Origin of the sequence: Pantoea sp. K16, assembly GCF_048452805.1 — a bacterium.
GTDB classification, from domain to species: Bacteria; Pseudomonadota; Gammaproteobacteria; order Enterobacterales; family Enterobacteriaceae; genus Pantoea; species Pantoea agglomerans.
In genome coordinates this window covers 57,672-115,342 of sequence record NZ_JBLWNV010000013.1, presented here as the reverse complement: position 1 = coordinate 115,342, position 57,671 = coordinate 57,672, and the positions used below count along the sequence as shown (strand labels likewise).

Below are 57,671 nucleotides of genomic sequence, written 5' to 3'. Positions count from 1 at the left end.
CTCTTTTCCCATGATAATCGGCCCATAGAGATCGTTGGTTGCATTGCCGATATTCATTACCACCACCTGCGGCTGAAAACGTTGCAGCGCTCTGACATAGGGTTTGACCCATACGGTATCGCCAGCTATATAGAGGGTTTTTTCTGCCGGATGGGTAAAGACCAGGCCACAGGCGTCACCCAGAATATCGCCCATCACTTTGTCGGCATATAACGCATTGCTGCCGTGCTGACCGTCGGTTTTATAAATCGTCAGGCCATCAACAAACGGATTCTCATCCTGCAGCACGCGAACATTTTCAAACCCCTGCGAACGAATCAGCGCTGCATCCGTTTCATCCTGGCTGTAGATCATCATCGTCTTCGGCACTAGCTGCTGCGCAGCCTCATCCCAGTGATCCATATGCGTGTGGGTGATGATAACCGCATCGACTGCCAGCAGTGCAGCGACCGGGACAGGCAGCTCAACCATCGGATTTCTCAGATGGGGACGGGCATTTCCGGCAAATCCGGGCCAGGCCTCTTTTTCGGCCAGCATCGGGTCGATCAGGAATTTTTTGCCTGCATAGTCCAGTAGCAGGGTGGCATTACGAATCTGGGTCAGCTTCATTTTGGCTCCGTAAACAGTTTCAGTGAAATCAGCCAGGCTTACTGGCTACCATAAGATCACTTTACGGCACTGTTTACCTGCGCGTGACAGGCTCAGAGGACAGTGTTCGATGGAAACGGGCCAAACTGCACTATTTTCTTGTGGCAGGGTATCTATCGGTGCTGGCGTCGCGACGAGACAGCCCTGAATGTTCAGGAATGGCAGGCGTTCCGGAAGTTGCTTTTAACTCTTTACCGACAACGATAACGCTTTCTTCCGGTGTCTGTTTAAAGCATTGCCGGTTAAGGTATTAGTAGCTCTGGCGGGTCCCGGGCCTGTGTTCTGATTATCAACCTTTGACAGGAGAGTTTGTGAACGACTTATGGAAATTGCACTGGCTGGAGGCATCGGGTGATGTTGGGCCTTATAAATCGTCAATAGTCAGGGCCGCTGAGCTCGCCTGCGAGCACCTCTCCTCCGTGACACGTGTCCCTCGTCTGGATATTCTGGTTCAGTGCATGCCGGAGGCAGTAATACCTGAAACCGGTTTTGCAGGCCGGGCTTACGGGCCCACCCTGTTCGGCCTGGCCATTGACCCGGCAAATCCGAATCTGCCCGGGATGCTGGAAAATGGCACGCTGGTGCGGCATATCGTGCATGAAGTCCATCACTGTTTGCGAATGCGCGGGCCGGGATATGGCTGGACGCTGGGTGAAGCGCTGGTCAGCGAAGGTCTGGCGGGTCAGTTCGTCTGCTGGCTGCTTAAAACGGCAGCAGAGCCCTGGGAGCAAGCCATAGAGCTAAGCGAGTTGCAGGCTAATCCAGTGCCGCTGACCACGCTGCAAAGTCCTCATTATGATCATTCTGCCTGGTTCTTCGGCACGGGTGACTTTCGCCGATGGTATGGCTATACGCTGGGCTACCAGATGGTTGCCGCATGGCGCCGTGATAACGCGGAATGCGCTACAGAGAAATGGTTCAGCGTGACAGCCGATGAGGTGATTGCCGCAGGGCTGGCTAAGGGATTGCTGACAAATTGAGGATAAAAAAATGCCGCAGCAGGCTGCGGCATGTCATTTCAGATTCGCATCAGAAATCGGCTTTCAGAACCACACGGTAATTGGCTTTACCGGCGCGAACGTGATCCAGCGCTTTATTGATGTCAGACATCGGGAAGAACTCAACCTGTGGCGCAATATCCGCACGCGAGGCGAGTCGCAGCAGCGAACGCAACTGGCCTGGTGAGCCGGTTGATGAACCGGTCACCGCTTTGTCGCCCAGGATCAGATCGAAAGCACTCACTTCAATCGGCTTCATCACGGCACCCACGGTGTGGAATTTACCCTGAGGTGCCAGCGCAGCGAAATAAGGTTTCCAGTCCAGGTCGACCGCCACAGTACTCAGGATCAGGTCAAAACGGCCTGCCTGCTTTTTCAGAGCTTCTGGATCACGGCTGTTAACCACTTCATCCGCGCCCATATCCAGGATCGACTGCTTCTTATCTGGCGTTGAGCTGAATGCCACCACTTCGGCACCCATCGCGTGCAGGATCTTGATTGCGATATGGCCCAGTCCGCCGATACCAATCACACCCACACGGCTGGTTGCCGTGATGTTGCTCATCAGCAGCGGTTTAAACACGGTGATACCGCCACACAGCAGCGGACCGGCGCTCGCCACATCCAGTTTTTCTGGCAGCGGAATAACCCATTGCCAGTCAGCACGCAGCTTCTCGGCAAAACCACCTTTGTTCATAATGGTCGGGATGCTGCCCTGCTGACAGTTAACCTGCTCGCCGTTAATACAGGCATCGCAGTGCTGACAGCTTTTTGCTGTCCAGCCGATTCCTACACGCTGGCCGACTGAAAGACCTTTGTTCTTAGCCGCTTCGCCCAGGGCTGAAACCCGGCCAATCACTTCATGTCCTGCAATCACCGGGAACTGAGAGATGCCCCACTCGTTGTCGATCATCGACAGATCTGAGTGGCAGACGCCACAATATTCGACCTGGACTTCGACTTCTTCGGCTGCCAGTTCGGCGGCATCGTACTCATAGAGTTCAAGGGCCTGGCCAGCCTGCATGGCTGCATAACTTTTAATTTTCATTCATACCTCTGCGTGGTTAATCACCGACAAGTGTAACAACTGAAAGCCCGCCCTGCCTGGTCGTTACGCTTACACCGCACTTTTTTGTCTTTTATGCTGATAAATCAGCCCTTAACCTGCGCACCGGAAAGAGTTTGTAACACCTTGAGCTGCGCGACGGCTTCCTGCATCGCATCCATCCCCTGCGTCAGTTCACGCAGGCTGCCGAGATGCTTCGCAATGTCAGCGCGCTCATGTCGCGTCTGTTGATTCATGGCCGCCAGCGTATCGGCTGCACTGATACTGCGCTCTGCCATCTGGGCGGCGGTCTGCGCCGAATCACTGGCCACCAGCCGGATACGTGAGATGGTGCTGACTGCCTCACCGATGTTACTGGCCGTAGCTTCAGCCTGCTCTTTTGAGGAGTGCGCCAGACGACGAACTTCGCCCGCGACCACAGCAAATCCCCGCCCAGCCTCGCCTGCACGAGCCGCTTCTACTGCGGCATTCAGCGCCAGGATGTTGGTCTGGAAAGCAATATTGCTGATGCCATGCGTAATCTCATTGATGCCGTTGGAAATTTTCTCCAGATCGTCCAGACCATCATCCAGCCGGCCCTGCGCCTGCTGACTCTCGGTGGCGATGTTACTGATGTTACGGATACTGCTCTCTGCCAGGCTCAGGGTTTCTCCCTGGCTCTGAGTGGCTGTTTCCAGCACCGGCAGCGCCTCCATCAGCGGCGTCAGCGCCTGCTGATAAGTGATAACCCGATCCAGCACCCGCGTCTGGATGCTGTTCAGCGCTTCCCAGCGGCGCAACGCTCGCTGCGCGTAGTGTGCCGCGTAGCCGGCGTACTCTACCGGGAACTGGCTCATCGCTTTAACGTCATGATTAAAGAACACCAGCGCGGAGAGCGTCTGATTGATGGGCACACCCAGGATTTCGCCGAAGCTGGAAAAACCGGCGGCGGCAATGCCTTTGAAGAAATGGGCATTATGCAGCTTATCGGCATTACCGACACGGCGCAGGATACAGTCGTTCATCAGGATCGCCGCGGGTTTGCCATGCTGAGCGGTAAAAGCCTGCCACTCCTGCTGCGTCGTCTGTTTAAAGTCTTTCTCTTCCATCAGGAACAGTCGATCGCCAAACTCAAGATCGCAGAAAAAGTGTACGCCGCCCGATTCAATTTTGGCGATTGAGCGAATAAAGTACTCGCCGCCAACTTTAACGCCAAAAGTGAGTCCCTTTAGCCGTTCGCTCAGTTGCGCTTCGTTGCAGTTGAGATGTTCACACAGCGCCGCAACAAACGATTGCTGCTGCCCCTGGCGGTTAAATACTGACGTTACAGTACGCGCAACCGGATCGGCTTCAGCAATCAGCCAGCTCTGATCGCGTGGCGTAAAGTTCTGGCTTTTAAAAGGAGCAAATGATTTTCCTGGCGCCATCTGGCAGAACACAATCACAGCCTTGCCCTGCAACACCTTGCCACCTGTACCAATCCAGGTGCCATCAAAGGTGATTTTGCCTCCCGCCGAACCGCCAATCGCCAGGCAGGGAAAGCGCCCGCTGTTATACCAGGCCTGCATCAGAAAGCCTTCGGATGCCGATAATCCGTCGCAGTAAATCATGGCGAAAGTACGATCGGCCGAGAGCGGCATCCGCACCTGCAAGCGCGCCAGCTCCTGCTGGATGGCGGTGATGCGCTGGCTGGCAGTCTGCGTGTCGGCGACATGCAGATCAACAATATGCGTCTCATGGCGTGCGATCAGTGTGTCCGGCAGCCAGAGGTAGCTTCCCTCCGGGCCATTGCCATCACAGTAGGTGCTTTGCGATCTGCTGCTGCTCAGCGCGCCGTTGGAAGAGAGCGTCAACACCGTCAGGTCGGCGGAATTGAATCGCTGCCAGGCCTTACTGACCCGCTGAAAATCGGCTTCAGGCGGAACGAAGGTCATCAGGATGCCGCCCGCCCGCGAGCTTAAACCCACGGAGGCCAGTGAATCTGGCAACGCACGACAATCGTAGGTGCCATTGGCAGGCTGACTGCTACGCCTAAGACGGGCAACAGGCAGGTGTCTTTTGATCGTCTTAATGATCGACATATTATTATTTTCGCTTTTATTTGAGTAATTTGCGCTTAAATTAGCGCTTTCTGGTGTGTATAAAAGGAGGGCTAAAAGCAGGTCCGTTCGCGTTCAGAACTCGTCGCGGAGTGCCGGGTTCATCAATGATCGGCGCGCTCAACGCCTGTTGGTTATCGCCAGTAGCGGGAAAACCTTTAACGATTGCTGCAGTTGGTTTAATGGATGAAGATGTTATATTTTCGTAGCATAAAATAAGCTTTAGCGTGATTTTACCGGGAAGATATAAGGCTGTGCGGGTGACTGATGTTTACTGTTTGCGATACAGACTCATCAGTGCGACAATTGTAATGTCAAGTGTAAATACAAAGGAACTCGCTATGGGCACAATTAACATTCGAATCGATGATGACCTGAAGACACGATCCTATGCTGCGCTCGAAAAAATGGGTGTGACTCCTTCTGATGCGCTGCGCCTGATGCTTGAATATATTGCAGATAATGAACGTCTTCCCTTTAAGCAAACGTTACTCAGTGACGAAGATGCGGCGTTAGTAGACATAGTTAAAGAACGCCTGCGAAACCCTGAGCCTGTCCGGGTCACACTGGATGACCTTTAATGACCTGGCAACTGGAGTTCGATCAGAGGGCACTGAAAGAGTGGCGCAAGCTGGGCCCGACAGTACGTGAACAGCTTAAAAAGAAGCTGGCTGAGTGTCTTGAGTCACCCAGAATTGAGGCGAACAAACTCAGCGGGATGCCTGACTGCTATAAGATCAAGCTAAAGTCATCCGGTTATCGACTTGTATACCAGGTTATTGATGACCGGGTGGTGGTTTTTGTGGTGGCTGTCGGGAAAAGAGAGCGCTCAGAGGTTTATTCTGCCGCTTCCAGGCGTCTCTCTTAAACAGGAGACTTCACCGCTAACAAACAAAGCGGCGCTATTTCTGTTTATCTGTCACTCTGCTGGTTCCAGTGCTGTTCGCAGCGCTCCCGAGCTTCGGCAGGCAGGTCGCGTAAATCTGGCAGCGTGTCGCCGGAACCGTAGCCCATTGATCCCCTCGCTTCCTGCTGTTCATCCTGCGCGGCGAACGTGATTTTCTCATCCAGCTGCTGCCAGCTATCCCTCTGCGAAAAATTAAAATCAGACCTATCAATAATTTAAGTCTGTGCATTTGCATAAACGAAGCGGGCGACTATGCTTGCAGGTGTGACTAGCTAGTCCTTTTTATCTAATGGAACATTGATATGAGGTCTTCCTATGACACAACAGAAATACAGAGGTGGTGCCGGCAATTTTGCCAACGATCCAGAACGGGCGAGTGAAGCTGGCAGTGCAGGAGGCAAGGCCAGTGGGGGCAATTTCAAAAACGATCCTGAAAAAGCCAGGGAAGCCGGTCGGAAAGGAGGCAAAATTAGTCGCCGTCCTTCTAAGTAATTCTGAATAAAGCGCTTTAGGACGTATTACGCCATGGAATGGCATCTATTCCAATAAGGTTCATCATGCCCCCTCTTTTAGCCTTAATGCCTCTCTGACCAGGGTAAAAGCGGGTGAATGTTGCTTGCGGCTGGGATAGTAGAGGTAATAGCCGGGAAACGGCTCGCACCAGCGCTCCAGCACGCGGATCAAGGTGCCCTGCTCCAGCCCTTCTGCGACTTCCTGCTCAGGCAGGAAAGCGATCCCCAGCCCGGCGAGAGCCGCTTCTGCAATGTGTGCCGAAGTGTTGAACGTCAGTTGTCCATCTACCCGCACATTTAACGGCCCCTCTTCACCGTCAAACTCCCAGACGTACAACCCACCCGCTGTGGCCTGCCGCATATTAATGCAGTTGTGATGCAGCAGATCCTGCGGAACCTGCGGCGCAGCATGACGACGAAAGTAGTCGGGCGTGGCCACCGCAGCCATCCGTAATGGCGGGCTTATCGGCATCGCCACCATGTCTTTATCAATGGTGTCTCCCATCCTGACCCCTGCATCAAATCGATCGGCCACGATATTGCGTAAGCCATGATTAGCATCGAACTCAAGCCGGATATCAGGATAAGCCGCCAGCAATGGCGTCAGCTTTGGCATCAGGAGTGAGCTCAGAATATGCGGCCCGCAGGTGATCCGTACCGTGCCGGCTGGCTTGTCCCGCATCGCGGTCAGCATATCCAGTTCCGCCTCAATTTCATCGAACCGATTGCCAATCGCCTGGATTAACCGTTCACCCGCCGCGGTCGGTGAGACGTTACGGGTCGTGCGGGTAAGCAGCCGAATCTCCATCCGGTTTTCCAGCGCGGTAATGGTCTGACTTAACGCGGGCTGCGTCACGCCCAGCAGCGCTGCCGCGCGGGTAAAGCTGCCCTCACGCGCCACGGTAATAAAAGCCTGCAGGTCATTCATGTTGCGCTTCATACTGCACTCCCGCCGATAGATTTATAAGTTCTGGTTATAACCCCATTAAGGATTCATTAGCTAGTCAATATAAAGCGAAACAGTAAAATTTCCTGAGTTCATCAGCACCGCAAACAATGAAACAGGACACAACATGACTTCCACGGAAACAACTGACTGTTCCCCCCGGCATAAAGAAGCGCACTGGGGTGGTGTATGGGCAATGACGCTGTGTGTATTCGCGCTCATCGCCTCTGAATTCATGCCGGTCAGCCTGTTATCGCCGTTATCACAAGATCTGGCGGTCAGCGAAGGTCTGGTCGGACAGGGCATCGCTATCTCCGGCGCACTGGCAGTGATCACCAGCCTCTCAATAACCCGCATCGCAGGGAACCTCGACCGCAAAATTCTGTTGCTGGCGCTCACGCTGGTAATGGCACTATCCGGATTGATGGTGGCGATGGCACCCAACTATCTGACTTACATGACTGGCCGGGCATTGATTGGCGTGGTGATTGGCGGTTTCTGGTCGATGTCAGCGGCGGTCGCTATCCGGCTGGTCCCTACCGGGCAGGTGCCGCGCGCGCTGGCCATTTTCAACGGCGGCAATGCGCTGGCGACGGTTATCGCTGCACCGCTGGGCAGCTATCTCGGTTCTGTCATTGGCTGGCGCGGGGCTTTTTTCAGCCTGGTGCCGGTAGCATTGATCGCCCTGATCTGGCAGGCGTTCACGCTGCCATCGATGCCGGTCAACTCGGCCCGGCAGCGCAGAGGAAAAATTCTGCAGCTGCTGCGTTCGCCACTGGTTACGGTGGGTATGACCGCCTGCGGCCTGCTCTTTATGGGCCAGTTCACCCTGTTTACCTATCTCCGCCCGTTTCTGGAAACCGTGACACAGGTTGACGTTTCTGCGCTGTCGCTGGTGCTGCTGACCATTGGCGTCGCCGGCTTTATCGGCACGCTGATTATCGGTGCTGTTTTGCAGCGCGGATTCTATCTGACCCTGATGATTATCCCGTTGATTATGGCGCTGGTTGCGATGCTGCTCATGGTGTTCGGTCATCACCTGTGGCTGGTGGCGCCACTGCTTGGCATCTGGGGACTGGTGGCAACAGCGGCACCAACCGGATGGTGGGCCTGGATCGCCAGAACCTTTCCGGAAAATGCCGAGACCGGCGGCGGATTAATGGTGGCCATCGTACAGCTGTCGATTGCTTTGGGGTCGACGCTGGGTGGCCTGGCCTTTGACCATGCAGGCTGGCAGACCACCTTTGCCATCAGCGCCACATTACTGGTCACTGCCGCCGGACTGGCGATGATCACCGCCCGTAAGGAAAGCGCTGCCTGATAGCAGATGTGTTGTTTAACCGGGCAACCCGTTGCCCTCACGTCGTCAACCCCGATAAGGATCTTCTTATGAGAGCATTAACCCTGATGTTTGGACTGTTGATCAGTTCATTTGCGGCCAGCGCTGCCGATATGTCACGCGGCGCCGATAACTTTTATCAAAGCGATAAAGTCACCCGCGAGAAAGTCACCTTTAAAAACCAGTATCAGATGGGTGTGACCGGCACGCTGTACAGACCAAAAGAGGCCGGTAAAACGGCGCGCCTTCCGGCGATTGTGGTAGGTCATCCGATGGGCGCAGTCAAAGAGCAGAGCGCCAGCCTCTATGCGCAGAAAATGGCTGAGCAGGGATTTGTTACCCTGGCAATTGATCTTTCATTCTGGGGCGAAAGTGAAGGCCAGCCACGCAACGCGGTCTCTCCGGATATCTATGCCGAAGACTTCAGCGCCGCCGTGGATTACCTGGGTACCCGCGAATTTGTCGATCGCGACAGGATTGGTGTGCTGGGTATCTGTGGCAGTGGCAGTTTTGTCATCAGCGCAGCGAAGATTGATCCCCGCATGAAAGCCATTGCTACCGTCAGCATGTATGACATGGGGTCAGCCAACCGTAATGCGCTGAATAAAAGCCAGACACTGGCGCAGCGCAAGCAAATCATTGAAGCGGCGGCACAGCAACGCTATGTAGAGTTCACCGGGGGTAAAACTGAGTACACCAGTGGTACACCACATAAAATCGATGCTGATTCGCCTCCGATAGCCAAAGAGTTCTATGATTTTTACCGGACGCCTCGCGGTGAGTTCACACCGAAAAACAGTTCAGCTGCGCTGACCACGCACCCGACGCTCACCAGCAACGTGAAATTCATGAACTTTTATCCGTTTAATGACATTGAGACCATCTCACCGCGCCCGATGCTCTTCATCACGGGTGATAAAGCGCATTCACGCGAGTTCAGCGAAGATGCGTTCCAGCGTGCGGCACAGCCCAAAGAGCTCTATATCGTGCCTGATGCAGGCCATGTGGACCTTTATGACCGCACTGACCTGATCCCGTTTGCGAAGCTGACCGCCTTCTTTAAACAGCATTTGTAATCTTCCGCTGATCATTGATCCCAGCCCGTCTGCAGCCGCCTGCAGACGGGCTTTCTGCGTTATTGGCCTTTGCGATGGCGGGTCAGGTAGTGCTTCACCAGCACAAAGAAGAGCGGAACAAAGAACAGCGCCAGTACCGTGCCTGCCAGTGTACCGCCGATAATACCGGTGCCGATGGCGATGCGGCTGTTAGCACCGGCACCCGTCGCCACCGCCAGCGGGATCACCCCGGCGATAAAGGCCAGCGACGTCATCATAATCGGCCGCAGACGGGTTCGCGCAGCCTGCAACGCAGCCGCACTCAGCGAACTTCCCCGACGAACCGCATCCTCCGCAAATTCGATGATCAGTATCGCGTTTTTGGAGGTGAGTCCAACTGTGGTCAGCAACGCCACCTGGAAGTAGATATCATTGCTTAATCCGCGCAGTGCCACCGCCAGCACGGTACCCAGCACGCCGAGCGGCACCGCTAACAGCACGGAGAAAGGCACCGACCAGCTCTCATACAGCGCAGCAAGACAGAGGAACACCACCAGAATCGAGATCGCATACAGCGTGGTTGACTGCCCGCCCGCCTGCTTCTCCTGCAGCGAAAGACCGCTCCATGCTCCTGTGATCCCTGCCGGGAGTTCATTGGCCAGTCGCTCAATGGTGTTCATGGCATCGCCGGAGCTGAACCCTTCGGCGTTCTGCCCCTGTATTTCGTAGGAGGCAGAGCCGTTGTAGCGGTTAAGGCTTTCGGGTCCCATGGTCCATCGGGTCGAGGCAAACGCCGAGAATGGCGTCATGGTGCCCTCACTGTTACGGATGTACCATTTATCCAGATCCGAAGGTGATGAACGATACTGACCGTCGCCCTGAACATAGACCCGCTTTACCCGACCCCGGTCGATGAAGTCATTGATATAGGCACCGCCCCAGGCGCTGGTCAGCGTATCGGTCACGTCATCCAGCTGCAGTCCCAGTGCCACCGCTTTGCTGGTATCAATATCGACCTGCAACTGCGGCGTTTGCGGCAGGATATTGGCCCGCACGCCGAGCAGTTCCGGACTTTGCGCTGCGCTTTGTAAGAGCTGATCGCGCAGGTTGCCCAGTTGCTCACGCGTGGTGCCACCACTGGCCAGCAGCTCATAAGTAAAGCCGTTGTTCTGTCCCAGACCCGGCACCGACGGCGGCGTCAGCGCAAAGATCTGCGCGTCCCGAATCGACGCCAGCGCGTAGGTGGCGCGCCCGGCAATCGCTTCGGCAGAGTTTTCACTACCCGGTCGCTGATCCCAGTTCTTAAGCTTAATAAACGCCATACCGGCATTCTGCGCAGCACCGCTGAAGTTAAAACCGTTGATGGTGAAGACCACATCAATATTCTGTTTCTCTTCAGTCAGGAACCAGTCAACAATCTGCTGATTGACTGCCTCAGTGCGACTGGCCGTGGCACCCGCTGGCAATGTCGCCTGAAGCATGATGCTGCCCTGATCTTCAGTCGGCAGGAAGCTACCCGGCAAGCGGGTAAACATCACAAACAGCACAACGCCCATAGCCGCATAAAGCGATACCATGATCAGCGGACGGCGCAGAGTGCTCACCACTTTGTGACGATACTGGCGCTCGGTGGCGGCATAAAAGCGGTTAAAACCGCCAAAGAAGCCTTTACGATGGGGTGAGGTCGGCCGCAGCAACATGCCACACAGTGCAGGCGTCAGGGTCAGTGCCACCACCACGGAGAAGGTCATGGCGGCGATGATGGTGATGGAGAACTGCCGATAAATCACACCGGTCGACCCGGCGAAAAAGGCCATAGGCAGAAATACTGCGGAGAGCACCAGCGCGATAGCCACCAGCGCGCCGGAGATCTCTTTCATCGACTTTTCCGTTGCCTCACGCGCCGGCAGACCTTCGTCATGCATAATGCGTTCGACGTTTTCGACGACCACGATGGCATCATCCACCAGCAGCCCGATGGCCAGCACCATAGCAAACAGCGTCAGGGTATTGATGGTGTAGCCGCACAGCGCCAGTACGCCAAAGGTGCCGAGCAGTACCACCGGCACCGCCAGCGCAGGGATCAGCGTCGCACGGATATTCTGCAGGAACAGGTACATCACCATCACTACCAGCGCGATCGCTTCGATCAGGGTGATCACCACATCCTCAACGGAGATTTTGATGAAGTCAGTGCTGTCGAGCGCATAGGCCACCTCATAACCTTCCGGCATTGAGTGGCGATACTCTTCAACTTTGTTTTTCACCAGCGTCGCGGTTGCCAGCGCATTCGCGCCCGGCGCCAGCATCACTCCGACCCCTGCCGCAGGATGCCCGTTGAGTCGGGTGGTCATGTCATAGGATTCGCCGCCCAGCTCCACCCGCGCCACATCACCCACACGCACGATGGCACCGCTTTTGTCGCTTTTAACGATGATGTTTCGGAACTGATCCGGCGTCTGCAGTCGCGACTGCGCTCTGACCGTGGCGGTAAGCTGCTGATTGTCGGGCGATGGCAGGCCGCCGATTTTACCGGCTGAAACCTGAATGTTCTGCGAGCGTATCGCCGCCGACACATCGGAGGGCTGCAACGCAAAGGAGTTTAGTTTGAAGGGATCGAGCCAGATGCGCATCGCGTATTGACCGCCGAACACCTGGATGTCACCGACCCCTTCGGTCCTGGCCAGCGGCTCCTGCATATTACTGACCAGCCAGTCACCGATATCCGTGCTGTTGCTTTTGCCCGTGGTGTCATACAACCCCATCACCAGCAGGAAGTTTGACTGCGATTTGGTCACGGTAACACCAAGCTGCTGCACTTCGCTGGGCAGACGGGAGAGCGCCTGCTGCACCTTGTTCTGCACCTGCACCTGAGCCGTGTCCGGATCGGTGCCCTGACTGAATGTGACGGTAACCGACACATTCCCCTGTGAACTGCTGCTGGAGGTAAAATAGAGCAGATTATCCAGCCCGGTAAGCTGCTGCTCGATCACCTGCGTGACGCTGTTCTCCAGCGTCTCCGCAGAAGCACCGGTATACGTTGCGCTGATATTCACCGAAGGTGGCGCAACATCGGGATATTGTTCAACCGGCAACAGGGTAATAGAGAGCGCGCCAAGCAGCATGATTAAAATGGCAACAACCCATGCAAAAACGGGACGATAAATAAAAAAACGAGAAAACATCAGCGGGATCTCTTCCTTTTGGGCGGGTGCAAAACCTGCATTCCTGCAGGCTAACAAACAGCGTTGATTATAGGGTGTAACCTCAGGCTGAACATCCTGACGTGATCTTTTCTTAAGGCTGGCTGATCGTACCGTGACGCTGCATTTTCGATTTATCGTGGATTTAACTGTGCTGACATCCGATGTGGGCATCAAAGAGAAAGCCGATCCATAACGAATCTGCTGATGCATTAAGCAAAATGGTGAGCCCTGACTATTCTCAAATAAAGGATAATGATCAGGAGAAAACCATGAAATTTTTCTACTTCGTTTCGCTTATCGCCTCTGCCCTCTATTTACTGGCCTTCCTGCCTAAACTCCGCACCCGTCGTGAACCCATAGCCTACTGGGATGCTGGACTTATCTAGGTGCTAACGCCATTTTCTGGGCCGTTTATGGTGTCATGCATTACATTTGATATCATTTTTTAAGCAAAGCGGTAAACAGGGATGTTTTGGGCGCTATCCTGCTGATTAATTGGGTTAGCGTGAGCGGGAACGTAGAGATATATCATTTTTGAGTTTTCATCACAGCGACATGATTTTGTGCCTTCTCACAGGCCCGGCAGTTATTCAGGATTGCGAGACGTGCTGGAAAAATCCTATAAGGCGGCTACGCTGATTTTCAGCTAACCCTCTGGATTTTAAAGCCTCCCGTCCCGAGGAACACGATGATTTCTTCTTCTGTTCCGTTATGGGATATATTGGCATCACTATCGTGAAATTTTCTCTTCATAACAGGTTATCCCGGCAATGGCTTTGATCCCTAAAAACTACACGCGGCTGGAAAGCGGCTACCGTGAGAAAGCACTTAAAATCTATCCGTGGGTGTGTGGACGCTGCTCACGCGAGTTTGTTTATTCAAACCTGCGCGAACTGACGGTTCACCATATCGATCACGACCACACTAACAACCCGGAAGATGGCAGTAACTGGGAGTTGTTGTGTCTCTATTGTCATGACCACGAGCACTCAAAGTACACCGAGGCTGACCAGTATGGCACCCGTGTAGTGGCTGGCGAGGACGCACAAAAAGATGTTGGTGAGGCCACCTACAATCCCTTTGCTGACCTGAAGTCGATGCTGAATAAGAAGAAGTAATGGCTGAACTGTCAGGCTGGCCGACCTGCCTGACAGTGTCGCTTCCCGAAGAGAATCACAATGTCTGGCCGCGGCCAGAACATAACGTAGTCCGTCATGCCAGATGCCACCCTGGCCAGACTCAGCGCGATATGAATCCTTTACCAGCCGGTTATTTCAGATTTTGATATCAGTTATGGCCGGGAGAACCGTACGTCAATCCCCCCCTCACCGACACGCTTTTTGAGGCTATCTGTCGACAGCACCTTTCCTATTGGCGTGTAGCTATAGGAGGTCTGGAATGTCTCGTAAAAAAGAACCAGCGTCTTATTGCCATACAGCATCACATCGCCCTGCTGGATCGTGCCGGGTTTATGCGGATCGCTATTAAGAGCAGCAGGCAGGTCTGCAAACTTCTCATTGCCGTTCAGCTCCTCCATCGTCATGGTCAGCGGGAGTTGCTGTACAAATGCTTCCGCGGTGGCGTTATCCGCCAGCGCAATCTCATACGACTGATGGTTGATCGTCATAATAATCTTCATGGGACGCAGCTCTCCTGCCCGAACCGGGCCACTGGCTTTAGCGGGTATCAGACTATAGGTGGAAAGTAAGATCAGAAAAAGTAAGGCTCTTTTCATAAGGTTGCTCTCCGAATTATGGCGCATCTGTTCAGACATGGAGTGCGTTACTGCGATCGCCGTCCAGCCCTGAATAAACTGGCTCACTTACCCGCCGTTATCTGATGGTAAAGATTTATCCTTCACCCTTTCGCTGCATCATCACCCTGTCGGCGGAACTCGCGCGCCGCTTATTCTGCAACAGTCCGGATGCGCTGCGCTTCATCTGATGTGCTGAACTGATTTGCGGCTTACGTTTCGGACTGTCGAAACATTTTGAGAAATAATTTCCCTGAATAACAGCCAGTTTCCACGTTGTTGCAACTATTTCTGTACCAGGCTTAACAAATAACAACAGAGACAATGTGGAGCATTATGAAAGAGCAAAATCGCACAAATGGCATCGCTCCTTATGGGGGTGCTGCCGGAGGCTGGGGCGCATTGAAGGCGGTTGCCGATGCTATCCGCGGCCAGATGTCTGTGAAACAGGATGTGATCGCCCTGTTTAAAGTCAACCAGCCGCAGGGCTTTGACTGTCCGGGCTGCGCCTGGCCCGACCCGCAACATGCCTCATCCTTTGAGTTCTGCGAAAACGGCGCAAAAGCCGTCTCCTGGGAAGCCACCAGCAAACGCACTACACCGGAATTTTTTGCCGCTCATACCGTGACTGAACTGTGGGAGCGCAGCGCACTGCATCTGGAGGGCGAAGGCCGCCTGACCCATCCGATGAAGTACGATGCCGCTACAGATACCTATCAGCCCATCGAATGGGAGACGGCATTCCGGGAGATTGGAGAACATCTGCGCAGCTACGACGATCCGGACAGCGTAGAGTTTTATACCTCGGGACGCGCCTCCAATGAAGCGGCGTTTCTGTGGCAACTCTTCGCCCGCGAATATGGCACCAATAACTTCCCCGACTGCTCAAACATGTGCCATGAACCGACCAGTGTCGGGCTGCCGGAGTCAATTGGCGTCGGCAAAGGGACGGTAGAGCTGGAAGATTTTGATCACTGCGACCTGGTGCTCTGTATCGGCCACAATCCAGGTACTAACCATCCGCGCATGCTGGGCACGCTACGGGAAGTGTCGAAACGCGGTGCCACTATTGTGGCGATCAACCCGCTGCGTGAACGTGGCCTGGAGCGCTTTACTTCGCCGCAGAGCCCGATTGAAATGCTGTCAATGAGCTCCACTGAGCTGGCATCGACCTACTACAAGGTCAGGGTTGGCGGTGACGCAGCGATGTTGAAAGGGGTGATGAAGATCCTGCTCACTATGCACGAGGAGGCGCAGAGCAAAGGCGAACCCGGCGTCATTGATGAAGCATTTATTACTGAGCACACTGAAGGCTTTGACGCCCTGAAAGCCGACCTGGAAAGCACAGACTGGGAGCATATCCTGAAAGTCTCGGGCATGGCGCGTGAGGAAATCCAGCATATCGCCCGGCTCTACGCCAGCGCTGAACGTACCATCATCTGTTATGGCATGGGAATTACTCAGCACCAGTACGGCACTCAGAACGTGCAGCAAATCGCTAACCTGCTGCTGATGCGCGGCAATATCGGCAAGCCGGGTGCAGGTATCTGTCCGTTACGCGGTCACTCCAATGTGCAGGGCGATCGCACAGTGGGCATCACAGAGATCCCGCCGCAGTCGCTGCTGGATGGCATAGAGAGGGTGTTTGGTTTCCGCCCGCCGCAGAAGCATGGTCACGGCGCCATTGAGGCAATAAAGGCGATGCGCGACGGCAAAGCCAAAGCGTTGCTGTGTCTGGGCGGCAACCTGGCGGAAGCGATTTCCGATCCACAGGTCACGTTCCCGGCGATGCGCAATCTTGATCTGGTGGTGCATATGGCGACCAAACTGAACCGCTCGCACCTGTTACTGGGTAAACATAATTATCTGCTGCCGGTGCTGGGCCGAACAGAGACCGATGTTCAGGCAACCGGCGCGCAGAGCGTCACCGTGGAAGATTCGATGTCGATGGTGCATGCCTCACGCGGTTCGCTGGATCCCGCCTCACCCCATCTTAAGTCTGAACCGGCGCTGGTCGCCTCACTGGCGAAGGCAACGCTGCCGGACAGCGTGGTTGACTGGTCGGCCATGGCAGCCGATTACAGCCGCATCCGCGATGCCATTGAAGCGGTGTTCCCGGCGTTTGAAAACTTCAATGAGAGGATTAAGCATCCGGGCGGTTTCCGGCTCTATAATGCCGCCTCAGAACGGGTCTGGCTGACGCCATCTGGCCGTGCTCAGTTTAAAGTGATGCAGGGCATCAATGAAGATCCCCGATCACTGAAGTGCCATGATCTGGTGCTCACTACCTTGCGCAGTCACGATCAATACAACACCACGCTTTACGGGCTGAATGACCGCTATCGTGGCGTGACAGGCCGCCGCGATGTGCTGTTTATCAATGCAGAAGAGGCGGAGAAGCGACAGTTACGGGTCGGTGACCGTGTCGATCTGATGGCGCTGGACCCGGATGGCAATCCCACCTCGCGCCAGATGAAAAACCTGACCATCGTGATTATTGATATGGCCCCAGGTTCGGTGGGCGCTTACTACCCGGAGGCCAATGTGATGGTTCCGCTCGACAGCCACGATACCAAAAGCGGCATTCCCGCCTATAAAAGCATTCCGATATCCATGAAACGTGTAACTGACGAGACCCGGACGACCTCAGGCGTTTTACGCTAGTCAGGCGTCTCAATACGTGAATGTTGCCAGCGTGGCCGGTGCTCCGGTCACGCTGTTCTCATTGTTGCGCCCTGAAGTTTTATCGATCCTCTCTGCCTGCTTTACCGCCTGTAAAGCACCCGACGTGTAGCAAGCCTGACGGTAACATCATATACACTACAGTCCTGAAAACGGCTCTATAAACGATCGACTCTTTTTTGCCTGCGCAGATGTTCAGCGCCCTACCGGAAAAATGCCATGTTTCACCTGATTTTCAGCTTACCCAGCTGGTATGTAATTGCGCGCGTCATTATTCCTTTGTCCCTGCCACTGGCTATAAAGATCCTGCTCTCCGCTCTGGTGCTGCTGGCGTCACAATATCTTCTGGTGAGCCGTTTTACCTCGGGCGGGATCTTCTCCGCTGAAATGCCCCGCATCATCATCATTCTGTTTAACTGGGCGTACAGCACCGTGCTGCTGCTGGCGCTGCTTCAGATGCTGATGGATGCGGTCATGCTGATTGCCCTGCTGTTGCGTCATCCGCTGGAGCTGGTTCCCGGTGTTCGCTATCTGGCCGTTGTGCTGGCGATGGGGCTGGCTGCCTTTGGCGTTCAGCAGGCGATACGCGTGCCGCCGGTCAAAGAGGTGACCCTTACACTGCCCAACCTGCCCGCTGAATTCGATGGCTATCAGCTGCTGCAGCTGACCGACCTGCATATCACCCGGTTGTTTAATGCGGGCTGGACCGCCGCAATGGTTGAACGGGCAATGTCTCTCAAAGCCGATCTGATTGTGGTCACGGGCGATGTGATCGATGGCAGCCTGGCGCATCGACGGCAGGACGTTGCGCCGCTGCGCGGGCTGGCAGCGCCTGACGGCGTATGGGCTATCACCGGCAACCACGAATATTTCTTCCATCAGGCAATCTGGACGGCGCATCTGGCCTCTCTGGGTCTGCAACCTCTGCTCAACAGCCATACCGTGATCCAGCGCGGAACCGCAAAGCTGGTGATTGCCGGCCTGCCGGACGCCTCCGCACCCGGCAGAAACGCGGTCGGCCCGGATCTGGCCCGCGCGCTGGAACAGGCACCTGAAAACGCGCCGGTAATCCTGCTGGATCACCAGCCACGCAATGCACGCCAGAACGCAGCGCAGGGCGTGGATGTGCAGCTCTCAGGACATACACATGGCGGCCTGATTATCGGGCTGGACAGGCTGTTTGCTAAACCCAACGCCGGGTTTGTTTCCGGGCTTTATCAGGTCGGCGGAATGCAGCTCTATGTGAATAACGGCACGGCACTCTGGCCAGGCATGGCGGTGAGGCTGGGTCGTCCCTCAGAACTCACCCGGATTACCCTTCGCCGCCAGCCGTAATCGCGTAACGAAATGGCCTCAGGAAAGTGCGGTTTTCGCAGGTGTGCATAAGATTGAGTGAGACAAAGGAGATCACCATGACGATGTTATGTACCGCCTGCGGAACGGCTTATCCCGCTCATTCCACTCATCAGCACTGTAAAATCTGTGATGATGAACGCCAGTACGTTCCAGCCGCCGGTCAGCGCTGGCTCGCGTTTGATGAACTGCGCGCCAGCCACGCCAATAAGTGGACGGCTCACAGCGATGCGCTGTTAAGTCTTAAAACCGTGCCTGAGTTTGCCATTAACCAGCGCGCTTTTCTGCTGCGCACGCCGCATGGCAACGTACTGTGGGACTGCATTGCCAACCTTGATGATGCCACCTACACGTTGATCGCGGCGCTGGGCGGCATTGATGCTATCGCGATTTCACATCCGCACTACTACACCACCATGCAGGAGTGGGCTGAAGCGTTTAATGCGCCCATTCATCTGCACGCCCGCGATCGTCAATGGATTGTGCGGAAGAGTCCGCATATCCAGTTATGGCAGGGCGAGTCGCTGACGCTGATGCCCTCTGTGACGCTGTTACGGCTGGGCGGTCATTTTCCCGGCGGCAGCGTGCTGCACTGGGACGAAGGTGATGGGATGATTCTGGCGGGTGATATTATCCAGGTCACGCCGGGTGCGCATGGCGTGTCGTTTATGTGGAGCTACCCGAATATGCTGCCGCTGTCAGCCGCTACGGTAGGCGACATACTGCATCGGCTCTCCGGCGTGACATTCGGGCAACTGTATGGCGCGTTTGAAGGGCAGGATATCCATCAGCAGGCAAAAGAGAAGGTGATGCGGTCGGGAGAGAAGTATCTGGCCTGTCTGCAGGATCATCAGGCATAGCGCGGAATAAATGCTGAGAAGAGAACAGCCGCCCAAAGGCGGCTGTTTAACACCATTATGCAGTCTGGAACACCGCAACCATCGTACGTAACTGCCCTGCGCGCGCGGCGAGCTCATCAGCTGAGGAGGCCGACTCTTCAACCAGCACGGCGTTCTGCTGCGTCACCTGATCCATCTGGTTCACCGCAATATTGACCTGCGAGATACCACTGCTCTGCTCTTCGGATGAAGAAGTGATGTCGCGCATCAGCTGAGAGGTCTGTTCAATGGCGCTGACGCTCTGTTTCACCTTATCGCCTGCGTTCTGCGCCATGGCGATCCCTTCCTGCGCGTGGCCGACTGACTGCTCAATCAGACCCTTGATCTCTTTAGCTGCACTGGCTGAACGTTGTGCCAGTGCCCGCACTTCCGACGCGACGACCGCAAAACCTTTACCCTGCTCACCGGCGCGTGCCGCTTCAACGGCCGCATTCAGTGCCAGAATGTTGGTCTGGAAGGCGATACTGTCGATCACCGAGGTAATCTCTTCAATTTTACCTGAGCTGCCACGAATTTTGTGCATGGTCTCCATCACCGAATCCATTGCTGCACCACTGGAGAGTGCAGCCTGCGTGGCAGATTCTGCACGGGCAGAGGCAAAGCGCGTGTTATCCGCGTTCTGCTGAATGATTGCCGCCAGCTGCTCCATGCTGGCAGCCGTTTCAGCCAGTGAAGCCGCCTGTTGCTCGGTGCGCGACGACAGATCGCCATTGCCACGGGCAATCTCTTCTGAGGAGTTGGCGATGGTAGCCGCGTTACCTTTGATATCCGACACCAGTTGAGCAAGACGCTGCTGCATCCGCATCAGTGCATTCAGCAGCTCAGCCATCTCATTGCTGCCGGAAACGTTCAGCTGTGCCGTCAGATCGCCCGCCGCGACGCGGCTGGCAACTTCGACCGCTTCTTTAACCGGCCGGGTAACAGAACGGGTGATCATCACGGCCAGCAGAATGGCCAGCAGCGCGACGGCAAACAGACCTGCCAGTAACAGATATTGCGCATAGCGGCGTTCCTGGATCTGCGTCTGCATCATTCCTTCCAGACGATGGCTGGTTTGTTCACCCAGCTCGCCGTAACGGTTAATCGCCTGGGTAAAGATCCGTACATAGTCAACCGGCGTCACGCTGGCGTGACCGCTGACAAAGACACTATCAGCCAGATTCAGCGCACTCAGCGCCTGCTGGTTCGCATCCTGTGCCAGATTGCCAAAGGTGGTTTTAAGATCTGGCTCAATGGAAAATACTTTATCCATGTTGCCGCTAAACTGTCTCAGCGCCGTTTTGCCATAATCAAGCTGAAATGCCATGCGGCTGCGATCGGCATCCGACACATTCCCACCCGCAATCAGCGACGTGCCGCTAGCACGAATCTGTCCCAGCGTTTCAGTCAGTTGCGGCAGACGACTAAAGATACTGACAATCAGCTGGTAGGTATTCAGATCGGCATCCAGCGATAGCTGATAAAAATCAAGTACATCCTGGTTCGTATCGAGTAGCACCTGAATCAGCTGAGCATGTCGCGTCAGGCTGGTTGCCAGGGTCAGTTTGCCCGCGTTAATATCGTTCTGCAGCTGGCTCCACTCCTGATTAACCCGCTCCAGCCGCTTCAGCGGCTGCGCCTGCTCATTATTCTGACGTAATTCGTCAGCAATCGTCTGAGATAAGCGATTAACCTCACTGACCAACGCCATACGTGGCGCGTTATCTGGCTTGTTCAGCGAGATAGCGATCGCGCTTTCCGCACGGTGCCGCTGCAGCAAGTTCAGCAACTTGAGCACCTTTCTTTCGACCGGTATACCGGTCAGTTCCACATTCTTTGTATCAATAAGCTGGTTGCCCGTCTGAATAAACAGAAAGGTGGGTAAAATAAACAGCACCAGCGCAAAGGATCCGAGTAACAGGAATTTCGCTGGCAAATTAATCCGGTCGAGTATTTTTTTCATTCTTTTCCGCTCTGATGTGTGAGACGTGCAGGTGTGTAGCGCACGAAATAGCTTTCGTAATATTATTTTTACCGTTTCTTTGACATAGCCAGAGATGCCTCATGCAGCACAATGTAGCTATGAAGAAAGGAGTTTCGTAAAAAAATCAGAAGTACATATAACACGGAAGGGAGTATAGATTGCGCTGCGTTATTTTACAGTGAATAAAATGACAATATTTACTTCAATATCTGCCTAAGCCAAACTTAAAAAAATACCTTACAAATCATAAAATTGAAATAAAAACACCTGGCAAAAAGCATTAAGCAACGAGCCTGACTTCAGCGTTATTGTTTTGAAGATAAATAAATTCAAGTTACATCATGAATAGCCGATAACTGACATCCTGCCTGTATCTGACTCATTATCACCAGACTATCAAAACAAATATCTACGCCCGGCAAATTCCAATTTAAACCTTATAACCCTAAAGAGTTATTTGCGATTTTAAAATGAAATCGATTTCATATTATATTTATTTCAGGAAAAGCCGCTTTATTTATTTTGATTTAAGATAAAAAAAGCCCCCACATTGTGGAGGCCCTTAAGTTACTGCTCAACTATTAAAAACTTTCCCAGTTCGCCTTAGTCAGGTCGATGGTCTGGTGCTCAGGCTGCTTTGTGTGTAATACCGGACGCCGTACTGCAGCGGTCTGCTGCGACTGTACTGCACGGTTATCGCTTTCCAGCTTAAAGGTCGCCACCAGCCCCGACAGCGTTTCTGCCTGCTCCTGCAGCGACTTAGAGGCGGATGAGGCCTCTTCCACCAGCGAGGCGTTCTGTTGCGTCACTTCATCCATCTGGCCAATGGCCTGATGAACCTGTTCAATGCCTTTACTCTGCTCAGAGGTAGCCGCCGCAATCTCATTGACCAGATCGGCCACCTGCTGAATCGCCTGACGGACATTTTCACTGTTAGATCCAACGCCGCTGGCCTGCTCTAAACCGTGCTCGACCTGTGAAACCGATGTTGAGATAAGATCCTTAATTTCACGGGCGGCAGAAGAGGAGCGCTGCGCCAGATTGCGCACTTCAGAGGCAACAACGGCGAAGCCGCGACCATGCTCGCCTGCACGCGCTGCCTCGACTGCCGCATTCAGCGCCAGAATATTGGTCTGAAACGCGATGCCTTCAATCAGTCCGGTAATTTCAGAGATTTTGGCAGAGCTGGCGCGGATTTCATCCATGGTGCTGAGCATCTGCTTCACCGCCGTCCCATTCTGGATTGACATGTGATTCGCGTTATTTGCCAGGCTGCTGGCCTGTTGCGCACCTTCTGAGTTCTGTCGCACCGTTTCGCTCAGTGTCGCCATGCTGGCTGAGGTTTGCTCCAGTGAAGCCGCCTGTTCTTCCGTGCGTGCAGAGAGATCTTCGTTGCCCGCCGCTATCTGCGTTGATCCGGTACTCACCGATTGCGCGGCGTGACTGACGGAGAGCAGCGTGCCGGAAACGCGCGCCAGCAGCTGATTAAATGCCATCGCCGTTTTGCCGATCTCATCCTTACTGCGGACCTCCGCGGTATGAGTCAGGTCGAGGGTATGACTCACCTGCGTCATGGTATTGACCATGCCTGAGAGGCTCTTTTTGATGCCGAGAATCACCTTAGTGGAGAAACCGGCCAGTATCAGAATAAGCAGCAGCGATCCGCCAGACATCGCCCACAGGGTCTGGCTATAAACGCGCTTGTTCTCCGCCCTGAGCTGTTCGCCAATATCGATATTCAGCTGAATCTGACGAGTGAAATCCGCTTCCATCTTACGGGATGCGGCACCAATACCGCCCTCACTCTGCAATAACGGCAGCGTGACCGCATCATTATGGGCGCGTGACGCGGCAAGAAATGCCGGCAATGCGCTGCGGACCGCATCCAGATTTTTATAGGCCTGTTCCGTCATCGCTTTGTCTTCATCGTTCGAGATGTCGTTAGCCATGTAGTAATCATTGAGCGACTTAATCTGCGTAAGCAGATTCTCAATGCGCTCTTCCGCAGCAGGGAATTTTGCCGCATCGCTGGTGCTGTGGTGGCGATAAAGCGCAATACCCAACTGATTGGTCACGCTGATCGATTTATTGAGATCGCGAATGCTGGGTATTGCGTTCATCTGTACATATTCAAAGCGGGATTGAAAGCCCGAAATTACTGATAAAGAGATAATCACCAGCGCAATCAGTGACATTGCAAGCAGTGAGAAAATCAATACCAGACGTTGTGTAATAGTCATACTTGCCCCCGGCAAAAAAAGAATAATCTGGACATAATTTAAAGTTGGATCGTTCTTATCGGCTCTTGTCTGCAGGGCTTTAATTAAGCATGGCGAATATATTTTTTTATTTTTCCTTGCGAATGGTACAGAGTGAACTAGCCAGAACACTACTCTGCCATTTATTCATTTTTATTTTGACACACCTTTTTACATCTCATCATCTGAGATAAATTTGCCACATCTCCTGTCAGAAGATTTCCACTGCCGGATGGTCACAATGAAGCGGAAGCAGCCATTCATTTGGATCTGATAATTAGCCCGCTAATTCAACAGCGATGCTGATGATAATTGTTAAGGAGAAGGCGATTTAAATTCGTGGGATACCGTCGCAGACGCAGCAAAGGCAGGGCTTGTAAAGCTGAAGAGCTGAAGAGCTGAAGGGGTGAAAAACCAGCATGACAGTCTGTCATCAGATTTTCTGATAAGAGGATGACTGGCTACCTGTCAGATAACAGGCGACGGTGGGAGATTTTAGCCTTTTGTGTCAGGGCCAGATTAAATCAGTGAAATCGCTGGCGGAATGCTGAATCTGGTCTATGCTCACTGGCCCGACCAGGCTTTAGTCTGTTGGGTAGCAATAACGCTTAAAATAAAAAAAGGTAGTCGTCATGGATTTAGCCACATTTGAAACCAGAACCGGTCTTTGGCCACACATGCAGTTTACGGATGTTGAATATGAAGTGTGCAGCGCAGGTGTAGAGATCTATGCCATTGATGTCAGTCGTCAGACCAAGAGCAAGCTATTTATCTGTCGTGTCACCAACGAGCAGCAGGCAGCGTCGCTAACGGCACAGTTCAAAGAGTGGTTGCCGAAGTTAAAGCTTAAAAAACGCAAAGTCGCATTGAATCTGGCGCGCATGGCGTGCGAGAAGAGCTTCCCCGCGAATCCTAAATTCCAGGATCGGTCTGACATGCGTCGGAACACATCCAGGCTCTGATGCCTGCTTCAGCCTGTATCTGTTACAGCAGTCAGGCTGAAACCCTTTCTTATCCTGTCTGCGCTGCGGCACGTTTTAATCACGCGCCGCAGGCACACGGAACAGTCGACATTCTCCAGGCTCAATTGAGATATCACTGAAAGTCGTGATATGCATCTCGATCCAGGTATTCGCGGCCCGAAGCGTGTGAGGTGATTTGCGTTGTTCCAGTTCAGCCACAAAATCCCGGGTACTCACTGTGCACTGACCGGTATCATCCCGCCTCATCGCTTCTCTGAATGCTGACCAGACCTCATCATCCTGTGACATCTCTACCCCACACCGGCTCTCAATCGATAATATGCTGTATATATAAACAGTACAATTATTCGCTTTAAGGGTCAAGTCTGCTCTGTTTACCAGTCTCAGATCGCTAAGCAATGGCTTAATTGTGGCCATTTATAGCAGAAGCAGCAGCCGAAACAGGACTTTAATCCTAATCTTAGAAATCGTTTTCATATCTGATTAAGGTATTGATTTAAATAGCCATTGAATATTGTTAGCTTTTTAATTGTTTGATATCTAATTAAAAAAAGAGTTAACCGTAGCGGCATAAACATCGTTTTTGCCCTATCTTTGAATGGCTCTGTAATGAAATCCACTTCTTTTACAGAGCGATCTGACTCCTACCCTTGCCCCCTTTTACAGGGGGCACTTTTTTCAGATAAGGCAGATATCAACATCTGATTGTCTCTGCAGACCGACAACGTTCATGCGTTGCTGACTACTGTGCTGATGACGTTAAGGGAGTGTCTGGAAAAGTGGTTGATTTGTAACCTGATAATTCATTGGTTGTGCTGACATCGCCTGAAGCCTGAAACAGTGGATTGAATCTCAAAACAATTTTCCGAAATAGCAAATAAACGGATTTTTTACCCGCTTAAAAGCCTCGCCAGAATGACGTGGTAAGGAGAATAAAAAGTGCGTAATAATCTGGCAATATCAGATTGACCAGCGCCTCACCAGGGATGCTGTAACGTTATAATAATGCGCTATATCTGCTGTTCGCCCCCGATTTTATGGGGGTTTTTCTTTTCCCTTCATTTCTATGCCCGGTTATTGCCGCACTGCGATCTGATGTCCTGATTGTCGAATCCTTTAGTACTACCTGAATCTACGATTAAATTAATGCTGCAAATATAACGGCATAATGGTCGTAGTTGTGCCCTTAACCAGCAATATTTCTGTGATATGTTTAATCAGTAACTTTCTGCCACGTGAGTCTGATTATGCTCTCCACCCTTATTTACCGTAGCCAGCTTGCGGGTTCTGTCTCGCCAGAGAGATTGAAAGCGCTGGTGGAGCGCGCCAGTATCAAAAATGCTGAGGCTGAAGTCACCGGGATACTGCTCTATGACGGACAGCACTTTTTTCAGGTGCTGGAGGGTAGCGTCGACAACGTTCACACGGTTTTCCAGCGTATCAGTCAGGATGAGCGGCATTTTAACCTGATTGAGCTGATGCGGGATTACGCCCCTGCGCGTCGCTTCGGTCATGCCGGTATGGCCTTATTTGATTTACGTGATTATCAGAAACACACCGTAGTGGATGCCCTGCTTAAGCGGGTCACCCTGAGTGATGAACGGATCAGAGATGACCGGGTGGTGAAGTTCCTGCGTTCTTTCGTCGAGGGGCGGGATAAAGAGACGTTTATCAAAATTGATCCTGCCAGTCAGTGGACGCTGACAACACCCGTCACCTCCGAATCTCAGCCAGCCTGGCAACCGGCACCGGGTCAGCGTTGTGAATTTGCGCTACAGCCTATTGTGGATACAGCAAATCGCCGGATTGTCTCCTGTGAAGCCTTGATACGTGGCCAGCACGGCACATCGCCCGCTGATTACTTTTCGCAGTTGCCAGAAAGCGAGCGCTATCAGGGCGATCTGCACTCTAAAACCTACGCTTTCCAGCTGGCCAGACATCTGGGGTTGCGCGAGCAGACGCTCTCCGTCAACCTGCTGCCCATGTCGCTGGTGGTAATCGATAATGCTGTTGAACATCTTATCCAGCAGATCAGGCAGCAGGGATTGCGACCAGAGCAGGTGGTGGTTGAGGTGACCGAAGATGAGATCATCTCGCGCTTCGACGCATTCCAGTTTGCTGTCCAGCAGCTGAAAGCGGCCGGGATCAGCCTGGCGCTCGACGATTTTGGCGCCGGTTTCGCTGGCCTGTCGCTGTTAGCAGATTTCCAGCCCGACAAAGTGAAAATCGATCGCAAGCTGATCACCGATATCCACCGCAGTGGCCCGCGTCAGGCGATTGTGATGGCCATCATTAAATGCTGTCAGGCACTGGAAATTACGGTTATTGCGGAAGGGGTTGAAAAAATTGAAGAGTGGCTCTGGCTGGAAGGTGCCGGGGTACGCTATTACCAGGGCTTTCTGTTTGCCCGTCCAGCCCTCAATGCCCTGCCTGCAGTAAGCTGGCCAGCACGACGCCCGGAATAGACCCCGCCGTGATAATCCCCTTTCCTTCCCTTTTGCCCATAATTTGATGCGGCTCACACCGCTTCGCTGCAAAAGGCAAAAGCTGTGCCATGCTTGATTCATCTGACAGCCTTCAGGCAATACAGATATTCATCAGGTCACTGGATAACAACCGGAAATGGGAGAGTCACCATGAACGAAGATCGCATTGGCGGTAACTGGAAGCAGTTCAAAGGTAAAGTTAAGGAAAAATGGGGTGATCTTACGGATGATGATATGACCGTTGTAGAAGGGAAGCGCGATCAGCTGGTCGGTAAAATTCAGGAACGCTACGGCTACGAGAAAGATCGTGCCGAAAAAGAAGTGAAAGAGTGGGAAGATTCCAACAAGTACCACTGGTAACGTGTGCTTAATCGCCGGGCGTCTCTGCGTCCGGCATCTGCCCTGTACCCCTGTTTAATCCCCCGCACCCACTGCCATCTCAGCACACGATACACCGGCAGATTTTGGAAATGATTGTTTCTTTATTTATTCCTGACGCGCATACTGCGTCATCTTCCCTGTTCATGGGATCTCAATGCCTTTCGGATATCAATTATGCCCCAGCACTCTACCGACACCGTATGTGGTCTCGTCGGTGTTCTTCCTGAAACTCTGCGCCGCTGGCGCCGTGCCGGGCTAATAACGCCGCCTGGCCCTGCTGGTTACTCAGATAATCAGCTTACGCGTGCGCTCTGTGTGCGTGAAATGACCTCAGGGGGCCATACGCTCTTTGATATCCATACTGCATTTAACTGGCCCAGCGTTGCGCTGCCTGGCGGCTGGGCCTGTCGGGAAGAGGATATGTTGCATCTGCTGGCGCATAATACGGACGCAGATGTTGATCGCGAACTACAGATGATGAATACCGACTATTGTGGTGATGATTATGTTAATCGCTACCTGCGGCCGCTCAACCTCTGGCTGCGCACTGACCTCAGCGAAGGTGCGGCGCGGCGCCAGCAGCGCTTTCATTCAGCGGTAGTCAGTCAGTGGGAGCGCCTGGCGCTGGCCTCACAACGACGCAGCACCGTGCCGCTGTTTCTTGAAGCAGTCAGTGTCACAGATGAAACCGAGATCTGGATGGAAGCGATACGGCTTAACGGACAGGGCTTTCGGGTTGAAGTTGCAGCAGATGCGTCAGGTATCCCCGCCGTGGCGCAACGCCGCTTTGAGCATCATCTGATGTGGTGTGGTGATGGTATCAGTGCATCGATGAAGGCTGCATTTCACTCCAGTCTTGAGGCGGGTGAACCGATCATGCTGACCGGAACGAATACCGGCTTACCGTCGCAAATCAGCCTTATGGCAGCCAGCGCCTGAACTCTTTTGACTTTCTTACCTGCCAGTGAATAAAAAGGCGGAAACAGCCTGTGCCGTTTCCGCCCTGTTCATGTTACTGATGTTCAAGAGTTCGCTGACCGCCGATCGCAATCGGGATACGGCGCGGTTTCTCGCTCTCCGGTATTTCCTGGATCAGATCAATGCTAAGCAGACCCTCCGCCAGGCTGGCTCCGGTGACCTTCATGTGCTCTGGAATGGAAAAACTCAGCTGGAAATCGTGTCGGGAAATGCCGCGGTGGATCCAGCTGGTGTTCTCTTCCCGCGCCTCGCCAGACGCTTCCTGTGACGGTTTCTCTCTGTGACCGGCCACTGAAAGCCGTCCGCCTCGTAACTCGATCTCCAGTTCATGCTCTTTCCAGCCAGGTACACTGACGGTCAACGCATAGCGATTATCCTCTACCCGCTGCAGATCGTAAGCGGGAACCGACGTTACCGGGCTGTCGCCAGTAAGCTGACTGAACAATTTATCGATGCGGTTAAAGCGGTCTGAAAAGACAGAATCAGCCAGCGAAGGGAACACTGAAAATTGTTGTACTGACATGGTGATAATCTCCTGAACAGGTTCATCCAAAAGTTCATCTGATCGGACTCATATTTCCGATCATCTCCATAAATAGGGATCAGTAGTCAGTTTTCAAGTCGTTAAATATAATTTTTTTACCGTTATCAGACAGCCGGTTACCACAGAAGTAAATTTCAGGGTATTAACGCAGCCGTTACTTTTTGCTCTGAGGTGCAAGAGCAAAATGGGGATGACAGCCAGCCAGCAATAACAGCAACTCATATTCTCCCTGACTTAATAGTGTCGGGTTACCTGCGGCTTCTTTGGTTTGCCAGACGCGCAGGCTAAGGTCAAAACGCTCAGCAGCGCTCTGCTGTGAGAGCCCGGCGGCAAGACGAAGTTCACGCACATTACTCTGGACGACCACAGGCGGCCTGGGGGGACGATTCACCAAACAAAGACTCCTTCAACATGATTAAACCGCAAAGGCACAGTGCTTCGCCATCAATAAAAGCGAAGCGACCTGAGAGCGGCCATAACGAAAAGACCACAGAATAATTGACTATTTTAAATAAATGTCAAATTTCAGGTTTAAAAATCATGCATGCTTTTTTATAAGCGAAGCGGCATATTTCGCCCTGACGGAGACTTTTCTATTTCCATAGAGTGCTTTATTCCTCCTGCCAGGAATTATCCTGTTATTTGCCTTAAGGGCCATTCAGGGATTAATCCGCTACCTCAATCTTCCTTTTTTCATCAGGATAGAGGTATAGCCTGAGAGTCATGTTCAGGCTGCATCATTGAAAAAGAGGAGGATAATGAATGAAAAATCCTATCCAGCGTCGCTCGCCCGACGATCTGTCGCAGGTGGAAATTCGTGAACAGTGGCAAATCACCTACTGGACCCAGGAACTGAGGACAACACAGGAAAGGCTGACACGCGCGATCCGCGAGCGAGGGCCGCGGACCGAACAGGTTCGTGACTGGCTGGAGCAAAACCCGCCGCCACGTCGTCCGACACAATTCACACACGGCATGAAAGGTTAAACTGATTACTGTCTGAAGCGACACGTTACTGGCAGTCTTGCGGTGGATTGACCTATAGCAGTCAGGAGTACACTGACAGGTCATATCTGCCGGTCTTCATTTTTTCAGGCTTTTACCTGTATTTTTAATAGGTTATCTTCCTGAGCAACCAGCGGATAGCGATCCGTCTCTGGCTGCAGACCTGTTTAATTGTAAAACTGACTTAGAAATAACATTAACCACCCTGAATGCTTATTCATCTCCTGACGGAAAATAAACATTAACAACCGTAAAAACCCTCTCCTGGCTATATAAAATGTACAAATGTAAATAATCAGGCGCATCTTCGATTAAATTTTCGAATCGTAACAACCCCTTTAATGCGTTAAAGAAAATATTAAGAGACACCCGCTGCATAGTCCCTTATTATCAAGTTGAAAATAAAAAATCACGCCATAATTCCTGCCGCCCGAATCACATTTCGCTCCGGACAGTTTTCTTTTTTCGCTCCGTAATCAGCCGGTGCGGGGGTTCTACACACATGTTAAACAATTTAAACGGCGACAATGAGCGCCGCAGCCGCGCCTTACAGGCGTTGCGCGACCCTGATGAAAGCCGCGATGAAGTTCTCCGGAAGTTTGTCCGGTTAGCCAGTCAGGCCCTGGGTATCCCGGGCAGCTTTATATCGGTGCTGGATGATGAGTTCCAGACCGTTCGGGCATCACACAATTTTGAACTGCAACGCTCAACGCGTGCGGATTCACTTTGTCGACACGTGGTTGATAGCGACAGTGCGGTGATCGTCCCTGATACTTATTACGATGCGCGTTTTGTCACGCATCCCCTGATCACTGGCTCACCCTTTATCCGCTTTTATGTCGGTGTGCCACTGAAAACACGCGATGGTATTATTCTGGGCACACTATGTGTGACCGACACCGAACCGCATGCGTTTCCCAGTGACCAGGTGACGACCTTAACGCTGCTCTCTACGCTGGTAATGTCTTTTCTTGAAGCCTGGCACTCGGCGGGTTTTACCGATCCGGTGACCGGGCTACCTAACCGTCAGCGCCTGATACGTGATTTGCAATATCTTGCCGTTGCCGGCGATACCACGCCACGCCGTCTGGTTCTGATTGATTGCATCGATATGTCGCGTGCTTATGAACTGGCCCGCACCATGGGAATGAGCCCGGTTGAGAGCCTGCTGAAAGATATGGCCACTCTGCTGCCGCTGCGCCTGCGGCCGGCGGTTGGGGAGATGATCTATACGGTGGCCACCGGCCGCTTTGCTATCCTGACCCGAGCGGATAGCCGACTCAGTGCCGCGTGGGTAGCCGGTCGTCTGGAAGGTATCAGTGCGGACATGGATGAAGGTCTGTCGGTCGCGCTGACTCCCCATACCGGTGAGGCTGACTTTGTCGCTGGCAGCATGCCAGCATCTGAAATATTAGGCCGTGCGGTCAGTGCGTTGCATGAAGCGGTCGGCCGCGGACTGCCCTCTCAGCGCTTTGACGCTGAGGCTGAAACGCAGCGTTCAGAAGATTTCCTGCTGATGACCGATCTTAAAACGGCATTACGCGAGAACACCGGGCTGTATATGGTCTATCAGCCGAAAATTTGCCTGCAAAGTGGTAAACCCGTGGGTCTGGAAGCGCTTATCCGCTGGCAACATCCCAGCCGGGGCGAGCTTTCACCTGCCGCCTTTATCCCGCTGGCTGAGCAGACCGATCTGCTCTCTGTGCTGACAGCCTGGATTATCGATCGGGCGGTTGAGCGCCTTAGCCGGCTGAGGAATAACTGCATCCAGCTGCCGCTAACGATAAACGTCAGCGTACGTGACTTTGCGCGCGAGGGGTTCGCTTCAGCGCTGGAAAGTAAGATGGTCAAATCTAAGCTCCCAACCTCTCTGCTGGGAATCGAATGTCTGGAAACCGAACGTATCCTTGAAAGCCCGACCGCCCTGCGCGGGCTGGAGATGCTCAGAGCACGAGGATTCACTATTTCACTCGATGATTTCGGTTCCGGCTACAGCAATATCAGTTATCTGCGTCGCATGCCGCTTGATGTGATTAAGCTGGATCGTTCCCTGATCAGTGAGCTTTCCTCTGACACGGCTTCACGCATCATTGCACGCAGCATCATCGCCATGCTTAAAGAGCTGGACTATACCGTGGTGGCAGAAGGGGTTGAGTGTCCGGATGCAGTAACATCCCTGACCGAGTATGGCTGCGATCAGGCTCAGGGCTATTTCTATTCGAAACCGTTGAACGAAGAAGCATTGGATCACTGGCTGCACTGGAAGCTGCGTGGCGAGTGTCATTAAAACTGGAGCTGACGCAATCTGATATCAGATTGCGTTTTCAGCGATCTGAACGATCTCTAATATCCCCCATGATAATAATTCAAAATATTTGATCAACATCAGCAAAAGTTAGCTATATCAGTCTGGCGAGATCGCGCCTATCATTCATTCCATCGAGGCAAAACGCCTCTCTCTGACTGAAATACGCTAAGGAATTGACCATGAACTCCATCAAAACTTTCGTTGCTGTTACTGCACTTTCTCTGATTTCATTCGGTAGTTTTGCCCAGACTATTACCGCTACCGCGTCTACCCTGGATGCTGCTGAAGCGAAAGTCGCCGCACAGGCCAAAGATGCAGGTGCATCCTATAAAATTACCGGCGCACGCGTTGATAATCGAGCTTATGTCTCTGCTGAACTGATCAAATAACATTTACCCCTTCAATACGATGAGGCTGCCATTACGGCGGCCTTTTTTATTATGCAGTAAGCATAAGTTCGTCTGCTCAGGTTCAGCGTCTCTGATCCCATTACGATTGTTGGAACCGTGCCCCACAATTTGCCGTTTCGCTTATTGTCACCTGCCGTGGTGCAGTCTGTGCGACAGTGAATAAGGAGAGATGAAACATTTTTTGAACAATGCTAGCGTGTGCGCAACAATCTTATAAAACGGAGCTGCACATGCTGACTACCATAATATACCGCAGCCATATTTCAGATGACTTCCCCATCAGAACCCTGCCCGCGATGGTCGACAACGCCAGCAAAATAAATGCGGCTCACGACGTGACCGGCATCTTATTATTTAACGGTACCCATTTTTTTCAATTACTTGAGGGTCCGGAAGCGGGCATTCAGGCAGTCTATCAGAGAATTTGTGCAGATCGACGGCACCACAATGTGGTGGAGCTGATGCGCGACTATGCGCCTTACCGCCGCTTTGGTAATGCGGGCATGGCACTCTTTGACCTGCGTGAACACGATCGCTCATCGCTCCTGCAGGCCGTGCTGGATAAAGGGACGTCAAAATATCGTCTGACCTATGATGATCGGGCACTGCAATTCCTGCGCACGTTTGTAGAGTCTCGTGAGAAAGAGAACTACTACGAGGTCCTCCCGCCGGGTTACTGGGAGTTTATTTCTGAGCACAATGATGTGCCGGACTCCCGTCCGGAGACAGAAGGCGTCAGCTTTCGCCCGGTGGTGGATCCCCTCGCTCGTCAGGTCACAGCGATTGAAGCGACCACTCTGCGACCTGCTCCCGCCGACGACATCTCAGGCGATCAGCTTTATGTTAACGATCTGGAAACCGTGAAAAAGACGTTTGCCCATGCTGGCCTGGTCTGCCCGGACGGTATGACACTGTACGTCAGCCTGCTGCCTATGACGCTTGTAGTGATACCCAATGCCGTCGATCATATTGTGGCCGCTATTCAGCAGGCGGGACTGGTTCCTGAGCAGGTTGTAGTTGGCGTAAGTGAAACCGCAGTGATCTCGCAGCTGGAAGCGTTCTCTGAAGCCGTACGCGCGCTAAAAGCGGTCGGAATCAGTCTGTCGATCGACAATTTTGGTGACGGCTCTGCGGGATTGTCCTTGCTGACTCACATTCAGCCCGACCGCATTCGTATTGATGCCGGTATCACCCGCGATGTTCATCGCAGTGGGCCAAAGCAGGCGGTGGTTCAGGCGATTATTAAATGCTGTTCCGCGCTGGAAATTACCGTCATCGCAGCAGGGATCGTACAGGCAGAAGAGTGGATGTGGCTGGAGGCTGCAGGTGTGAGCAACTTCCAGGGCACGCTGTTCGCAGCCGCAGGGCGCTATGAAGCACAATCCGTTGCCTGGCCGGAATACCGGGAGGCGATGTAACACTCTCTGTCCCAATGGTGATAAAGCGGTACGTCAGCGCGAGGCCGCTTTCTTCACCGATGTCCTGCAGAGCAGTATCAAAGCCGCAGCGGCCCCGCTAAACACCTCCCCTCCCCCGCGCCCCCATCGGACCCGTTCTTGTGACAGGGATAACGGCAGCGCCTTCCTGATGGTTCTGGCCATACCTTAATCTCTGTACTCATTCTGGCTTAGCTCTATTTGATAACCACTGTAGCGAGTAAAGTTACCTGTTTAACTCTTCCAGTAAGCAAATCAGTGGCGGATCCTTTTTAGGATCGAACTTCATCGCCTATCCACTGTAGCGAGTAAAGTAACGATATTCAGGGTTCGGAAACCACTGTAGCGAGTAAGCAGAGCAAGTAAATCGTCATCCGTCCTTCTAAATTGCAGCGCGAAGGCGCATTAGCCTTTGTTTCAGGTACTCCAGGTACGGTTTCATTCAGTCATAACCACTATAGCGAGTAAAAAACCGATCTCCCTCTCAACAATGAATTTTGACCCTTGATTGCAGAATCCGCCCTGTGTGGGTCCTCGCAAAGGTGCTTTTATGAATGCAGCTAAGCTCTTTAACTGCAAAAATCTGAAGCACGGCACACCGTTTAACGGCTGTGGCGAGTAACCATTTTTAGGTGTGGGAATTTGGCAATTTAACAGGAAGTCTTTTACTGACAGTGCAATAAATGATAGTGAGTGCTTACTCTATTTAAGGTAACCACTATATCGAGCATAGGCCAGTGACAATAACAACCACTATAGCGAGTAAGCTCCTCATTTCTGCTCCCAATTAACAACCACTGTAGCGAGAATATCGCATTCATCAGCGCCAGTATCTGATCATTAACTGAACGCTTTAGCGATAAAACAACCTGATAACCACTGTAGCGAGTAGTTTACTCACCCTGGATGGACAAAACGGAGATGAAAAAGCGCGGTAACGGAGGAGATAACCACTATAGCGAGTAGAGTAATGACACCAATTCCCCTGCACGGCCTGCTTGAATACTTCATGACGGGCGTACTTTCTGTGCTGTGATCAGGTAAGTAACCACTATAGCGAGTGAACATTGGGTCTCATTCTGGCTATTACGCTTTTTGAGACAGCTCTTCCGGGAGAGACTAACCACTATAGAGAGTAAACACAGCACCGGGCTCAATTCAGGTCCTGCCGATGGAGAGTGATGAATAGCGCGATTAGCCCTGTTCAGACAGGCGTTACGTATGTTGCTGTCGTGCTGGTAACCACTATAGTGAGTAACGTTACTCGCTACAGTGGTTATTGTCTTTCAGCCCGGCGTTCCCGATAAAAGATTGAAAGCGGAGTAGCATGCTAGCAGAAAGCGTGTCATTGCTTCTTCTGCTTCCTGATTTTGTTCAGTAGCTCTTTTTCTTCACGCGAGACCATCACCAGCTCACTGCTATCCTCTTCAATCACCGGTTCAGGCAGGCTGACGTCAATTACGTCGGAATCGATATCAAGATCGTCAAACTCATCCATCTCATCATCGATCAGGCCTGACTTACTGAGCGGCAGTTCGGCCGGGCGCAGCTTAGGATGACGGTAATGAACCCAGAAGTAGACTGATGAGCCACGTCGGGTTTCGGTGTAGTCGAGATAGCCGATCTCTTTTAACTGCTCCATGGCCTTTCTGACGGTGGCATTCTGGGTAATCACACGCGATGTCAGGTTAAGTCTTGCGCGCAGACGCGCCATAGATATCGGCGCAGGCTTCGGCGGAAGGCTTTCAATGAAGGTGTAGAGCGCCTGAGCAGACTCTTTGCGTGCCAGCTCATTGATGGCTTTAAGCTGCAGCAGAACCTTTCTGTCGAACTGATACAGCTCAAAGATCTTGGGATCGGCCTGCAGCGTTACCGTGTCCTTCTTGATGCTGTATTTCGCAGACTGCACCAGGTGCGTCGTGTAGTTCTCTCCGCCCTTGCTGGTAAAAGTCAGGGTGTTAGAGGCAATACGCGTCAGCGAAGCATCCAGACGGCTCCTGAGCTTCGAGGAGAGACGCACTGAGGGTATGCCGCATAGTTTGGCAAATTCAACGAAAGAGAGCGTTACCGTGTCTCCCAGACACTCATGCGTAGCGAATGCACGAATGATCCCGACCCAGGTTTTGAAATCATTATCCATATCCAGGCGGGCACCCAGAATCTTAATGTTGTCATAGCCTTCTGACCTGACCAGGGATAACTGTTTAAGATCCTGGGTCACATCCATGGCGTTCATCTGGTTTTTCTGACTGCGCGCTGTGGATTTTAACGTCGGAACAAATAAACCGAGTCGCATCAATGCTACCGGCTGGACGGTGTTGTTACTGTTGGGGGTAAGAGTAACAACTTCACCTGTACGTTTATCTGTTTCGCTAAACGCATCAGCTATGTTCAGGATATCTGGTTCTTTTCTTGGCATTAGGAAGATCCGTGATGTGAACAGGCGAGAGCCGCTGTTACTCGATACAGTGGATACTATCACTCACTACAGCGGTTAATCTACTTACCATAGTGGTTATTTCTCTCGATATAGTGGTTGTTTTACTCGTTATAGTGGTTAGCGACCCGGCTTTAACGTAGTCATACCGTGGCCTGAGGCGGTGCTGGGATCTTTAAGGAACTTAATAAGGATCTTAAATGGATCTGTTATTGGATCTATTCAGTGGATAACCTGAGAAAACTAACTGAAAAAGAGTCGAGCCACCGCCCTCCCCCTTTACTGGATCTCCCTCTTTCATCGCAAGCACTCTGGAAAAAGCCGTCATCTACACATAATCAGGGTTATGCACACCGATTCAGACCACTTACTCGCTATAGTGGTTGTTGAGTACTCGCCAGCGCGGTTGCTTTTCTCGCTATAGTGGTTGTTATACTCGTTATAGTGGTTATTCTTCTCGCTACAGTGGTTACTGACCCCCTTCCAGGCCTTGTGTCACAAGGCTTCAGACGCTGCAGGGATCTGTTAAGGATCTCAATTTGATCTATTGAGGATCGACCAATTGGATCTGGCCTGTGGATAACGGGGATAAAACACACAAAACAAAGAATTAGCTGAGAGTCCCAGTCAGAAGTGATTTTCACCTTCAGTTCTGAATGTGCGGTTTATCAGAAGCACGACTGAGAAGGTCTTTTACTGCTAAAACGATCTAACGCTGAGCATAGGTAAGACTGGAATGTTGCATACACCTATAACCATTAAATCTTTAGGGTTATAAGTTTAAATCAGGCCTCAGAAAATCGGTCAGTGAAAATACAGAAAACTCACCATGATGTTAATCACCTATCTATTTGATAAATAATGGATTATTTTTTATTTTCATGATGAAAACACCATAAGATTCTTACTTAACGTAATATCTTTGTTTTGTCAGTACTCAGAATCTGTCAGACATACTAAAAAGGCACTTAAAATAACTTTCCCGGAAGAAGTTAATAAGGCACCAGTGAAGGAACAACAGGAAGAACAGGAAGAACAGGAAGAACGACAGTAAGAAAAATGCGTTCGGCATAATAACTTAAACTAATAAATAGGCTTAGCGTGAATGAAGTAATTTCAGGAATGTAAGAATGACATGAAGATGAAGAGATAGTATCCGGATCTGAATCAAGCACAGTAGAGCGTTAATTCTGACTGTCCGGCATAGCTACATTATGGTGACTTTCCCCAATTAATATTGCTCTAAGCCTTGCCGCATTAAGCCTGTTCTCTACTCCTACTCCTACTCATGCTCTTAAATCGGCAGTCTTAACTCTTCGATGATTTTGATTCGTGACATCACATAATGATGAAGGGAATTAAATCCCTCTCTTTTCTGGATTAAGCCTTGCAATAAAAACCCTATGCGGAAAACGCCTGACATTATGTTGACAGGCAGCAACACAGATTATGAACGATACATAATGACAAGGCATAAAAGGTATAGATTTGGAAGCAGTGATCTTAAGTTAGCAATGATAACGGTAACGATTACTTGCGCACTTTACCGTTATACCTACTCCTTCAGGTTCAAAAGCACTGTAATAGCTTCTGAGTAAAACTTTACGTCAGCAGTAAATGTTGAGTGAAAGTGCATTAATCCTGGAAATTTTTCACCAGGCTATTTCACGCTTAATTAAATGATTTATAATAACTTTTATTGAATTTTCATGCTGAAAACACCATTAAAAAAACACGAAAACAATTTAACGAGCAACCTGCAGACTGGCAGATGATTTATCAGAATCGGAATGCACCGCTCCGAATCATTAGTCCTTAAAATATTCGTTTAATGTCGCCATTTTAAGTTATCTGTCTCAACCAGCCTGTAAGACAAAAAAGCAGAGCGATTCACTTTCCCGTGATTCACAAAAGTAATGCTGCTTGCATCTCACCATCGCGGAGAAAAAATCCAGGTTTTTGGCATTTTTCTAAAAAATTGGCAGATATGTGCTTTTTGTGTAGTATGCAAAAAACATTAACGCAGAGGGGCTTATGAAGCGTGATTATGGTGGAGTGCTGGAAATGGCCACACGTGCCAATTCCATGTTACATGGACTGAGTAACCATATTGAGCAGCAGCGTCAGGAATTTAACCAGACCGGTTTTTACCAGACCTTCTCCCGGAATGCTGTCGCCAACATGCCATTGCTGAGTAAGCATGCTGTTGTCGCCGCAATTGGTGATATGGAAGCAGCAGGTTATCAGTTTGGGAAAAAACAGACCGGCAGCACCTCACAATATGCCCTGACTATCCAGAATGTGGTCGACATCTATCAGCATCGTAAAGTACCGAAATATCGCGATCGGCACGATGGCCCCTTTGTCGTATTCGTTGTCAGCCTTAAAGGTGGTGTCTCAAAAACAGTGAGCACAGTCACGCTGGCCCACGGTATGCGTGCACATCCTTCTATGTTACATAATGACCTGCGTATTCTGGTTATCGACCTGGATCCACAGGCATCAAGCACGATGTTCCTGAGCCATACCAACAGTGTCGGTTCAGTTCTGGAGACGGCAGCGCAGGCGATGCTGAACGATCTGGATGCTGACCAGCTTCGTAAGCAATTCATTAAACCTACTGTCATGCCCGGCGTTGATGTGATCCCAGCCTCTATCGACGATGGTTTTGTTGCAAGCGACTGGGAAGAGCTGGTTGCTGAGCATCTGCCAGGCGTTGCGCCTTCGGAAGTACTACGCCGCAACGTGATTGATCGTCTGGCGGGCGACTACGATTTTATCTTCCTTGATACCGGACCTCACCTTGATTCATTCATGCTGAATGCAATTGCGGCCAGTGATGTACTGCTGACGCCGACGCCTCCTGCACAGGTCGATTTCCACTCCACCATGAAGTATCTGACGCGTCTGCCTGAAATGCTGGAGCGTATTGAGTCCGAAGGCATTGAGCCACGGCTTAAAGCCAATATCGGCTTTATGTCCAAAATGACTTCTAAACACGATCACCTGACTTCGCAAAGCTATGCCAGGGAAGTGTTTACTAAATCGATGCTCGACTGCAGCCTGCCGCGACTGGATGGATTTGAACGCTGCGGCGAATCCTTTGATACGGTGATCAGTGCCAATCCCTCCTCTTATCCGGGCAGTGCGGACGCTCTGCGCAAAGCTAAATATGAAGCCGAGCAGTTCTCAAGGGCTGTGTTTGACCGCATTGAATATATCAGGAGTACCCTGTGAGCAAACCTATACAGCGCATCGGGCGCAAGTTTGGTGATTCTGCTATCGCAAACATGATCGACAGCAGCAGCCAGTCGCGCACATTTACGCTGAAGTCGGGCGCGAAGGCCACCTTTGTGCGCCAGCTAATCCTGCATGATGATATTGAAACCAGAACTAGCGTTGACCCAAAAATCAACGGACGTGACCAGAGCACGCTGACGCCGGAATCGCTTCAGGAGATCACCCGTACTATTACGCTGCAGCAATTTTTTCCGGCTATTGGTCGTGTCAACGGTGACCGGATTGAAATCATGGATGGTTCGCGCCGCCGCGCCGCATGCATTCTTTCCGGTGCCAGTCTGGAAGTACTGGTCACCGCTGATGAACTGAGCCTTAGTGATGCGCGTCAGCTGGCTGCGGACATTCAGACAGCAAAAGAGCATAACCTGCGTGAATTAGGCCTGCGCTTTATGCTGATGAACGAAAATGGCATGAGCAAAACAGAGATTGCTAAAGCCGAAGGCATCTCAAACGCAAAGGTCTCACGAGCGTTCCAGGCCGCAGCCGTACCCGCTGAATTTATTGAACTCTTTCCGGTCGTATCAGAGCTGACACTTCAGGATTACCAGCTACTGCTCGATGTCTGGGAAGAGGCGAAAGCGGAAGCGGTTGATGTCACCGCGCTGGTCAGCGATATTAAGCAAACGCTTAAAGCTGATGATTCCCTGCTAAGCGCCAATGCGGATGAGAAGAAGAGCGCGATTCTTAACGGCTTTAAAAGCGCCCGTCGTCAGTTAAAAAAACCTGCACCCGTCAGCAAGACGGTGACGGAAAAGCTGGCTACCTTTGCCACAGCTAATACCTATGCGCGTCGTAAAACTAATGATGAGAAGCGCACTGTGCAGTATGAATTCAGCCGTCTGCCAAAAGAGATTGCTGAACAGATCGACGCGTCAATCAGACAGATACTCTCCACATTAAAATAATCCTCTTTACGTTTTTGATACCAGAACCGGCCTCTGTGCCGGTTTTTTAATTCTTTCCTCCACCGGCCTCCCGACAGTGCAATCCGCATCTTATCTCTTCGCCTGATAACGACTTCTGTTAATTACGCATCATTTCCGCAGGGTAATACTTGAACTCAGCACGGTTTATCGCTATAGCTAAAACGGTTTAGCTATCAGGTTTAATCAGAGGAGTTTTTTATGTCTGTACGCGTATGGTGCCTCGGAGATGCCGTGGTTGATTTGCTTCCCGAAATGCCGGGTCGCCTGATGCAGTGTCCGGGTGGGGCGCCCGCCAATGTCGCCGTTGGAGTTGCCCGTCTGCAGGGAAACAGCGCTTTTATCGGGCGGGTAGGGGATGATCCCTTTGGTGAGTTTATGCGGCAAACGCTCATTGAAGAGAAGGTTGATACCCGCTACATGATCGCTGATACGCAGCACCGCACTTCAACCGTGGTGGTCGGATTGGATGACCATGGCGAACGTTCCTTTACCTTTATGGTGAGGCCGAGTGCTGACCTGTTTCTTGAGGTGCAAGACCTGCCCGTATTCCGGCACGGGGAGTGGCTGCACTGCTGTTCGATTGCCTTATCAGCTGAACCTTCACGCACGGCGACCCTGACTGCCATGGAGCAGATCCGGGCAGCAGGCGGGCATGTCAGTTTCGATTTAAATCTGCGTCATGACCTCTGGCCCGATCCGGAACTGCTGCATGCGGTGGTGAACGAGGCGCTGAGCCATGCGGACGTGGTTAAACTGTCCGACGAGGAACTCAATTTTCTCTGTCCGGATCAGGAACCGGCTATCACCATGCCGCAGCTGGCAGTGCGATTCAGCATAAAATTATTGCTGGTCACGCGGGGCAGGGAAGGTGTGATCGCCTGCTATCAGGGCCAGCTATACCACTATGCTACTTCGCCCGTGGCCAGCATCGACACCACGGGCGCAGGTGATGCCTTCGTGGCCGGATTACTCTGGGGGCTGGCTAAGTCGGGTCTTCCTGCCGATGAATCGCAGCTGGCCATCTGCCTTACCAGTGCACAACGCTGCGGTGCACTGGCAACCACGGCTAAAGGGGCCATGACAGCACTTCCGCGGCTCCACCAGCTGGACGACCTGCCAGGCTGATTATCTTATTGCCCCTGTTTTGGGAGCTATCTCACAATCACTAAACCGGTTTAGCAATTTTCATTGCGCAGGGAAATTACCCGTGGCTATGATTTGCGCCTAAACCGGTTTAGCAAAAAATCCGGTGATGATAGCCTCTCTTCAGGGACATAAAAAAATGAAAAAAAGCACGTTAGCAGTGAGTCTCTCAACGATATTACTTTCCACATCAGTCTGGGCCGACTCCAGTATGAGCAGCATTGAAGCACGCCTTGCGGCCATGGAGCAGCGACTGCAGGCAGCCGAGCAGCGAGCGAATGCAGCGGAAACCCGCGCACAGGTCGCGGAGAAACAGGCACAGATGGCTGAGAAGCAGGCACAGCAGCTGGCTGCCGTGCAACAACAGACCCAAAACTCCACCGCTGAGGTCGCGCAGCGCACCGCGAAACTGGAACAAAAATCAGCCGATGAAGGTGGCTTCGAGTTCCACGGTTATGCCCGTTCAGGATTGCTGATGAACAGCTCGGCCGCCAAAACTCAGGGTGGCCCGACCGTTACCCCTGCCGGGGAAACCGGCGGTCACGTTGGTCGCCTTGGTAATGAACCGGATACCTACGTTGAGCTCAACCTCGAACATAAACAGACGCTGGACAACGGCGCAACCACCCGTTTCAAAGCGATGCTGGCCGATGGACAGCGCACCTACAACGACTGGACAGCCGCCAGCAGCGATCTCAACCTGCGTCAGGCGTTTGTCGAGCTCGGGCAGCTTCCCACCTTCAGCGGCGCATTCGGTAACGCCACGGTCTGGGCCGGTAAGCGTTTTGATCGCGATAACTTTGATATTCACTGGATCGACTCCGATGTGGTGTTCCTTGCCGGTACCGGTGCCGGTATTTACGACATGAAATGGAGCGATCAGGCGCGCAGTAACATTTCCCTTTATGGTCGTACCTTTGGCGACATTGAAAACAATGAAAACACTGCGCAGAACTACATCCTGTCGCTGAATAACTTTGTCGGGCCGGTACAGCTGATGGTCAGCGGTATGCGGGCAAAGGATAACGACGATCGCCGTGACATCGACGGCCTCAGAGTCAAAAGCGATGCGGCAGAAACCGGCGTACATGCGCTGCTTGGCCTGCATAACGACAGCTTTTATGGGCTGAGAGAAGGCACGTCGAAAACTGCACTGCTCTATGGTCATGGACTGGGCGCAGAGGTGAAGTCGATTGGTTCTGATGGCGCACTGTTGCCGGAAGCGGACACCTGGCGTCTGGCGAGTTACGGTATTACCCCGCTGGGCGGTGGCTGGCACATTGCACCTGCTTTACTGGCTCAGCGTAGTGACGATCGTTACGTCAAAGGTGACAGCTATGACTGGGCGACAGTCAACCTGCGGCTGATTCAGGAAATCACCCAGAACTTTGAGATGCAGTATGAAGGCTCTTATCAGTACATGGATCTGCGTCCCGAAGGCTACAACAACCGTAATGCGGTCAGCGGCAGCTTTACCAAACTCACCGTTGCGCCAACCCTGAAAGCCGGTGATGTCGGTGACTTCCTCAAACGTCCGGAAATTCGTCTCTTTGCAACCTGGATGAACTGGGATCACCGGCTGGATAACTATGCCAGTGACGACGCCTTCGGCAGTAAAGGATTCGATGCCGGTGGCGAATGGAACTTCGGCGTACAGATGGAAACCTGGTTCTGACCGGGCGGCCCCGGATGCCGGGGCCAGAGATCAGGATGGATAAAAACATAACAAGATTGAGGTGTGTATGGACTATGTAAAAATATCGCGGGCATTGCTGCCCCTGCTGGGTGGTAAAGAGAACATCGCCAGCGCTGCTCACTGTGCCACCCGGCTGCGGCTGGTGCTGGCGGATGATGAAAAAGCGGATACGACCGCGATTGGCCGGATTGAAGGCGTTAAAGGCTGCTTCCGCAATGCGGGCCAGCTTCAGGTTATCTTCGGCACCGGCGTGGTGAACAAGGTCTACGCTGCCTTTATCGCCGAGGCGGGCATCAGTGAATCGAGCAAATCTGAGGCCGCTGATATAGCCGCACGTAAGCTCAACCCTTTCCAGCGCATCGCCCGCCTGTTGTCGAACATCTTTGTGCCGATCATTCCGGCGATTGTGGCATCAGGTCTGCTGATGGGCCTGCTGGGGATGGTCAAAACTTACGGCTGGGTCAATCCGGAAAATGCGCTCTATATCATGCTGGATATGTGCAGCTCGGCGGCCTTTATTATCCTGCCGATCCTGATTGGCTTTACGGCTGCCCGCGAGTTTGGTGGTAACCCGTTTCTTGGTGCGACACTGGGCGGCATTCTCACTCATCCGGCGCTGACCAACGCCTGGGGCGTCGCCGCCGGTTTCCACACCATGAACTTCTTCGGCATTGAAGTGGCGATGATTGGCTATCAGGGCACGGTGTTCCCGGTGCTGCTGGCGGTCTGGTTTATGAGCATGCTGGAAAAGCAGCTGCGTCGGGTTATCCCGGATGCGCTGGATCTGATCCTGACCCCGTTCCTGACGGTGATTATCTCCGGCTTTATTGCGCTGCTGATTATCGGTCCGGCAGGTCGTATGCTGGGTGATGGCATCTCCTTTATTCTCAGTACGCTGATTGCGCACGCCGGCTGGCTGGCAGGACTGGTGTTTGGTGGACTCTATTCGGTGATTGTGATTACCGGCGTCCATCACAGCTTTCACGCTATCGAAGCCGGGCTGCTGGGCAATCCTTCCATCGGCGTGAACTTCCTGCTGCCTATCTGGGCGATGGCGAACGTGGCTCAGGGCGGTGCCTGTCTGGCCGTATGGTTTAAAACCCGCGATGCGAAGATCAAAGCGATTTCGCTGCCTTCAGCGTTTTCCGCGCTGCTGGGGATTACCGAGGCGGCTATCTTTGGTATTAACCTGCGCTTTATGAAACCCTTTATAGCGGGTCTGGTGGGTGGCGCGCTGGGTGGTGCCTGGGTGGTGTCGGTCCATGTTTATATGACTGCGGTCGGGCTGACCGGTCTGCCGGGCATGGCGATTGTCCAGGCGGGCTCTCTGCTCAACTATGTCATCGGCATCGCAATCGCGTTTACCACTGCGTTTGTGATCTCTTACCTGCTTAAATACAAAACGGATTCTGAATAATGGCCTCATCAACACGTCTTGCCGCCATTCTGCAGGCGGTGATGCAGGGTATGCCAAAGGCGCTCATCGACAGCCACTACCCTGGCTGGCATCTGGCACCGGTAACCGGGCTGCTAAACGATCCCAACGGCTTTATCCATTTCGACGGTGAATATCATCTCTTCTATCAGTGGAACGCCCTGGAGTGCGCGCATCAGCAAAAATGCTGGGGACACTGGCGCTCAGCCGATCTGCTGCACTGGCAGCATCAGCCCATCGCCCTGATGCCGGACGAGGAGTATGACCGCAGCGGTTGTTACTCGGGCAGTGCGGTAGAGGATAACGGTGTACTGACGCTGATCTACACCGGTAATGTGAAGTTTGATGATGGTTCGCGCACCGCGTGGCAGTGTCTGGCGCAGCAGAACAGCGCGGGCGGTTTCGACAAACTCGGTCCGGTTATCGCCGTACCGGAGGGTTACACCGGCCACGTTCGCGATCCCAAAGTGTGGCGTCATGAAGATCACTGGTACATGGTGCTGGCCGCGCAGAATACCCAGCTGCAGGGCAGGGTGCTGCTGTTGCGTTCTGATAATCTGCGCGAATGGCAGAATCTCGGCGAGATTGCAGGCAGCGAACTGGGCGGGCTGGACGCCGCTGGCTACATGTGGGAGTGCCCGGATATGTTCACCCTCGGCGACAGCACGTATCTGATCTGCTGTCCGCAGGGTGTTGTGCCTGAAGAGAAACGCTACCTGAACAGTCACGCCTGCGCCTGGCTCAGTGGCTCGCTGGATTATCAGCAGCCTGCCTACCTGCATGGCCCGCTGAACGAAATGGATGCCGGGTTTGAATTCTATGCACCACAAACCACGCTGACCGCTGACGGCCGGCGTCTGCTGGTGGGCTGGATGGGAACGCCAGACGGTGAAGAGATGGCCCAGCCAACCGTGGCGCATCACTGGATCCATCAGATGACCTGTCTGCGCGAGCTGAGCTCCCGCAATGGCCGGCTCTGTCAGCAGCCGATTGCAGAACTGCAGGCGCTGCGGGAGAGGGAGCTGCACTATCAGGGCCGCGCCGATGACGCGCCGCCGATCGCCGCGCAGCGGCTGGAGCTTGAGCTGGAGAGCCTGGGCGATATAGAACTCAATTTCGCCGATACGCTGATCCTGACGTGGCAGCAGAATGAACTGCGGCTTGCCCGTCGCAGCCTGGTATCGGGTCAATGGACCTATCGTTACTGGACAGGGGCTGCACGCCGGTTGCAGATCCTGTGTGACCACTCCAGCGTTGAGATCTTCATCAACGACGGGGAAGGGGTGATGAGCAGCCGTTATTTTCCGGACCATCCGGCGATGCTAACCCTGCGCGGTCGCGCAGAACTGCAGGCCCGCTACTGGTCGTTACGTCGCTGCATGGTAGAATAAGCCCTTGTTTCACTAACCGATGCCTTGCCGTGAGAAAAACCAAACGCGTTACCATCAGTGACATCGCCGGGCTGGCTGGGGTTTCTAAAGCCACTGCCAGCCTGGTGCTCAACGGCCGTGGCGAAGAGTTACGGGTGGCGAAGGAGACGCGTGAGCGGGTTCTGACACTGGCCCGGGAACACCATTATCAGCCCAGCATACACGCCCGTATGCTACATGACGCCCGCAGTCATACGCTGGGGCTGGTGGTGCCGGAGATCACCAACCACGGCTTTGCGGCCTTTTCCCATGCGCTGGAAAATCTCTGTCGCGCCGCCGGTCTGCAACTGCTGATCTCCTGCACCGATGAAAATGCCGGTCAGGAGATGGCCGTGGTCAATAACCTGGTGGCGCGTCAGGTCGACGGGTTGATTGTCGCCTCCAGTATGCTGAGCGACAGCGACTATGTCAGCCTCAGCGAACAGCTGCCGGTGCTGCTATTTGACCGCCACATGAACAATACCAGGCTGCCCTGGGTCATCACCGACTCTGTGACGCCCACCGCTGAGCTGGTCGAAAAGCTGGCGCGCACCTGTCCGGAGGAGATCTACTTTCTTGGCGGACAGTCTGACCTCTCCCCGACCCAGGATCGTCTGGCGGGATTCAAAGAGGGACTGATGCGGGCGGGTGTGACGCTGCGGCCGGAGTGGATAATTCAGGGTAACTACCATCCCGGCAGTGGCTATGAGATGTTTGCCGCGCTCTGTCGCAGGCTGGGACGCCCCCCTAAAGCGATGTTCACCGCCGCCTGCGGTCTGCTGGAGGGAGTACTGCGCTACATTAGCGAGCATAACCTGCTGACCAGCGACATCCGCATTGCCAGTTTCGACGATCACTATCTCTATGATTCACTCTCCATTCCGATCGACACGGTTGAGCAGAATGTCCCGGCACTGGCGCAGGCCTGCTTTTCTATGCTGACCACGATGATCGCTGGTGAGGATCCCGCTGACAGTCAGCTTATCCTGCCCGCCACGCTGCGGCTGCGCGGTTAACCGCCGGGCGTTGCAGTGCTTTACCATTCGACCGGCAGGGCGCTGACGCCGCGCAGATTAGCTCTGTGGTTGCGGCGAACGCCAGCGGCCACGGGCCGCATCTCTGGCAATCGCGTCAGTAATACTTCCAGCGCCACCTCCATTTCTGCCAGTGCCAGCCGGTAGCCCATACAGTGATGTATACCGCCACCGAATGCCAGACAGCGCCCCTCATGCCGCCGGATATTCAGCCGTTCCGGAGAGGTAAATACCAGCGGGTCGTGATTGGCTGCACCAAGGCTAAGGAAGAAGCGGGTTCCGGGCGGGATGAGCTCTCCTGCCAACTCAATCTCTTCCAGAGTCGTGCGGTAAAGCATCTGGACCGAACTGTCGTAGCGCAGACATTCCTCTATGGCATCGGGTATCAGCGCATGATTCTGTTTCAGGCTCGCAAGTTCCTGCGGATGAGCATGCAGGGCCAGAATGGTGTTGCACAGCATGTTTGACGTAGTTTCATGACCGGCAAGAAACAGCAGTATCACATTGGCGATGATCTCATCGTGATCCAGCCGGTCGCCGTCACTGCCGCTGCGCAGAAAAAGCGACACCAGATCGCTGGCGGTGCTATCACGTCGGGAGACGATCACGGCACTGAAGTAACTTTCCAGTACGGCAAAAGCTTCAGCGGCTTTCAGCAAATCCGCCTGACTGATTTGAGGATCGAAAACCCTGACCAGCGCAGAGGTAAGGCGACCCAGTTCTGGTGCATCAGATTCTGAAACATCCAGCATCCGGCAGATAATGCGCACCGGTAGCGGAAAAGCGAATGCCTGAGCCAGATCGCAGGCACGACGCCCTTCCAGTTCATCAACCAGTTCATTGGCTATCGTCAGCGCCATCTCCCGAAGAGATTTAATCTCCCGGGCGCTGAACGCCTTCATAACCAGTCCTCTTAACCGGTTATGATCGGGTGGGTTCAGCACCAGAAACATTCTGCTGATACCCTGAAACAGCGGCAGTCCGGCTGCATCATTACCAAATCTTACTCTGACACTTTCCATATAATTTTTACCGACCCGCCGGTCGTTCAGCAGGGCGTCCACCACCGCGTGACTGCCGCTGATGATGATCTTATCTCCGGCAGGGATAAGCGGTCCCTGCTGATGCAGTTTTCGATAAAGGGGAAAGGGATTATCAGAGTAGTCGGGGTCCATGAGTTCATGAAGCTGCATAGCGTACTCCGCTGATATAGGATTAGTGCTGGCGCTGAATGCGGGAGAGGGAAGCGAACAGGCTGTTTTTATCACTTTCACTGAGGTGAGGTGCCGTGAGGTGTGACATCAGAAATTCTTTGTCATCCTGCGAGAAGGCGCCGGTCATCAGGCGCTGGCTGATCGCCGTCAGGAGCTGGGTATCCAGCTGTTGTATCTGCTGTCTGGTCTCGGTCAGATCCCTGACAGGAACAGCGCTGTCTGGTGATGAGAGCCAGTCAGCCCGATAGCGATACTGGATCGCCTTGCTGGCGTTCATCAAAGCGTGAACAAACGGCTCCACGGAGTGGGGTTCAAGCCCGGCCTGTTGTGCGTTTTGCAGCATATGATCCAGCACCACCTGCTCCCGAGGCAGATCCTCAATAGGTAAATGATGCAGTGCTTTATAACCCGCCACCGCTTTCATCACCTGCATCCGATCGTTGAGCGAGGTAGAAAGCGCCCCAAGAGAGACGGATGAGACTGTACCTGCAAAAACGTTACTGCACATAAACAGTGAAGAGAAAAAAATTGCCACAAAGTGAGTCATTTGCCTGCTCCATAAATGAAAACTGGCACTAATTTAGGCATGAAAAAATAACTATGTGTGATTATTTTGTTTTCAAAATGTGAATCACAAGGCGGGTCAGTGAAATGAGAACAGGTCATTAATTTTAAAGTTATTTTTTATCTTTATGGTCATTAAAAATTCACATTAATTTGCAATGCTGGCGGGTTGATTGGATATGACGTTTGAATGGATTCCCCCCTGATGCAGGTGGCGTTGCGCCATTTACGTCATCTCTGTGATGCCAGAATGAGTTTACGAGGCATGCCGGGTAGTGCGCACAGGAAAGCGCCATGCCGATCAGGGTTCAGGTATAATATGTTCCGCGAGTGTGGCCGTTTTTTAGCAGCAAAACGAGGTAGGTATGTCTGTATCCGAAGCTACTACCGGTGGTAAAAGTGTCGCGGCGTTAGTTGAGAGCCTGGAAAAACAGGCGGCAAAACGTTCAGACGCGAACTGGCACGAAGGTCTGAAAAGCAGCACCAAAATCGCACTGGAAAAAATTAATGGTGCGTTTGCTGCAAAATGGATCAGCGCAGACGAAAGCCTGAGCCTTAAGCAGCGCGTTTACAGTGTGCAGGATAAGTTGATTGAGCTGGCTTTATGGTGATTTAAATTGCCCGTCGGCTCGCACGTAAATCGGCAGGGGTAAAAAACTGATATTTCAGCACGCAGCGTCGCCCGGCATTTTGCGCGCTGCGCAGTGAAGGGGTGTTACCGGGCAGAATGGTACCGGTCAGCAGTGCCTTCTCACCATAATGATGATGAAGCTGCTGCAGCAAACGCTGCTGAGCGCGCGCGGCGAGTCCACGGCCCTGATAAGCGGGCATAATCACCTCATCCATAATCTGAAACCCCTCAATAAAGGTCAGTCGCCGGGGGACACAAATCATCAGCCCTGCCACTATTCCCTGCCAGACAATCAGAAACACATGTCCCGCGGCGATATCCTCCCGTAATTCCTGCCTGCTGGTTGCCAGTAGCTGATCGCGCAGATGCGGCAGCGTGTGCCAGCTGGCACGATAGGCGCGGTTAATCGCCGTGATACAGGCGGGATAATCTTTCCGGCAGGCTGTCACCAGTGAAATATCTTCGTCGACAGGAACAGAGAGTGAAGCCAGGTCGCTGAGGAAAAGCAGTTGATCTGTTATACCGATGTCAGGATAAGTCGCAGGCAACAGGATGCGCAGCTTCAGAGGTTTCAGCGGCTGCCATGCCTGCATAATGGCGCTAGCGACCCTGTAATCGATGATGCCGTCACGCGCAACAACCTCAATAAAGGGCTGTGCAGGATCGCCACCCAGATAGCGCGGCCCGGTGAGATAACGCTGGCCGTTTATCGTCAGTTCTCGCTGCAAAAAGGCGTGCTGGGGCAGACCGGTTTCACGCCATGGAAAGGCGGAAGAAAAATGGTGATCGTGGCATCGTGTCTGCTGCTGCGCCAGCCAGCTGGCAAGCCAGTCGCTGAGACGTTCAGATGAGACAGGAACAGTACGGTAGAGCGACACCATATAATCCAGCATAAGATTCCTTATTGCCCGCCGTCAGTGATCTCCTGCCTCTCTCCGCGATACATCTGTACCTTTGCCGGATTGCAGATGAGGCTGATGAGAGTGTAAACGATGTGCTCTGTTTATGACCATCTCAACCTCTCAGCCAGCACCATTACATCCCCTCTGCATGACGGCTCTGGACCTGCCAGACGGTGCAATGCTGACAATGTGAGCAGGTATACGTCATCTTCTGCGATCGCTTATCGTCGCCACCCTCTGAGCTGCATTAAACATGGGTTACGATCTATTCGGGTCTGGCTGGATTTCGTAAACATGGTCAAATTAATTGATGAAATAAGGCAGGGTTGCCCAAAAATTTAAATGGGAAATAGATGCGAAATTTTTACGTAAATAATACGGAATCAGATAATCGGCAGCCGATAAATGGATTATGATAAAGAGGCTTTTCAATAATTATAAAATGTTCGATCTTTTTAACACCCGGGGGTTACATGGTTCATATTGATTTATGCACCCAGGAGGGCGTGATGAAAGCTTATGCTTTTCAGACGCCGATGCAGGCAATGACCCTGCTGGAAGAAATTAAAAATGATGAATTTCAGTGGTTTAATCTGGAGTGGGAAGGGCGCCGCTATACCTGTCCGCATCATTTTATTAAAAGGCTCAGCAGCCGCTCTTATATTAAATCGTTCTGGCGTTAAATTCGCTTAAAAGATAAGGCTGATGCACAATTACTTATTATTGATGCAGGTTTTATTTAACTGTTCTACGCATATTTTTAACGTAATGATAAACGGGGCAGAGCCTGCCCCGTTATTTTCAGCGACCATATGGCGTTGTTATCACGGTCAGCGGTAATAATAGTGCGTCATCTGCACAGATACCGGCCTGCTCAGTATCATTATTACCGCTTAATCATTTTCTGCTGTTGCTTATCAGGGCTATCGAAACGCTAAACAATCCTTTATGCAGGGCTGGACGGTTGTGTGCTGCGCCCGGCAATGCGCCGTGATCCTGTGTAAATCATCTTCTGTTCGGCCCTTGACGTGAAACGTCTACTGTTACACTCAGATGACACTTAATCCGGATCCCGACTGCAATGCCCCATGAAAAAATGCGCCTTCGCTCGCTGCTGACTTTGCTTTCCATCGGGGGCGTCATTCTGACCTCCGGTCTGCTGCTGAGTGCGCTGCTGCTGTTTCAGAAGGCCAACATCGAAGACAGTCTGCTTGAAGGGAACATTGCCTATGCCCGCAAGCTGGCTGATACCACCGATCGTTACCTGGCGACAGCACAACGTGAACTGGCCTGGAGTGCGTCGCAGATCAAGGGGCTTAGTGATATTAAACGACTGGAAGGAGAGAGCGATCGCCTGCGAATGCAGTCGGGTTTTTTCAACTCGGTGGTGGTGGTAAATCATGGTGCCATTATTGCAGCAACCTCACCCGATAGTCTGAATCTTATTGGCGTGAAGCTGCACTCACTTGCCAGCCTGCAGGCCATAGCGACCCAAAAGCCTTTTATCTCAGCTCCTTTTACCTCCGCGGCCGGTAACTATGTGGTGTTTTTATCACAACCTCTGTTCAGCGAAGATGGCCGCTATCTGGGCTACATTGGCGGGACTATTTATCTCAAGAAACAGAGCATGCTGAGCGAAATCCTGAGCCAGCATTTCTATTCCAATGGTTCAACGGTCAGCGTGGTCAGCAATGAAGGGCTGATTATTTTCAGTCATGACGCGGCGCGCGTCGGAACAAAGATGCTGCTGAGTCTGGCACTGCAGAAACGGCTCGCCACGACGGAAAGCGGGCATTTCACGCTGGAGAGTGAGGGGCAGCACTATCTGACCGGCTATGGCACACTGCATAAAACCGGCTGGAACGTTTTTATTACCGGCACCTCTGAAACGGTCAGGCATATTCTGATGCGCACGGCAGAAAGCGCCGTCTGGTTCGTTCTGGGCATTATTGCCGTAACAGCGGCCATTATTGCCTTTATGGCCGGTCGAATCGCCTCTCCACTGGAAAAGCTGGCGGACAGAGTGCGCGATGGCGGCAGCGAAGCCCAGGCGGAATCTCTCGCCACGGTTAAAACCTGGTATTACGAGGCTGATCGGCTCAAAGAAGCCGTGCAGGCGCATCGGCACGCCGTTGCGGGTCATCTTGCCGCGCTAAACGATGAAGCGATGACCGATCCGCTGACCGGGCTCTGCAACCGACGCGGATTTTCGGCGCTGGCGGCGCAGTCAGACAGTGAGCATGAACAGTGTGCCATCGCCATTGATATTGACCATTTTAAGAAGATAAACGACTGGTACGGGCATGACGCGGGCGATGCGGTTCTGGTGAGCCTGGCAGCGTTGCTGCGTCAGGCCTGTCGCACCGGCGATATCGTCAGCCGGTTTGGTGGCGAGGAGTTTATTCTGCTGCTGCCGCATACCACGCTGGCTGATGCCGTCCGCACCGCGGAACGCATCCGTGAGACCGTCAGCGCCACCACCTTCCCGTTTGCCGGAACGATGACGATATCAGCCGGGGTGGCTTCACGGAGCGATCAGGATAGCGATCGCGACTCTCTGCTGCGGCGTGCCGATGAAGCGCTTTACGAAGCAAAAGCCGCCGGGCGTAATACCGTCATCATTGCCGGAGCTGAGGAGTTCAGCGCGTCTGATTCGGCCGGGTAAGATTCCGGGGTATGTGGGACAGGCTCAGCACTTACTGCGTAATCGCCAGCCGAGCCACTCATCCAGTGCCGCTTCCGGCAGCGGCCTGGAGTAGAAAAAGCCCTGCGCCTGGTCGCAGCCGAACTCGGTCAGCGCCGTAACGGTTTCTGCATTCTCCACGCCCTCAGCCAGCACCATATAATCGAGATCTTTAAGCATCGCAATAATACTGCGGGCGATGACGCGCGATGCGGTGTCAGATGAAATTTCGCTGATCAGTGAACGGTCCAGCTTGATCACATCCAGCGGAATGCGCCGCAGATAACTGATGTTGCTGTAGCCGGTACCAAAGTCATCCAGTGAAATACCGAATCCACGAAGTTTCAGCATCTCAAGCCCCCGCATTGCGGTCGCGCTCTCCAGAATCCGTTCCGTCTCCAGACACTCAATGCCCAGCAGCGAAACCGGGAGCTTCGCCCTGATCATCTGTTCTTCAAGCTCGTCGGCAAAACCGTCACGTGAAAAATCGCTGCTGCTGACGTTAATGGTGATGGGCAACTGAATATAGCTGTTGCGCAGCCGGGAGAGCCGGGCGATTGCGTGCTCTGTCACCCAGGTGGTCAGTTCGCTGAGCAGCTCGGTTTGCACGGCAAAGGGTAAAAACTGTGCAGGAGACAGTTCGCCGCGCTGCGGATGCTGCCAGCGGATCAGGGCCTCCAGGCCAATCGGCTTGCCGCTGTGCAGACAGATTTTAGGCTGATACGCCAGCCACAATCCCTTATCCTGGCGTATCGCGATGGCCAGGTCATGCATCAGGGTAAAGTCCTGCGTATGGCGCGTATCAGTGGCCTCGCTGAAAGGCATCGAGGCGACGTCGCGTGTGATGGCCTCGTGCAGCGCGCTGACCGCACGCCGCAGGATCTCCTGGGCAGGCATCTCCCCGGTATTGAAACTCGCCTCACCGGTGTGGGTCATCAGTGCAACCGACAGCCCATCGCCGAGATCCGCGCTGATCCCGGCCAGCTTGTTTGCCACCCAGTTAGCAGTGAGTCTGCTCTCCTGACGTGTCAGCAGGGCAAAGCGCCCGGTGGCTACGGTGTAGAGCATCTCTCCTGGCGCAGGCCTCAGGCGCAGCGGCAGCAGTGTCGCCACATCTTTCAACAGGCTTTCAACCGGTCCCATGCCCATTGAGCGCGCAAGCTCGTAGGCGCGCGGCATATCGATACAGTCAATCAGCACCAGCCGCCGTGGCGTGGTGTCACCGGAGGCGGCCAGAAACTGCAGATCGCGAATCAGACGCTGGCGGTTGGGCAGACCGGTTACCGGGTCGGCAAAGCCAGCCGAGTACCAGGCCTCAAGAAATGACATCACCAGTGCCGCCAGCATCTTTAGCATGGCGACCTGATCCGCATTAAAGGGATGAGGCGCGGTGTCAGTCACGCACAGCGTACCCAGTATCAGACCTGTGCTGCTTTTAAGCGGAACGCCGGCATAAAAGCGGATAAAAGGCGCGCCAACAATCAGCGGATGCTCAGCAAAGCGGGTATCCAGCAACGTATCGGGTACTACCACGGTGCTGTCACTGTCCACTGCATGCCGGCAGAGCGAGTCCTGCCGGGAGGATTGAGTGAGTGTGAAATTTTGCGCAGCCTTAACATGCTGCATCTCATCATCCAGTACGGAGATAAAGCTGCCGGGTATACCGAGTGCCTGGCTGGCCAGTCGGACGAACTGTCGCAACACATCGTCACGACTTTCGTCGTTACTGCGCAGCGCGTGCAGGGTTCGCGTGCGGCAATCGTCGCCGCCGCTGAGACTCATAAGCATGGATTCCTCCGCACCGGCTGGTTACGGCGCGAAATTAAACAGAAAAATTGAAGGGTGTGATGTCATGACTACAGGCAAATTCTGCAAAAAGAAAGAGTCATGACCATTTATTTTTTATCCCACTACACGCCATTGCTGGTCAGAATAGCAAATCACTTTTCTTTAACGAAATATTTTAGTAATCACGATTCTATTATTTTGTCGTTAAAAACTTTTAATTTCTTAAATATCCTGCCAGTATACAGAGTATAAACATAGTGCACTATATAATAACGCACTAAAGTAGATGACATAACTTATTTTTGTTTAATTTTAACTACACCAATGACAACATCGGGGAAACCTCATGAATTCACTCAGGCATTTCACTATCCGCCGCGTTGTGCTGTGGATGATGATCGTCTCACTGGGCATCGTCGTGCTGGCCGGTGGCTACAGCAGCCTGGTCGTGCGCGATATCTTTCGTCAAACCGATCGTTCAGGCGTTCTGACGCAGCAGCTGAGCTTTCTGGCGCACAGCGCTATCGTCATGCAGAGCGGTACGCCAGCCGATAAAAACGCGCTCGTCGCCTCAACCCCGGCCGATGCTGACTGGGATAACGTCCGCGCGGCACTCACGACAACTCCCTCAGAATACGCAAAGGTTGCCCGTGCGCAGCTGGACAAGGTGACGCAGCAGCTGGCCGGGAATCAGGCCCCGCTGAAGGCTGACCGGCATCGGCTTGAGGGCGTCTTGCTGGCAGCACTGCTGGCGGCAGTGGCGTTGCTGCTGTTTTGCGACCGCTATCTGGTCGTTCATCTGGTGCGTCCGGTGGGTAAAATTCGCGGTCATTTAAAAATTATTGCCGATGGCGATCTGACGCGCGAGCCGGAAGATCTGGGGCGCAACTGTGTCGGGCAACTGGTGCCGCTGGTCAAAGAGATGCAGCACAGTCTGTTGCAGACGGTCAGCGCTATCCGTGACAACGCAGCCATTCTTCATCGTGAAGCGGGGGACATTGCTGCGGGTAACGCCGATCTCTCCGACCGGACATCCACTCAGGCTGCTGCACTGGAGCAGACCGCAGCCAGCATGGAGGAGATTACCGTCACCGTGCGTCACAATGCACAGAATGCCCGCGAGGCACGTGAACTGGCTGCCAGCACCACGGATACGACTCAGCAGGGCGTGGAACTGGTTCAGTTGGTATCGGCAGCCATCACAAGCATCGCTCAGGGATCAGAAAAAATCCGGCAGTTCACCACCACTATTAATGGTATTGCGTTTCAGACCAACATTCTGGCGTTAAACGCCGCTGTAGAAGCTGCCCGTGCGGGTGAACAGGGCCGCGGCTTCGCGGTAGTCGCCAGTGAGGTACGTTCACTGGCACAGCGAAGTGCTGCTGCCTCTAAAGAGATCGAAGAGCTGATTGCCGATACCGTGGCACGCGTTGACGATGGCCGGCGGGCGGCTGAGAGCGCAGGAACCACCATGGAGGCCGTGCTGCGCGGCGTCGGCGGCGTGAATGAACTGATCGGACAGATTGCGCTGGCTTCGGATGAACAGAGCAAAGGGATTGCCCAGGTCACGGTCGCCGTTGCAGAACTTGACCGCGTAACGCAGCAGAATGCGACGCTGGTTCAGCAGGTTTCGGCGACGGCAGGCAGTCTCAGTGGACAGACTGAAAAGCTGGGCAGCGTGATTACGCGCTTTACCCTGCCGCATCGCCCTCTTGCCGTAGAGCCTAAACGCGTCATGCCTGCTGAAAAAGGCGGCTGGGCAACGTTTGCGCGGGCATAGCCTGAACGTATTTTTTCTGAACTGTAGATAATGTCTGTCCGGCACGGAATAACGATTAATATTCACTCTTTTTAAAAGAGGGATGAAACGGTCATTTTTTGTGACTGTGATTGACGTTGATCATCATTCGATCAACGCCACCATTCAGAATGGCAATTACTATTCTCAGCGGTGCAAAAATTATCCGGGCAGCGATTTAAATATAATTCAGGTTATTTTCTCTGTTTTTACTGGTGCGTTACGCTTTCCTGATAAGTGTAAAACGCCGGGCTGTTAAAACTTAACTCAAATTTATGTTTTGGCCGCAGGCGTGTACTTCCGCCCGGCCATCTCGCCGGGGCACCGTATGCGGAGCGTTTATATGGGAAATCAGATTTTACAGCGGCCTGTCGCCGTCCAGCACAACGTGCGTGAGCTGCGCCTTGCGGCCGGTCTCTCTCAGGAGATTGCAGCCGAGCGTTTCGATCTTAGCCAGCGTGTCTGGCAGACGAAAGAAGCATCGAAAAATCCTGCGCTGCTCAGTCAGGGAGAGTAT

At 52.9% G+C, this 57,671-nt stretch carries 46 protein-coding genes (2 of these 46 cut by a window edge); 30 read left to right on the top strand and 16 right to left on the bottom strand.

The genetic code is table 11. From position 1 onward, the window contains the following. Positions 1-609: the 5' portion of an MBL fold metallo-hydrolase gene (locus ACK13D_RS17490; protein ID WP_010671936.1), read on the bottom strand. 171 nt of this gene lie to the left of the window's left edge; only the first 609 of its 780 coding nucleotides appear in the window; the start codon lies at positions 607-609; the stop codon falls past the left edge of the window. Positions 610-959: 350 nt separating this feature from the next. Here ACK13D_RS17490 and ACK13D_RS17485 point away from each other — a divergent pair, with 350 nt between their 5' ends. Then, positions 960-1,628: a DUF2268 domain-containing putative Zn-dependent protease gene (locus ACK13D_RS17485; protein ID WP_031292291.1), complete on the top strand. Its 669-nt coding sequence runs from the start codon at positions 960-962 to the stop codon at positions 1,626-1,628. Positions 1,629-1,677: 49 nt separating this feature from the next. Here ACK13D_RS17485 and ahr read toward each other — a convergent pair whose 3' ends face one another. Both ahr and ACK13D_RS17475 read right to left on the bottom strand, forming a co-directional pair. Continuing rightward, on the bottom strand, positions 1,678-2,694 hold the full coding sequence (gene ahr / locus ACK13D_RS17480) for an NADPH-dependent aldehyde reductase Ahr (protein WP_010257039.1): 1,017 nt from the start codon (positions 2,692-2,694) through the stop codon (positions 1,678-1,680). Positions 2,695-2,798: 104 nt separating this feature from the next. After that, positions 2,799-4,772, bottom strand: a complete 1,974-nt coding sequence (locus tag ACK13D_RS17475; protein WP_191921882.1) for a methyl-accepting chemotaxis protein — start codon at positions 4,770-4,772, stop codon at positions 2,799-2,801. Between the two features lie 359 nt (positions 4,773-5,131). Between ACK13D_RS17475 and ACK13D_RS17470 the strand changes: the two genes are divergently transcribed. The 3 genes from ACK13D_RS17470 (at position 5,132) to ACK13D_RS17460 (ending at position 6,189) form a co-directional block, all read left to right on the top strand. Beyond that, positions 5,132-5,371 (top strand): type II toxin-antitoxin system RelB/DinJ family antitoxin, encoded by a 240-nt coding sequence (locus ACK13D_RS17470; RefSeq protein WP_010257033.1) that lies wholly within the window; start codon positions 5,132-5,134, stop codon positions 5,369-5,371. Beyond that, the gene (locus ACK13D_RS17465; protein WP_033759930.1) at positions 5,371-5,658 is read left to right on the top strand and encodes a type II toxin-antitoxin system RelE family toxin; all 288 of its coding nucleotides are present in this window, start codon (positions 5,371-5,373) and stop codon (positions 5,656-5,658) included. The genes ACK13D_RS17470 and ACK13D_RS17465 overlap by 1 nt, the downstream gene beginning before the upstream one ends. Positions 5,659-6,012: 354 nt before the next feature. Then, positions 6,013-6,189, top strand: a complete 177-nt coding sequence (locus tag ACK13D_RS17460) for a con-10 family general stress protein (RefSeq protein ID WP_010257023.1) — start codon at positions 6,013-6,015, stop codon at positions 6,187-6,189. A 63-nt stretch (positions 6,190-6,252) separates the two neighbouring features. Here the strand turns inward: ACK13D_RS17460 and ACK13D_RS17455 are convergent, their stop codons facing one another. Further along, complete coding sequence (locus ACK13D_RS17455; RefSeq protein ID WP_010257019.1) at positions 6,253-7,149, bottom strand: LysR family transcriptional regulator; 897 nt, start codon at positions 7,147-7,149, stop codon at positions 6,253-6,255. A gap of 202 nt (positions 7,150-7,351) precedes the next feature. Between ACK13D_RS17455 and ACK13D_RS17450 the strand changes: the two genes are divergently transcribed. Both ACK13D_RS17450 and ACK13D_RS17445 read left to right on the top strand, forming a co-directional pair. Continuing rightward, on the top strand, positions 7,352-8,476 hold the full coding sequence (locus ACK13D_RS17450) for an MFS transporter (RefSeq protein WP_249655152.1): 1,125 nt from the start codon (positions 7,352-7,354) through the stop codon (positions 8,474-8,476). Between the two features lie 68 nt (positions 8,477-8,544). Further along, positions 8,545-9,570 (top strand): alpha/beta hydrolase, encoded by a 1,026-nt coding sequence (locus tag ACK13D_RS17445; RefSeq protein ID WP_033759924.1) that lies wholly within the window; start codon positions 8,545-8,547, stop codon positions 9,568-9,570. A gap of 59 nt (positions 9,571-9,629) precedes the next feature. Here the strand turns inward: ACK13D_RS17445 and ACK13D_RS17440 are convergent, their stop codons facing one another. Then, a complete protein-coding gene (locus ACK13D_RS17440) occupies positions 9,630-12,734 on the bottom strand; it encodes an efflux RND transporter permease subunit (RefSeq protein ID WP_418796957.1) in 3,105 nt (1,034 codons plus the stop codon). A gap of 791 nt (positions 12,735-13,525) precedes the next feature. Between ACK13D_RS17440 and yajD the strand changes: the two genes are divergently transcribed. Then, the gene (gene yajD, locus ACK13D_RS17435) at positions 13,526-13,873 is read left to right on the top strand and encodes an HNH nuclease YajD (RefSeq protein WP_003850685.1); all 348 of its coding nucleotides are present in this window, start codon (positions 13,526-13,528) and stop codon (positions 13,871-13,873) included. 173 nt (positions 13,874-14,046) lie between these two features. On the opposite strand, the gene ACK13D_RS17430 is transcribed toward yajD, so the two are convergent. Continuing rightward, entirely contained in the window at positions 14,047-14,577 is a 531-nt protein-coding gene (locus ACK13D_RS17430; protein ID WP_418796956.1) for a cyclophilin-like fold protein, read from the bottom strand. 267 nt (positions 14,578-14,844) lie between these two features. On the opposite strand from ACK13D_RS17430, the gene ACK13D_RS17425 reads away from it, so the two are divergent. The 3 genes from ACK13D_RS17425 to ACK13D_RS17415 all read left to right on the top strand — a co-directional run bounded on the left by ACK13D_RS17425 (position 14,845) and on the right by ACK13D_RS17415 (position 19,403). Beyond that, positions 14,845-17,172 (top strand): FdhF/YdeP family oxidoreductase, encoded by a 2,328-nt coding sequence (locus ACK13D_RS17425; RefSeq protein WP_033759920.1) that lies wholly within the window; start codon positions 14,845-14,847, stop codon positions 17,170-17,172. A 237-nt stretch (positions 17,173-17,409) separates the two neighbouring features. Next, the gene (locus tag ACK13D_RS17420; protein WP_187501759.1) at positions 17,410-18,525 is read left to right on the top strand and encodes a metallophosphoesterase; all 1,116 of its coding nucleotides are present in this window, start codon (positions 17,410-17,412) and stop codon (positions 18,523-18,525) included. 77 nt (positions 18,526-18,602) lie between these two features. Continuing rightward, entirely contained in the window at positions 18,603-19,403 is an 801-nt protein-coding gene (locus ACK13D_RS17415) for an MBL fold metallo-hydrolase (protein WP_010256989.1), read from the top strand. Positions 19,404-19,458: 55 nt separating this feature from the next. Here ACK13D_RS17415 and ACK13D_RS17410 read toward each other — a convergent pair whose 3' ends face one another. Continuing rightward, positions 19,459-21,384: a methyl-accepting chemotaxis protein gene (locus tag ACK13D_RS17410; RefSeq protein WP_010256986.1), complete on the bottom strand. Its 1,926-nt coding sequence runs from the start codon at positions 21,382-21,384 to the stop codon at positions 19,459-19,461. Positions 21,385-21,986: 602 nt separating this feature from the next. After that, entirely contained in the window at positions 21,987-23,645 is a 1,659-nt protein-coding gene (locus ACK13D_RS17405; protein ID WP_010256982.1) for a methyl-accepting chemotaxis protein, read from the bottom strand. A 650-nt stretch (positions 23,646-24,295) separates the two neighbouring features. Between ACK13D_RS17405 and ACK13D_RS17400 the strand changes: the two genes are divergently transcribed. Then, positions 24,296-24,625, top strand: a complete 330-nt coding sequence (locus ACK13D_RS17400) for a hypothetical protein (protein WP_010256979.1) — start codon at positions 24,296-24,298, stop codon at positions 24,623-24,625. A 75-nt stretch (positions 24,626-24,700) separates the two neighbouring features. On the opposite strand, the gene ACK13D_RS17395 is transcribed toward ACK13D_RS17400, so the two are convergent. Beyond that, positions 24,701-24,934, bottom strand: a complete 234-nt coding sequence (locus ACK13D_RS17395) for a hypothetical protein (protein WP_022624240.1) — start codon at positions 24,932-24,934, stop codon at positions 24,701-24,703. Positions 24,935-25,893: 959 nt separating this feature from the next. On the opposite strand from ACK13D_RS17395, the gene ACK13D_RS17390 reads away from it, so the two are divergent. The 3 genes from ACK13D_RS17390 (at position 25,894) to ACK13D_RS17380 (ending at position 28,452) form a co-directional block, all read left to right on the top strand. Then, positions 25,894-27,111, top strand: a complete 1,218-nt coding sequence (locus tag ACK13D_RS17390; protein ID WP_022624239.1) for a diguanylate phosphodiesterase — start codon at positions 25,894-25,896, stop codon at positions 27,109-27,111. A 171-nt stretch (positions 27,112-27,282) separates the two neighbouring features. Then, positions 27,283-27,492, top strand: a complete 210-nt coding sequence (locus tag ACK13D_RS17385) for a CsbD family protein (RefSeq protein ID WP_010256969.1) — start codon at positions 27,283-27,285, stop codon at positions 27,490-27,492. A gap of 195 nt (positions 27,493-27,687) precedes the next feature. After that, the gene (locus ACK13D_RS17380; RefSeq protein WP_010256962.1) at positions 27,688-28,452 is read left to right on the top strand and encodes a MerR family transcriptional regulator; all 765 of its coding nucleotides are present in this window, start codon (positions 27,688-27,690) and stop codon (positions 28,450-28,452) included. A 73-nt stretch (positions 28,453-28,525) separates the two neighbouring features. Here ACK13D_RS17380 and ACK13D_RS17375 read toward each other — a convergent pair whose 3' ends face one another. Together ACK13D_RS17375 and ACK13D_RS17370 are read right to left on the bottom strand one after the other, a co-directional pair. Beyond that, entirely contained in the window at positions 28,526-29,014 is a 489-nt protein-coding gene (locus ACK13D_RS17375) for an Hsp20 family protein (RefSeq protein ID WP_010671953.1), read from the bottom strand. Positions 29,015-29,189: 175 nt separating this feature from the next. Beyond that, positions 29,190-29,429, bottom strand: a complete 240-nt coding sequence (locus ACK13D_RS17370; protein ID WP_022624236.1) for a hypothetical protein — start codon at positions 29,427-29,429, stop codon at positions 29,190-29,192. A 368-nt stretch (positions 29,430-29,797) separates the two neighbouring features. Here ACK13D_RS17370 and ACK13D_RS17365 point away from each other — a divergent pair, with 368 nt between their 5' ends. The 4 genes from ACK13D_RS17365 to ACK13D_RS17350 all read left to right on the top strand — a co-directional run bounded on the left by ACK13D_RS17365 (position 29,798) and on the right by ACK13D_RS17350 (position 34,176). Beyond that, the gene (locus ACK13D_RS17365; RefSeq protein WP_010256955.1) at positions 29,798-30,022 is read left to right on the top strand and encodes a DUF3606 domain-containing protein; all 225 of its coding nucleotides are present in this window, start codon (positions 29,798-29,800) and stop codon (positions 30,020-30,022) included. 520 nt (positions 30,023-30,542) lie between these two features. Then, entirely contained in the window at positions 30,543-32,327 is a 1,785-nt protein-coding gene (locus ACK13D_RS17360; RefSeq protein ID WP_010256951.1) for a GGDEF and EAL domain-containing protein, read from the top strand. A gap of 200 nt (positions 32,328-32,527) precedes the next feature. After that, positions 32,528-32,737, top strand: coding sequence for a YdgH/BhsA/McbA-like domain containing protein (locus tag ACK13D_RS17355; RefSeq protein ID WP_022624235.1), 210 nt, complete (start codon positions 32,528-32,530; stop codon positions 32,735-32,737). 251 nt (positions 32,738-32,988) lie between these two features. Then, entirely contained in the window at positions 32,989-34,176 is a 1,188-nt protein-coding gene (locus tag ACK13D_RS17350; RefSeq protein WP_418796953.1) for a diguanylate phosphodiesterase, read from the top strand. A 1,363-nt stretch (positions 34,177-35,539) separates the two neighbouring features. Here the strand turns inward: ACK13D_RS17350 and ACK13D_RS17345 are convergent. Continuing rightward, positions 35,540-36,613 (bottom strand): RepB family plasmid replication initiator protein, encoded by a 1,074-nt coding sequence (locus ACK13D_RS17345; protein WP_010256943.1) that lies wholly within the window; start codon positions 36,611-36,613, stop codon positions 35,540-35,542. A gap of 2,052 nt (positions 36,614-38,665) precedes the next feature. On the opposite strand from ACK13D_RS17345, the gene ACK13D_RS17340 reads away from it, so the two are divergent. From ACK13D_RS17340 to ACK13D_RS17310, 7 genes are all read left to right on the top strand, one after another. Then, positions 38,666-39,868, top strand: a complete 1,203-nt coding sequence (locus ACK13D_RS17340; RefSeq protein ID WP_010256940.1) for an AAA family ATPase — start codon at positions 38,666-38,668, stop codon at positions 39,866-39,868. Further along, entirely contained in the window at positions 39,865-40,836 is a 972-nt protein-coding gene (locus tag ACK13D_RS17335; protein ID WP_122889906.1) for a ParB family protein, read from the top strand. The genes ACK13D_RS17340 and ACK13D_RS17335 overlap by 4 nt, the downstream gene beginning before the upstream one ends. 219 nt (positions 40,837-41,055) lie before the next feature. Further along, positions 41,056-41,982, top strand: coding sequence for an aminoimidazole riboside kinase (locus ACK13D_RS17330; protein WP_022624231.1), 927 nt, complete (start codon positions 41,056-41,058; stop codon positions 41,980-41,982). Between the two features lie 157 nt (positions 41,983-42,139). Next, positions 42,140-43,675: a carbohydrate porin gene (locus ACK13D_RS17325; protein ID WP_159227292.1), complete on the top strand. Its 1,536-nt coding sequence runs from the start codon at positions 42,140-42,142 to the stop codon at positions 43,673-43,675. Between the two features lie 67 nt (positions 43,676-43,742). Next, positions 43,743-45,113 (top strand): sucrose-specific PTS transporter subunit IIBC, encoded by a 1,371-nt coding sequence (locus ACK13D_RS17320; RefSeq protein ID WP_010256928.1) that lies wholly within the window; start codon positions 43,743-43,745, stop codon positions 45,111-45,113. Next, positions 45,113-46,522, top strand: a complete 1,410-nt coding sequence (locus ACK13D_RS17315) for a sucrose-6-phosphate hydrolase (RefSeq protein WP_159227291.1) — start codon at positions 45,113-45,115, stop codon at positions 46,520-46,522. Before ACK13D_RS17320 ends, ACK13D_RS17315 begins: the two co-directional genes overlap by 1 nt. Positions 46,523-46,551: 29 nt before the next feature. Further along, entirely contained in the window at positions 46,552-47,556 is a 1,005-nt protein-coding gene (locus ACK13D_RS17310; RefSeq protein ID WP_033759898.1) for a substrate-binding domain-containing protein, read from the top strand. Positions 47,557-47,576: 20 nt separating this feature from the next. Here the strand turns inward: ACK13D_RS17310 and ACK13D_RS17305 are convergent, their stop codons facing one another. Further along, the gene (locus tag ACK13D_RS17305) at positions 47,577-48,767 is read right to left on the bottom strand and encodes a cytochrome P450 (protein WP_418796949.1); all 1,191 of its coding nucleotides are present in this window, start codon (positions 48,765-48,767) and stop codon (positions 47,577-47,579) included. Between the two features lie 22 nt (positions 48,768-48,789). Next, positions 48,790-49,335: a chorismate mutase gene (locus ACK13D_RS17300; protein ID WP_418796948.1), complete on the bottom strand. Its 546-nt coding sequence runs from the start codon at positions 49,333-49,335 to the stop codon at positions 48,790-48,792. Between the two features lie 382 nt (positions 49,336-49,717). Here ACK13D_RS17300 and ACK13D_RS17295 point away from each other — a divergent pair, with 382 nt between their 5' ends. Next, the gene (locus tag ACK13D_RS17295) at positions 49,718-49,963 is read left to right on the top strand and encodes a hypothetical protein (protein WP_010256916.1); all 246 of its coding nucleotides are present in this window, start codon (positions 49,718-49,720) and stop codon (positions 49,961-49,963) included. A 1-nt stretch (position 49,964) separates the two neighbouring features. Here the strand turns inward: ACK13D_RS17295 and ACK13D_RS17290 are convergent, their stop codons facing one another. Further along, the gene (locus ACK13D_RS17290) at positions 49,965-50,876 is read right to left on the bottom strand and encodes a GNAT family N-acetyltransferase (protein ID WP_418796946.1); all 912 of its coding nucleotides are present in this window, start codon (positions 50,874-50,876) and stop codon (positions 49,965-49,967) included. A gap of 518 nt (positions 50,877-51,394) precedes the next feature. On the opposite strand from ACK13D_RS17290, the gene ACK13D_RS17285 reads away from it, so the two are divergent. Together ACK13D_RS17285 and ACK13D_RS17280 are read left to right on the top strand one after the other, a co-directional pair. After that, positions 51,395-51,568, top strand: a complete 174-nt coding sequence (locus tag ACK13D_RS17285; RefSeq protein ID WP_010671965.1) for a hypothetical protein — start codon at positions 51,395-51,397, stop codon at positions 51,566-51,568. A 398-nt stretch (positions 51,569-51,966) separates the two neighbouring features. Further along, the gene (locus tag ACK13D_RS17280) at positions 51,967-53,550 is read left to right on the top strand and encodes a sensor domain-containing diguanylate cyclase (protein WP_033759894.1); all 1,584 of its coding nucleotides are present in this window, start codon (positions 51,967-51,969) and stop codon (positions 53,548-53,550) included. Positions 53,551-53,574: 24 nt separating this feature from the next. On the opposite strand, the gene ACK13D_RS17275 is transcribed toward ACK13D_RS17280, so the two are convergent. After that, positions 53,575-55,356 (bottom strand): sensor domain-containing diguanylate cyclase, encoded by a 1,782-nt coding sequence (locus ACK13D_RS17275; RefSeq protein WP_029519494.1) that lies wholly within the window; start codon positions 55,354-55,356, stop codon positions 53,575-53,577. A gap of 346 nt (positions 55,357-55,702) precedes the next feature. On the opposite strand from ACK13D_RS17275, the gene ACK13D_RS17270 reads away from it, so the two are divergent. After that, positions 55,703-57,136, top strand: coding sequence for a methyl-accepting chemotaxis protein (locus ACK13D_RS17270; RefSeq protein ID WP_031292272.1), 1,434 nt, complete (start codon positions 55,703-55,705; stop codon positions 57,134-57,136). A 361-nt stretch (positions 57,137-57,497) separates the two neighbouring features. Further along, a protein-coding gene (locus ACK13D_RS17265; RefSeq protein ID WP_010256895.1) for a hypothetical protein crosses the window boundary here: on the top strand, positions 57,498-57,671 show its 5' portion. Its footprint extends 66 nt past the window's final position; 174 of the gene's 240 nt are visible here — the first part of the coding sequence; its start codon is at positions 57,498-57,500; its stop codon lies beyond the right edge, outside the window.

Bases quoted from the DNA above. Each gene is read 5' to 3' on its own strand.
- ahr (WP_010257039.1), bottom strand. From the start codon at position 2,694: ATGAAAATTAAAAGTTATGCAGCCATGCAGGCTGGCCAGGCCCTTGAA.
- ACK13D_RS17475 (WP_191921882.1), bottom strand. From the start codon at position 4,772: ATGTCGATCATTAAGACGATCAAAAGACACCTGCCTGTTGCCCGTCTT.
- ACK13D_RS17470 (WP_010257033.1), top strand. From the start codon at position 5,132: ATGGGCACAATTAACATTCGAATCGATGATGACCTGAAGACACGATCC.
- ACK13D_RS17465 (WP_033759930.1), top strand. From the start codon at position 5,371: ATGACCTGGCAACTGGAGTTCGATCAGAGGGCACTGAAAGAGTGGCGC.
- ACK13D_RS17460 (WP_010257023.1), top strand. From the start codon at position 6,013: ATGACACAACAGAAATACAGAGGTGGTGCCGGCAATTTTGCCAACGAT.
- ACK13D_RS17455 (WP_010257019.1), bottom strand. From the start codon at position 7,149: ATGAAGCGCAACATGAATGACCTGCAGGCTTTTATTACCGTGGCGCGT.
- ACK13D_RS17450 (WP_249655152.1), top strand. From the start codon at position 7,352: ATGACGCTGTGTGTATTCGCGCTCATCGCCTCTGAATTCATGCCGGTC.
- ACK13D_RS17445 (WP_033759924.1), top strand. From the start codon at position 8,545: ATGAGAGCATTAACCCTGATGTTTGGACTGTTGATCAGTTCATTTGCG.
- ACK13D_RS17440 (WP_418796957.1), bottom strand. From the start codon at position 12,734: ATGTTTTCTCGTTTTTTTATTTATCGTCCCGTTTTTGCATGGGTTGTT.
- yajD (WP_003850685.1), top strand. From the start codon at position 13,526: ATGGCTTTGATCCCTAAAAACTACACGCGGCTGGAAAGCGGCTACCGT.
- ACK13D_RS17425 (WP_033759920.1), top strand. From the start codon at position 14,845: ATGAAAGAGCAAAATCGCACAAATGGCATCGCTCCTTATGGGGGTGCT.
- ACK13D_RS17420 (WP_187501759.1), top strand. From the start codon at position 17,410: ATGTTTCACCTGATTTTCAGCTTACCCAGCTGGTATGTAATTGCGCGC.
- ACK13D_RS17415 (WP_010256989.1), top strand. From the start codon at position 18,603: ATGACGATGTTATGTACCGCCTGCGGAACGGCTTATCCCGCTCATTCC.
- ACK13D_RS17410 (WP_010256986.1), bottom strand. From the start codon at position 21,384: ATGAAAAAAATACTCGACCGGATTAATTTGCCAGCGAAATTCCTGTTA.
- ACK13D_RS17405 (WP_010256982.1), bottom strand. From the start codon at position 23,645: ATGACTATTACACAACGTCTGGTATTGATTTTCTCACTGCTTGCAATG.
- ACK13D_RS17400 (WP_010256979.1), top strand. From the start codon at position 24,296: ATGGATTTAGCCACATTTGAAACCAGAACCGGTCTTTGGCCACACATG.
- ACK13D_RS17395 (WP_022624240.1), bottom strand. From the start codon at position 24,934: ATGTCACAGGATGATGAGGTCTGGTCAGCATTCAGAGAAGCGATGAGG.
- ACK13D_RS17390 (WP_022624239.1), top strand. From the start codon at position 25,894: ATGCTCTCCACCCTTATTTACCGTAGCCAGCTTGCGGGTTCTGTCTCG.
- ACK13D_RS17385 (WP_010256969.1), top strand. From the start codon at position 27,283: ATGAACGAAGATCGCATTGGCGGTAACTGGAAGCAGTTCAAAGGTAAA.
- ACK13D_RS17380 (WP_010256962.1), top strand. From the start codon at position 27,688: ATGCCCCAGCACTCTACCGACACCGTATGTGGTCTCGTCGGTGTTCTT.
- ACK13D_RS17375 (WP_010671953.1), bottom strand. From the start codon at position 29,014: ATGTCAGTACAACAATTTTCAGTGTTCCCTTCGCTGGCTGATTCTGTC.
- ACK13D_RS17365 (WP_010256955.1), top strand. From the start codon at position 29,798: ATGAAAAATCCTATCCAGCGTCGCTCGCCCGACGATCTGTCGCAGGTG.
- ACK13D_RS17360 (WP_010256951.1), top strand. From the start codon at position 30,543: ATGTTAAACAATTTAAACGGCGACAATGAGCGCCGCAGCCGCGCCTTA.
- ACK13D_RS17355 (WP_022624235.1), top strand. From the start codon at position 32,528: ATGAACTCCATCAAAACTTTCGTTGCTGTTACTGCACTTTCTCTGATT.
- ACK13D_RS17350 (WP_418796953.1), top strand. From the start codon at position 32,989: ATGCTGACTACCATAATATACCGCAGCCATATTTCAGATGACTTCCCC.
- ACK13D_RS17345 (WP_010256943.1), bottom strand. From the start codon at position 36,613: ATGCCAAGAAAAGAACCAGATATCCTGAACATAGCTGATGCGTTTAGC.
- ACK13D_RS17340 (WP_010256940.1), top strand. From the start codon at position 38,666: ATGAAGCGTGATTATGGTGGAGTGCTGGAAATGGCCACACGTGCCAAT.
- ACK13D_RS17330 (WP_022624231.1), top strand. From the start codon at position 41,056: ATGTCTGTACGCGTATGGTGCCTCGGAGATGCCGTGGTTGATTTGCTT.
- ACK13D_RS17325 (WP_159227292.1), top strand. From the start codon at position 42,140: ATGAAAAAAAGCACGTTAGCAGTGAGTCTCTCAACGATATTACTTTCC.
- ACK13D_RS17320 (WP_010256928.1), top strand. From the start codon at position 43,743: ATGGACTATGTAAAAATATCGCGGGCATTGCTGCCCCTGCTGGGTGGT.
- ACK13D_RS17315 (WP_159227291.1), top strand. From the start codon at position 45,113: ATGGCCTCATCAACACGTCTTGCCGCCATTCTGCAGGCGGTGATGCAG.
- ACK13D_RS17305 (WP_418796949.1), bottom strand. From the start codon at position 48,767: ATGCAGCTTCATGAACTCATGGACCCCGACTACTCTGATAATCCCTTT.
- ACK13D_RS17300 (WP_418796948.1), bottom strand. From the start codon at position 49,335: ATGACTCACTTTGTGGCAATTTTTTTCTCTTCACTGTTTATGTGCAGT.
- ACK13D_RS17295 (WP_010256916.1), top strand. From the start codon at position 49,718: ATGTCTGTATCCGAAGCTACTACCGGTGGTAAAAGTGTCGCGGCGTTA.
- ACK13D_RS17290 (WP_418796946.1), bottom strand. From the start codon at position 50,876: ATGCTGGATTATATGGTGTCGCTCTACCGTACTGTTCCTGTCTCATCT.
- ACK13D_RS17285 (WP_010671965.1), top strand. From the start codon at position 51,395: ATGAAAGCTTATGCTTTTCAGACGCCGATGCAGGCAATGACCCTGCTG.
- ACK13D_RS17280 (WP_033759894.1), top strand. From the start codon at position 51,967: ATGCCCCATGAAAAAATGCGCCTTCGCTCGCTGCTGACTTTGCTTTCC.
- ACK13D_RS17275 (WP_029519494.1), bottom strand. From the start codon at position 55,356: ATGCTTATGAGTCTCAGCGGCGGCGACGATTGCCGCACGCGAACCCTG.
- ACK13D_RS17270 (WP_031292272.1), top strand. From the start codon at position 55,703: ATGAATTCACTCAGGCATTTCACTATCCGCCGCGTTGTGCTGTGGATG.